The sequence below is a fragment of the Methanomassiliicoccales archaeon genome (assembly GCA_029907465.1).
In the GTDB taxonomy this organism is placed as follows: Archaea; Thermoplasmatota; Thermoplasmata; order Methanomassiliicoccales; family JACIVX01; genus JACIVX01.
In genome coordinates, this window is record JARYLV010000004.1 from 55,460 (window position 1) to 113,130 (window position 57,671).

Sequence of the window (57,671 nt, forward strand, 5' to 3'; positions counted from 1 at the left end):
TTGTGTAAGGCGGCAATTCTCCGTTTGTATTTATCCATTCATTAAGGAAAGCTCTAGTAATGGGATCGGAGGGATAACCGCTACCAATTGGTTGATTCAATTCAGCCTCAATTTTCTTTATTATGGTATCTCTCATCGTCTTTGCAATGATCGAGGCAGCCGAGACAACTGGATAAATTTCATCGGCTTTATGTTCACATACTAATTCGGCTCCGCACATCAATCGGCTCAGGATAAGCATTTTGAAACGTTCCAGGTCCGTGTCGGCGGCATCTATATATGCACGCTGTGGCCGCAATCTGTTAATGATCTCTGAAAATTTTTCTGCTTCGAGTTCGTTGAGGCAATGTACTTCGACGGCACGATCAATTTCATCAACATCGATCACTATTGCTTCTACACGTGCCATTCTTCTTATGGCAATGGCGAGCTCTGATCGTCTTGAGGGGCTCAACTTCTTTGAATCCTTCACATTCAGACATCGCAGTGAAGAATCATCATTAACCGCAACTGCTGCAACAACCATCGGCCCGAGAATCGGCCCCCTGCCCGCTTCATCGATGCCGCAGATCATTGTATCGTCCATAAGATAGCCAGTATAAATTCATGTCGCAACTCGGGCAATCTCATCAGTAAAAGCAAGAAACCCTGGTTCAAATTGAGCCCAGCGTCGGCTGTTTCTTTATTAAGGTGTTAATTTTATTTGGTGAATTGAGAAGAATGGGACCACGTTTTCAAAGTAAAATTTTATGACTGGTGTTCCTTTAAGGATCAATGACTGTATATCGGTTAGTTCAGGCCTGACGAGAAGTAATGGCATATCTCACACTACTCGATCTAATTGTTTCATACTCCTTTCTGAATCAGGAGCATGGAATCCGCTGGGTGTCAAAAACAATTTTTTGAGAATTCTACCAAATTATTGGTTAAACGCTCATTTTTTTAAAAGGTCTCCCTATCGAGTATCGGTGATCTTATCGCCAGAATGGACTGTCAAAGCATCCGAATCCCGAATGGGTTCAAGTTGACAAGGGTAGGCGTCACAGGTGTAAAAAAGCCTGTAACCGTGAAAAGGGGGAGCAAGACGGTAACCCTTACATGCAATTTTGATATCTTTGTCGATTTACCATCAAGCCAGAAAGGGTCACATTTGTCGAGAAATCTCGAAGTCGTTTCAGAAATAGTTGATCAAACGATCAGAGAGCCAGTCTCCGGCCTAGAGGTATTGAGCGCGCAGATCTGTAAATTATTACTCGAGCGTCATGAATACGCATCGTTTTCGGAAGTCCATGTAACAGCAGATTATTTTCTTGAAAGGAAAACACCCAGTGGAAAGAGAACTCTAGAGTCATATGAGCTCATTGCAAAGGCGGTGAGCAAGCGAGGCAACGGGGTTAAGAAGATGATCGGTGCCAAAGTCACAGGGATGACTGCTTGTCCGTGTGCAATGGAAACAATTCGCGATGAGCTACTTGGAGGAGAAAGTGCTGGTTGTATAGGAGTCCCAACAATCACGCATAATCAGCGAAATGTCACAACGGTCATGATTGAAGTTCCTGAAGAATATGATGTTGAAGCTGACGATCTGATAGATATCGTTGAAAGGTCTTTCAGCAGTCCTACCTATGAGATCCTTAAGCGATCAGACGAAGCAAAAATCGTTCTGATGGCACATAGCAATCCGAAATTCGTTGAAGACGTGGTGAGAGAGATACTGTCACAGATCCTGGAATGCTATGGGCATCTTCCAGACGATGTCATGGTGACGGTGAGGAGCGAGAGTGAGGAATCAATTCATAAACACAATGCTTTCGCTGAGAGGATAACCACAATGAGGGAACTGAGAAGCGATCAGGTTGGGTGCTGTTGAACTCAATGTGGAGGGAGGCATTATCTCTATCAAAGGGATAGTCGTCGATGTGGACGGTACATTGACTGATTCAAGGAGGAGAATTCAAATCCATGGGATAGAAGCCTTGCGCCGTGTGCAGGAAAAAGGTCTGACAGTGATGATCGCGAGCGGCAACGTTTTGCCAGTGGCATACGGCCTGGCGCTCTTTATCGGTATTGAGGGACCGGTCATTGCTGAGAACGGTGGGATTATTTCATTCCGGGAAAAAGTATACAAGATCAATTCAATTGAGCAACCTTTGAGGGCTTATGAATATTTGAAAGGCAAAGTTCCAGTCGAACGCCTTTTTACGGATAAATGGAGGGAAACAGAGGTTGCCTTGAAAAGATCTGCGAACCTCGAAGAGGTGAGGAACGTACTGAAGGATTGGAATGTGACAATCGAAGCCACGGGATTTGCTATTCATATAATGGAACCTGGACATAGTAAGATGAATGGTGTTCGAAAGGCTGCAGAAATAATTGGAATCGATACACAGGAGATCGCCGCATTCGGCGATTCTGATAATGATGTATCAATGATCGAGAACTGCGGTATTGGAATCGCCGTCTCGAATGCTTCTGAAGCGGCCAAACGTGCTGCTGATTATGTGTGCAGGCAGCCGCACGCAGATGGTGTTATAGAGGGTCTTCAGTGGTTAGGGGTTTTGTAAAATGTCGCAGTTGCCGCAGAGAGAACAACCGACATCGTTTTTAAGAAGGAAAAAAGTATCAAATTATTGATGTCTGTGCTGGGGCAATGTAGCTTCTGTGGCAAGTTTGCACAGCATACATGCGCGATCTGCGGTCAATTGGTCTGCTCAGAGCATTTTCATCCTCGAGAATATGTGTGTGAACGATGCTACAGGAGGGCGATTCACAAGATTGAAAAAGGAAATGAGAAGCAATTGTTATAGCTTGGCAGTTCTCATTTCTACTAGCTAATTTTATTATTTCCAATCAGGCTAATAGCTTCTTTGCTTTTTCCTCGTCAAGGTTGATTGATTTTAGGAGGTATTTCAGCGCTTTTTTTAGAATGATCTCCATCGTCTTGTCATCCATAAATTTCTCATAAACTTCTGGCGCTTTTCGATAGTATTCAACTGCAAATTCGGAGTAATAGTATGGTGCGTTGTCAGGATCGATTTCCGCTGCCTTATTGTATGCCGACTCAGCCTCGTTCAACTTTCCGACATCGAGACAGAATGAGCCCATTGAGGCATGAAAGTAGGCATTCTGCGGGTCGAGTTCGATCGCCTTCTTGTAGGACTCGAGTATTTCCTCTACGCTCATTTTGGAAACACACAGTCCTGCTTCAGCTTTGCCAAAATAGGCTTCGGCATTTCTTGGATCAAGCTTAATGGCTTTTTCAAATTTCGACAGCGCCTGTGCGTAATCGCCCTCACTGAGCAATTGGAAACCTTGTCTTGCGAGTTTTTCAGCTTCGTCCATGGATGCACCATCCGGAGTAAGCCTCGACATAAAGATAAACATTTTCCTACAATTTCTTTCGTTTTCGATGAGCACCGCGGGCATAATGATATTACTTATTTTCTTGATAACCTCTATGCATGTTCTTTGTGTATAGGCACTTGCGAGGCATGAGATAACCGTTATATACGCTCTGTTAATAACAGACATGCTTGAATCTTTGATGATGGATCTATACCGGACTGTTGAAAAACATCCTAAGGGAGCGATGAGTCATGGATAAACAGCAGGTTAATGAGATCGCTAGGATTGCGAGACTCATACTGAGCAAAGAGGAAATCGAAGAATTCTCGTCCGACCTAGAGGATATTCTCAATTATTTTTCCGTCCTGGATGAGGCGCCAACCCGAGACGATTTCATGCTAAACCCCGTTTTGATAGAGAATATCATGCGGGATGATGAACAATATCAGGTAATCGATCCAGAGGTTTTGAGACGATCGATGAGGGTCTTCGAGGGATATGTGAGGGGGCCTCGATTGTCTTGATCGACGGATTAAGTGTCGAGTATCTAATTCATTTAAACGAGAAATATAGAATCTTCTCTCAACTGATCAACGAAGAAGAATTTTTGAGGATCAAGGGGCGGTGCCATTTTCATTTCTCTGCTAAGGACAATCTCTGCACAACCGATTTCCAATCACGAGCGGGCTCACGGATTCTCGACGGGTATAAACCCCCATTCGATGCTACGGCTGTTCGGAAACTTAGAGAATCTGGCGGGCTGCTCATCGGCAAAACGAATATGGATGAATTCGGATTCGGCACATTCTGTACAAACTCTGCTTATGGGGTGCCGAGAAATCCCTTCGATACTGAAAGAAGCTGCGGGGGATCAAGCGGAGGTGCCGCGGCTGCAGTCGCATTGCTCGACGGCCATGTCGCACTCGCTGTATCAACAGGCGGCTCGATTTCATGCCCCGCCTCATTCTGCGGTGTAATCGGAATGACACCAACTTACGGGCGGGTTTCGCGTCATGGTCTTATCGACTACAGTAATTCGCTGGACAAGATCGGATTGATGTGTCGTTCAGCGTCTGATGTTCGAAAATATCTTCCCATAATCTCCGGAATAGATCCTTTAGATCCTACCTCTTGTGCTCAGCCGCCATTGGATTTATCCTCATCAGAGATCAGGAAAATTTGCATTCCGAGGGAAGCGATGCAAGGTATCAGTGATGAAGTAGAAGTCGCTTTCAGGAAAGCCATCGAAGTCATAGAGGATGGTTTGAACATTGTGGTCGAAGAGGTAAACATGCCCTCTCTTAGGTTTGCTCTGCCAGCGTACTATGTCCTTGCCACATCCGAAGCATCGACGAATCTCGCCAGATATTCTGGAATGAGATTTGGGATTGTAAAGGAGGACGTGAGCACGCATTTCAACACTTTCTTTTCAGAGGTCCGGTCAGTGTTCTTCGGTAAAGAGGCTAAGAGAAGGATTTTACTTGGAACTTACTGCCGAAGAATTGGCTTCAGAGATCGGTATTACTTGAAAGCGCTCTCAGTCAGACAGATTGTGAAGGAAGAGTATCTCAGAGTATTTCAGGATTTTGACCTCGTCGTCATGCCAACGATGCCTTTTATCGCCCCTCGATTCAGCGACATTCAGAAGATGAAGCCTTTGGATATGTACAAAGCCGATTTTCTCACGGTTCCACCAAACCTTGTCGGGTTGCCACACATTTCACTTCCATGCGGATATTATCATGGGATGCCCATCGGATTTCAACTTGTTGCACCGCACTGGGAAGAAAATCGTCTCCTGCACTTTGCGGAGCGCTGGGAAAGTGTTTTCCAATATCAATTTCCAGAGGTGAAGCTTTGAAAATCGGATTGGAAATTCATCTTCAACTCCCAACGACTTCGAAACTATTTTGCTCCTGTCCCACGTCTGCTTCTGAACCTAACGAAGCGATTTGTCCAACATGTCTAGGATTTCCTGGCTCTAGACCACGGCTTAACAGGAAAGCGCTAGAGATGGGACTCATGATCGCCAAGAGGCTCAGATGTCAGGTTCCTGAGATCACTTGGTTTTCAAGAAAAACATATTTTTACCCGGATCTTCCAAAAAATTTTCAGATCACTCAATATGAATCACCAATCGGCTACAATGGAGAATTCCTTTTCGATGGCAAATCTATTCGTATTTTGAGGGTCCATCTCGAGGAAGATCCAGGAAAGATCAAGAGGGTAGGGAAACCTGGTGAGGAAGTTTCCCTGATTGATTACAACCGCAGTGGAATACCGCTTGTTGAAATTGTTACTGCTCCGGACCTTTCCACACCAAGAGAAGCAAGAGATTTCACCTCTGCCCTCCTGACAGAACTACGGCATCTCGTGGGCATCTCGGACAAGGATGAGCAAACGGTCAGGGTCGATGCGAACATTTCGATTGCTGAGGAGAGGGTCGAGGTGAAGAACATTCTTGGACTGAGAAATCTGGAAAAAGCACTTGAGTTTGAATTTATCCGACAGTCAAAGATGCTGAAGGCAGGGAAGAAGATTTCCAGAGAGACGAGGCGTTACGATGAAGAACGGAAAGTAACGCTCCCAGCAAGAGAAAAGGAATTCGAGGAAGATTATGGATACATTCTTGAGCCTGACCTTGGGGTGTATAATGCTAAGGAGATAGCTGAATCAATAGCAATTCCAGAGACGCCGCTCATGCGGGTTGAACGGCTATCAAGGGAATATGGTATTGGCCTGGCCGAAGCAAAAAAGATTGTCTTCACCTCTTACGCATTTGCCGATCTTTTTGAAGACATTTCGTCGAAATTTCCGACAAACAAGGTTCCGATGTGGATTCTCGATCAACTCGCTGCAAATTGGTCGGCACTTGAAAAAAGGATGACTGAGGATCTGCGTACCTCGCTTTTGAAGACCATCGGATCGATCCTCAGCGGATCGATATCTGAAAGCGAAGGAAGGAAAATGCTTGTTTCCATAATCAAAGGGGAAGAGTTCGTTGGAACCTCACAGGAGATCGACACCAGAGAATTGAATGAGCTCATTTGTTCTATTCTCAATGAACATCCTGAAATTGTCTCTGATTACAAGACAAACAAACGAGCAGCGAACTTCGTCATCGGTCAGGTGATGAAAGCTCTTAAAGGTCGATGTTCCTCCGATGAAGTCGCCAGATTAGTCAAGAACGAACTCGAAAGAAGAATCTGTCGATGACACATCATTGATGGGCTTCTTTTTTCGTTTCTTCTTCCGAGGAAAGCGAAAGTAGTTCCAGTTCGGCGAGTTTTGATTCTTCGATCGGAGCTGGTGAGTCGTCGAGTGGTGACTGGAATCGTTTGTTTTTCGGAAAGGCGATGACCTCTCTGATGGTCTCAGCACCGACCAAAATTGAAACGAGTCTATCGAGGCCGAGTGCAATTCCTCCATGAGGTGGAGCTCCGTAGCTCAGCGCTTCAAGGAAAAACCCGAATTTCCTTTCAATTTCATCGTCGGTCATTCCCAGTAATCTGAAAATCTTCTTCTGCAATTCTGGATCATGAACTCTGATTGAACCGCTTCCAATTTCACATCCATCGAGTACGATGTCATATGAAAGCCCTTTTAGCTCATCAACATCGCTGTTCTCTTCGATATGTCCATCAACTGGCATAACAAACGGATGGTGGAAGGGCTCTAGACTTCCCGTAAGAGGATCTCTGATGAACAATGGACAATCGACAACCCATAAAAATTGATGGCTCTTACCATCTAAAAGTCCCAGATCTCTTGCGAGTTTCAATCTCAATGAGCCTGCGTATTTCCTTGCTTGCATTTTATGACCTGCAACAAATAGAAGGAGGTCTCCCACGCCAGCATCCATTGCCCGGGTCAATTCTTTTCGGATCTCGACCGGGAAATATTTGACGATGTTAGAGCTCAGCCCCTCGGGCGTGACTCTCATCCAAGTCAAGCCACCTATGCCCTCCTGCTTGGCCCACTCGATGAGTCTATCGACTTCCTTTCTCCCGATCTGAGTGGTTTCTGCTGGTGAAGATGATACAAGAGACGATCGAACGTTGATGCCCAAAACAATTCCACCCTTTCGGATGATTTTATTAAAGACATCATAAGAGGATCCAGAAACAATCTCAGTAACATCAGAAATCTCGAGTCCGAATCTAATATCAGGCGCATCAGTCCCAAATTTCTCAATCGCGTCTTTGTATTTCACTCTAGGAAAAGGGATTTCCAGTTGTAATCCGTAGATCGACTTCCATATATGTGCAAGCAACCTCTCTACGACATCTTGCACATCTTTTTCCTCTACAAAGGACATCTCAAGATCGATCTGGGTAAATTCGGGCTGTCGATCAGCACGCGAATCTTCGTCGCGGAAACACCTCGCTATCTGGTAATACTTATCGACGCTACCGATCATTAGCATTTGTTTGTAGAGCTGGGGACTTTGTGGTAGTGCATAGAACCTCCCTGGCATTGTTCTTGACGGCACGATAAAGTCCCTGGCCCCTTCTGGTGTGCTTCGCGTGAGAATGGGTGTTTCGACTTCGATAAATCCCTCTGAATCGAAAAACTGACGTGCGGCGGAAACTACTCGGTGCCTGAATCTGAGGTTCCCAATCATTTCTGCTCTTCTGAGATCGAGATATCTGAATTTCAATCGTAAGTCTTCATTCGGAAGGAATGATTTTTTCTGGTCTGCTATTTCGAATGGAATGGACTTCGATCTGTTGAGAACAGTGAGCTCTTCTATGAGGATTTCGACCATCCCGGTTGGATTTCGGGGGTCCTCGGTTCCTCGGACTCTCTCCCTCACAATGCCGGTCACAGCAATGACGGATTCTCTGCTCAGTGAATCGATCTCCATTGAAAGCTTTTTGACATCAACATCAGAAGGCATTGCTTCAGGGTCGAGCACTATTTGAGTGACACCATATGAATCGGCCAGATCAATGAATTTGATGCCACCATGATCCCGTGAAAATCTCACCCAACCTGCTAATTTGACGCGCTTTCCAATGTCTTCTGGTCGAATTGCACCGCAGTTGTGTGTCCGGATCATTGAAAATTCCTCTAGCTCATTGAACGGGCAAAGGCCATTAATGAGAGACCCATATTAAACATTTTGCCCTGTGGACTCCTGAAATGGACCAAATTTTTCATATATCGAATAAAATTCCAATAAATTGTCAGAAAAATCTCATTATTTTAACAGTTTAACAATCTTGGATATGAATTACCATCCACGTACTAGTTCATGAGGCTTAAGCAATAAGGCATGAGATTGACTAATTCATAAAACCGTCAAGCAGTCACTCTGACTGAGAAATTTCCTTGTCTTCAAAATCAGGCAAGAATTGATAAGGATCCTTGATCACATTGAGAACGACGTAAGTATTTGTCTTCTTGACACCTGGCATCTGCAACATACGCTTGATCACCCCGCTGAACTCCTCACGATCTTTACAGGCGATCCAAGCAATTGAGTCACATTCACCAGTTACATCAAACACTGCGACTACATTCTTAATATCTTTAATCCTGCGTTGGACCTCTAGGAGGTCCCCCTCCACATATACATGGACGATCGCCATGAATTCGTATCCAAGTTTAAGATAATCGACATTTGCTCTATATCCCTTGATAATGCCCTGTTCTTCAAGATTTTTCACTCTTTGAATCAGAGTTGTGGGATGGATGCCCAAGCGCTTTGCGATCTGACGATAGGACCCCTGGCTAGATCGACAGAGTTGTTCGATGATCTTCCTATCTAGTTCGTCAAGGTTTATTTCGGCCAAATACTCACCCGGCGTCTTATCTCGAATATGCCAATCAATTCTATGAATATATTTCCTTTTATGCATTGAGATGCGGTTTATCAAATATTGAGGTTCTATTTTGACTTCGGACCTTGTTGATTAGAGGACTTACGGTGTTTTAAGGTATATGACGGAATGCAAGAATTGCTGACAAGGTTTATCAGCTTCCTTCTCCTTCGAGATAAGGCGATGACTCACCGATTGTATGAAGCTGATCCATACATGAAAAGTTTCAATGCAATTGTCAAAGAAATCGATGGCGACTGGATTCTGCTTGACCGAACTGCATTTTTCCCTGGTGGCGGAGGACAGGAGTGTGATCACGGAAACATTGGGGGACTGCGAGTTATTGAAGTCAAGGCTCAAGGAGGTTACATATATCACAAGGTCCCCGGTCATAGATTCGAAATCGGTCAGGAGGTCTATGGCGAAATTGACTGGGATCGTCGCTATGAGCTAATGAAAGGACATACAGGAGAACACATACTTTTTTCATCGATACTGCGAGAATCTCCTGATATCGAACTCGTCAAAATCCATATCTCGCCATCAAAAAAAAGTCTAGTGGTAAGGGGACACGTCGATTGGTCAGTAATTGCAAGGGCCCTTAAGACGGCTAATGAAGTCGTTTGTATGGGCTTGAATGTGACAGAAAATTGGCTTGAAAGAAACGAGGTCGCTGCGTCCAATATTCGGGCAAAGCTCGAGAAAATAACGGAGAATAATGTGAGAGTCGTCAAAATAGGCGAGTTTGATCAAGCAGCATGCGCTGGTATTCACGTAAGGAACACAGCAGAGGTAAACATGATATTTGTGACGAAAATCTCTTCTGCAAAACCTGCTGGTGATTTTGAAGTTTCATTTGAAATCGGCAAAAACGCAATGATGACATCAATCTCCCTCGGCACGATTGCATTGCATGTTTCTGAAGTGATTGGGGCGCAACCCGAGCATCTCGTTAGCGCTGTAAGAAATGTTAAGAACTCCGTTTCGGTCTTGAAAGATTCGCTAAAAAAATATGCACGCGAAAGATTGAGGTCTCTTGTTCCTGAAATGCATGGATCTTTTAAAATCTATTCAGGCTTATTTGAAGCAATTGATAGGAAAACGCTCATCGACGAGGCAAACCGTTTAATCCAGGAGGAGAAAACGGTTTGTATTTTTGTGTCGCATGAAGAGAAAGCATTGGTTCTTCTGGCTGTAAACAAAAACATCGATATTGATTGCCCTGGACTCCTGAACAAGTGTTTATCAAGGTTCGGAGGTAGGGGAGGAGGTCAGAAGCACTTTGCCTCTGGTGGATTGGAGGCTTCGATTGATACGAGTCAAGTTCTCAGGAGCGTACTCGACGCGGTCAAAATTGCCTTGGGCCAATAAATCGCAAAGAACATGTATTGGTTTCGCCAAAGCAATTTTTCATTCATTGAGCTTCTCATAGTCCAAAAATAGATTTAATTGGATATATGAATAAACAGAAAATAATCAATAAATTAGTCAAAATGCTAAAAATAGAAAGATTTATTATCTATTTTGTCCATTCCCCGCGCCATGACTCAGACAATTAGTGAGCCGGAACTTAAAGATAGTGTGCTGAAGACGGTTAGACAGGAAGAGGTCAGATTTGTTGAGATGCAGTTTTCAGACATTCTTGGGACTGTCAAAAGTGTTTCTATCCCTGTGGAAAGACTCGAAAAGGCCATTGACGAGGGAGTTTTCATCGATGGATCGTCAATTCTTGGTTATGCGACGATTGAAGAATCTGATATGAGAGCTGTTCCGATACTCGACTCCTTCCTCATCTATCCCTGGACAATGGGGAGCTGGATGAAAACTGCACGATTCATGTGCAAAATTTTCGATCACAACGGGAACAGATTCAAAGGCGACCCGAGGTATGTGCTCGAACGGATGATGGAACGGGCGAAGGAAAAGGGATACGTGTTCAATGTTGGCCCTGAGTTTGAATTCTTTCTCTTCAAGATTGATGAGAACCACAATCCTCGATTAGTTCCTAATGATGTGGGTGGGTATTTTGACCTCATGCCACTCGATAAAGGCGAGGTTGTCCGCAAAGATATTATGATGAATTTCGACATGATGAAGTTCAACATGGAAGCGTCGCATCACGAAGTTGCGCCAGGCCAGCATGAGGTCGATTTGCGATATGACGACGCTCTGACGATCGCTGACCGCATGATTACTTTGAAATTCGGGATCAAGACAATCGCCTTGAGACACGGGCTCCACGCGACATTCATGCCTAAACCTCTTTACGGTGTAAACGGCTCTGGGATGCACGTCCATCAATCGCTGGCAACTATTGATGGAAAAAATGCGTTTGATGACCCTTCCGGCCGATATGGACTCAGTGAAATTGCCCTCAAGTACATCGGTGGCCTCCTCAAACATGCGAGGGAAACATGCGCGATTCTCGCCTCTTACGTCAATTCATACAAAAGGCTCGTGCCAGGATATGAAGCTCCATGCTATATTTCATGGGCGAACAGGAACCGCAGTGCTCTGATCCGTGTTCCCGCAGGCAGGGGCACTAAGACACGGATTGAACTCAGGAATCCAGATCCTGCTGGAAATCCATATCTGCAATTCGCTGTCATGCTCGCTGCAGGTCTTGATGGAATCGAGAAGGGCATCGAACCCCCAGAACCCGTTGAACGTGATATATATCACATGAGCAAAGAAGAAAGGGAACGACACAACATTGAGAGCCTTCCGGAAAGCCTTGGTGAAGCACTTAGTCTGATGCGTATGAGTAAGTTGGTTAAAGAAACGCTTGGGGATCACATATTCAATCACTATCTCCACATCAAGGGAAAGGAGTGGGATGAATACAGGACCCGCGTTACTGACTGGGAAATCGAAAGATTCCTGAGAGTCCTCTGATGAATCAATTGGAAATCAGGACGTCGCCGATGGAGAGACTCAAAAGATTTAACTTCTGTACATCAATCACTCGATCAGAAAACATGATGCCCGGTATTGGTCGAGTGAATCCGCGCCAGGTCAAACAGGCGATGAAACGTCTCGGTATTAAGGCAGAAGAGATCGAGGACGTTGAGGAGGTCGTCATTCGCACGAAAACGAAGGAGTACGTCATCAAAGAAGCTGCAGTGACGCTGATGGAAGTCCAGGGACAAAAGACATTTCAAATCCTTGGTGAACCTGAGATTCTGGAAAGGAAATCAATCGCCAAAGACGAAAAGAAGAAAATCCCTAGTGAGGACGTGAAGTTGGTGATGGAACAGACAGGTTGCACTGAGGAAGAAGCCATTCGTGCCCTCACTGAGTGCGACGATCAGCCTGCGGAAGCAATATTGAAAATCATGTCATCGCGATGAGATGAAAGCATGTGTCTCGCAATCCCAGGAAAGATTATTTTCATCGAGGGAAATCTGGCTGATGTCGATTTCGGCGGTGTTTTGAGGAAAGTCAATATTTCTCTAGTGGATGCAAGAATTGGCGAATGGGTCATGGTTCATGCCGGATTCGCCATCCAGACAATCGATGAAGAAGAGGCGAAGGAAACGCTCAAGTTCTGGGAAGAATTGCTCGCTCAGTCGTGAAAGAGTTCTTGACTTATTGTCACTTATTATTTTACTTTTTTTCGGCTTCGACACAAACAAATCCGCCATTCGCGATGCCCTCCATAGGGCATTCAATAGTGGGTTCGTCTTCAGGACCGAATCGAAGTGTCGAGACAATCTTCTTGACCACGAAACAAGAAGTTTCCAATAACTCAATGATTTCATCAAGGCTGAGGAATCGCGCATGACGATAAATCCGATGCCCATGCCTACCTTTTTCAATATAATATCTCCCCCACACTGAATCCCTCGGAATGAAGCAGACAACAACCCTTCCTTTTCCCTTCAAGACCCTGTGAACCTCTTTCATCACGGATATCCGGTCAACGACAAAGCATAGTGTTGTCGAAATTAGAACAAAATCGAAGATTTCGTTTTTGAACGGCAGTGTTTCCCCTAAAGCCTGAACAACATCGATTCCTTTGTCTTTTGCATAGAGCAGCATCGGATATGATGGATCAACTCCTACATTAATTCCAACTTCACTTGCAATTGATCCAGTTCCGATGGCGACCTCAAGGCCAAGGCCCCGTAAGTTGAAGCTCTTTATTGCTTCTGTTTCGCACAAGAATATTTCTTTGTGCGTTTCATACCATCTATTGTATTCTCCTGCGATTTTATCGAAAATTCTGCTGTACATACGTTTGTTTCAGTGATTCAGTTCCCTCCCTTACATTTTGTGCCTTACATTTTGCTTCGGAATCAATCAACGAGTCGGGGTACTTCAGAAGCCATTATAATGGAGAGGCTCAGTTGACGTCTATAACGAAGTGACGTTATGCGGAGTGTTTACGGACCAGTGAGATCGTGGAGATTTGGACGATCACTTGGAATCGATCCGATCGGCGTCGAACCAAAAATTTGCAGCTATAACTGCCTTTACTGCCAGCTCGGAAGTAAAGGGGTTCTTACATGCAAACGAAGCGAGTTTGTATCATCTGAGGCCGTCAGAGAGGAGCTGGAGCTTGCCCTTGCAAAATTTCCAGAAATAGATATAATCACGTTTTCTGGAACAGGGGAACCGACCTTGGCTTCGAATCTCGGCGAACTCGTTGATGTTGTGAGGTCAGTGACGACCGTAAAAATCGGTGTCCTCACGAACTCCTCGCTACTTTTTGATTCGGAAGTAAGACGAGACATCAGGAAAACTGATGTGATTGTGGCAAAGCTCGATGCCGCGACAGAATCTTCGTTTCGTGCCGTAAATCGGCCTCATGAGGAAATTGAATTCGCCAATGTGATTCACGGAATGGAAATGATGAGAAAGGAATTCGAGGGTAGCTTTCAGTTAGAGATTATGTTCGTCGAAGAGAACATGCACGAAGCATCAAGAATCGCTGAGATTTGCAAGAGAGTCAGCCCAGATATTGTGTATCTGAATACGCCCTTACGTCCATGTGCCAAAAAACCCCTTGGAAAGCGAGAGATGAGGGCATTGGGCAATTATTTCATAGGACTTGCGGCGAAGATGGTGTACGACGGAGATAGCCAATAATGACTCCGATCAACCCTTAAACTCTAGATCTTCCTCTGTTTTCGCAGAAGCAGTAAAAAAAACAGAAAAATGAAAAAAAGGAACAAAAGGAGACTATTAGGGAAGCGCTCATTCTTCACAGTATTTCTTGAGCTGCTCCCATTTCCTGTCTACTTCGGCTTGTATTTCATCAGCAACGTGTTTCCATTTTTCTGTCAAGAGATGTCTAAATCTGCCTTGCGATTTCAGCCAGTCCGTGATCGGCCTCTTCTCTTTCTTTCCCTCTGCAATTCTTTTGCTGTCACCAGTCAGTCTCCAGGTTCCATTTTCGTATTCATAGAGCGGCCAGATGCAAGTTTCAACAGCAAGCCTCGCAATTTGAATTGTCTGGGAAGAATCGAATCTCCAACCCCTAGGGCATGGAGCGACGACGTTAATGAATGCTGGTCCATTTGCTTCAAATGCCTTAGCTGCTTTTTCCATCATATCTTTCCAGTTATGAGGTGATGCTTGCGCAGCGTAAGGAAGTTCATGAGCAATGATGATTTTTGTTAGGTCCTTTGGAAACTCCTTCTTTCCAGGGATACAGGCGCCTGCTGGGCAAGTCGTCGTGCTAGCTCCTTTCCAAGTGGCGCCAGATCTTTGAATACCTGTGTTCATGTAAGCTTCGTTATTTAGGCATACATAGACAAACCGATGTCCTCTTTCAATCGCTCCTGAGAGTGATTGAAATCCGATGTCATATGTACCGCCATCTCCTCCGAAGGCGATGAATCTGATTTCATCCTTAATGACTCCCTTCCTCACGAGCGCTCTATATGCACTTTCTACTCCAGTTATTGTTGCAGCTGCATTTTCAAAGGCACTGTGGATCCACGGAACTGCCCAAGCAGTGTAAGGATAGACAGTTGTGGAAACTTCAAGGCATCCCGTTGCATTGCCGACTATAACAGGCTTATCACTCGCCATCAGAATTTGTCTGACGATGATGGGCTCAGCACAACCTGCACACAGTCTGTGGCCTTCGGTAATAGCAGATGGTTTCTTCGAAAGTTCTTTTAGATTCAGATTCTCACCCCCAGGTAATTGACTCTATCACACCTGCCAGTCATCAGTCCATTGTAGACGGATTTTAATTCCTCGATTGAGACGTCTCTGCCACCAAGACCGTATATGTAGTTGACGACTTTCGGCCTCTCACTGGCATCGAAAAGTGCTGATCGCACTTCGGGGAATATCGGGCCTGTCGCGCCGAAGCTTATTGCTCTGTCGAGCACCGCAACAGCTTTCTTACCCTCAAGGGCTTCGATAATCTCCTTATCTGGGAACGGACGGAAGACTCGTAGCTTAAGACTTCCCACTTTCTTTCCTTCAGCCCGGAGTTCGTCGACAACGCTTCTCAAGGTTCCAGCCGTTGATCCTACAGCAATCGCGACGAAATCTGCATCCTCAGTTCGGTATGGCTCGACGATGTCATAGAACCGGCCGCTGAGTTTCGCGTATTCGTCAGCAACCTTCTTGATAATAGGCATTGCCCGACTCATCGCCTCTACTTGCTGGTATTTGTGTTCGAAATAAAAATCAGGAGGATCGAATGGGCCATACGTGACGGGATTTCTGTAGTCCAGCAAAGGTCTTATTGCTTTGAATTCTCCGACGAATTTCTTCACATCATCATCCTGTAATAAGCTGAGGTTCTCCAGTGAATGGCTCGTAATGAAACCGTCAAAATTCGTCATTACTGGGAGGCGCAGATCAAGGTGCTCACCAATCTTAAAAGCCATGATTGAATTGTCATAGGCTTCCTGGGCGTTTTCTCCATAGATCTGGATCCACCCAGAATCGCGGGCGCCCATCGTATCGCTGTGGTCGCAATGGATATTGATGGGACCGCTCAATGCTCTGTTTGCGACGGCCATGATGATGGGCAATCTCATTGAGGCCGCTATGTAAAGCATCTCCCACATAAATGCAAGTCCTGCTGACGCGGTCGCGGTGCATGTTCTTGCACCACCAGCCGCGGCCCCAATACACAAGCTCATCGCACTGTGCTCGGACTCGGCGCACACAAACTCTGTATCGACGAGACCGTCTGCCACGTATTCCGAAAAGGCCTCAACGATGATCGTTTGAGGCGTAATTGGATAAGCGGCAACGACGTCAGGGTTAACCTGCTTCCAGGCATACGCGATAGCCTGATCCCCGTTCATCGCGATCGGTTGCATTTAGTTCCCCTCCTTTTTCATTGTTATCGCCTTTTTTGGGCATTCAGCGGCACAAATCCCGCAACCCTTGCAGTGCGAATATCTAAAACCAACCATTTTCCCCTCTTCGACGAGTATTGAGTTATCTGGGCAATAAACCCAACACCAAAGGCAATTGATACACTTTTCTTTGTCAACCTCGGGCTTCTGCGAACGCCAATCACCTGTCTTGTATTTCCTGGCGCTTCCCGCCTCATCGATTACTCCGCCCTCGGGATAGTCCTTGTACTTCTTCTCTGGGTCGCTCATCAAATCACCTCGTCGTACGCCCTCTTGACGCTTTTTACATTTTTCGCGGTGACATCGGCTGTGAATTTTCCCATGAATTTCCTTTCGAGCTCCTTAATGATGCTTTCAAGGGTCACTATGCCAGATATTTTTGCGAGAGCACCGAGCATTGCGGTGTTGGCCAGCGGTCTGCCAATCTCCTCGAGGGCGATCTGTGTTGCATTAACAGTATGCACTTCAAATTTGTCACCGATAATCGACTTTAGTTTTTCCGGCACATCTGGGTAGTTTGCTATGACAGCGCCGTTCGATCTTAATCCTTCCGTGACATCGATCTGTCCCAATAATGTGGAATCCACTACCACGACATAATCTGGGTAATAGACCTGGCTGTGTACTGTAATCGGTTTATCAGAAATCCTAGCGAACGCTCTGATCGGTGCCCCCATCCTCTCCGGTCCAAATTCTGGGAATGCTTTGATGAACTTCCCTTCACGAAGAGCGGCACCGGCCAATATTTCGTTTGCCGTAACAACTCCTTGACCTCCTCTCCCATGCCAACGAATTTCAACGGTTCTTGATTGACTATTGTTATTCAAGGTACGCACCCGTGCGCCTCATCGTATTTCAATATATTATTGTATTCTCCCGAAAAATTAGAAAATTAGCTAAAACTTCGCTCGATAAAGTGTTTCATTAACTTCGATTTCAAGAACCTTCATGAATACAAAAGGAGATCGAGCAAATCAAGCATCGACTCGTGAGGACGACAATATTAGTTTTTCAGCTCACTTGGGATTTTCCCATTCTTCATCGATCTAAATATCCTTCTTTCTTGCATTTCATATGATCGCTTGGATGTGTGTATATTTTGCATCTTTCTGCTCAAGTTATGGGGCTTTCGTAATTCAGATACGATACGTTCAATTTATAACAATTATAGGCGCAGTTTGAGCGTGTAAGGAACCATAGGATTTAAACGAGATATTTGATATGTGGTAACAAGGACCGATGTGTAAGGTCTATCGAGATGTCGATTGGAAGGGGTAAGATGACAAAGAGAATAATGGAAATCTCCGATCTGACAGCTGAAGACATATCTATTGCGGGTGGAAAGGCTGCCAATCTGGGAGAATTAGCGAATGCCGGGTTTAATGTTCCACCAGGATTCGTGCTAACGACTGCAGCTTTCGAATACTTCGTCAACAAGAATCATCTAGTGGATGTAATCGAATCAGCGCTTTCTAGTCTGGACATCTCTGATGACAGACTCCTTCAAGATGTTTCTCAATCGATAAGGAAGGCATTTGATGAAAGTACAATCCCCAAGGATCTCGCGAGGGAGATTTTAGATGCCTATAGGGGTCTTTTAAAAAAGGAAGGACCCGATTGTCTCGTTGCCGTCAGGTCGAGTGCGACAGCTGAAGACCTTCCTACGGCGAGCTTTGCAGGCCAACAGGACACTTTTCTGAACGTAAGCACGGAAGAGGAGCTACTGGAAAAAATTAAGAAATGCTGGTCATCGCTTTTCACGCCTAGAGCAATCGCATACAGGGTAAGCAAAGGGTTCAGTCACGACCAAGTGAAGCTAGCGGTCGTTGTTCAGAAAATGGTCAATTCTGAAGTCTCAGGCATCATGTTTACCGTTGACCCCAACTCCGAGCTTCCGCATATTATTATTGAGGCTGGCTATGGGTTAGGGGAGGCAATGGTCGGAGGCAAGGTAACCCCTGATACCTATGTGGTCGACAAATTCCACAAGAAGATCCTCAACAAGAGAATAGCTAAGCAAACATGGAAATTGGTTAAAGGTGATAATGGGGAGAGCAAGAAAGAAAATGTCGATGATGCGAGCGCGAGCGCACAGAAACTAACAGACGAGCAGATCTTGGCACTCGCCGAGATTGGAAGGGAAATAGAAGTGCATTACGGAAGACCAATGGATATTGAATGGTGTGTCGAAAAGGGGAGAATATATGTTGTTCAGGCGAGACCCGTTACCACGCTCGCCTCGCATAAAAACGTTAGTGAGGAGGATATGGAGGGAATGGATTCAATGCAGGAAGTAACCCATAAAGCAAGAACTGAGGAGCAGAAGGTGCTCGTCAAAGGACTCGCGGCAAGCCCCGGTATTGCACAAGGGCCAGTGAAAATTTACGAGGAAACGATGAGTCTTGATGTCGTAAAGCCCGGTGATGTTCTCGTAACCGTCATGACAACTCCTGATATGGTTCCCGCTATGACGAGGGCTTCTGCTATTGTGACCGATGAGGGTGGCATGACGTGTCACGCTGCGATTGTCGCGAGGGAACTTGGAATACCGTGTATTGTTGGAGCAACGAATGCTACAAAAATACTCAAAAATGGGATGCTTGTAACGGTCGACGGTAAAATGGGAGTCGTGTATGAAGGCGGTATTACCCCAAAGAAGGAAGAGCCAGTCTCCATTGGTGTTCCCGCCGCGAGGTACGTCCCTATAACTGGTACGAAGATCCTCGTTAACATTGGTGTGCCACAAAAAGCCGAGGAATATGCGAAGTTGCCTGTCCAAGGAGTCGGATTAATGAGAATCGAATTCCTCTTCACTAGCTATGTCGCTGAACATCCTTTAGCGCTCATGGAGCAGGGGCGTGCCAATGAACTCGTCGACAAACTCGCAGAGGGAATAGGGATCGTTGGCCGTGCGTTTTATCCACGTCCTGTTCTTGTTAGAACCTCAGACTTCAAGACGAATGAATATAGGGAGATGAAAGGCGGGGAAAAGTTTGAGCCCCATGAATCCAACCCAATGATTGGCTGGAGAGGTTGCTCGAGGTACATTTCTGACCAGTACAGAGAAGCGTTCAAATTGGAATTGCTTGCGGTCAAGAAAGTGAGAGAAGAAATGGGTCTAAAGAACATTTGGGTTATGCTACCATTTGTGAGAACGGTGGAAGAACTGAAAAAGATCACAGAGATGATGGAAGAAGTCGGCCTGCACCGTGGAAAGGATTTCAAGTTATACTTAATGGCTGAGGTGCCCTGCAACATCTTCATGGCGGATGAATTTGCTGACTATTGCGATGGTTTTTCGATCGGCAGTAACGATCTGACGCAGCTCATTATGGGTGCTGACAGGGACTCTGACATTCTGGCGAAGATGGGATATTTCGATGAGAGAAACGAGGCGATCAAGAGAGCGATAGCGCATCTGATCGACGCTGCCCATAAGAAAGGAAAAGTTGTTTCGATTTGTGGCCAGGCTCCATCGGTTTACCCTGAATTCACTGAGTTCCTTGTCAGGCACGGCATTGACAGTATCAGTCTCAACCCAGACACGGTCCTTGAGACGATCAATCTCGTCGCTCAGGTCGAACAAAAAATCATATTGGAGTCTATCAAAAAGAATTGATCCTACAGCCCCTCCTCTAGTCACGAAGGATCAAGACTCTTCCTTGATCAGTCTAGTCGTCACCTCAATCATGGGATGGTGGGATCCCTCAATGATTTTCACGTCATCCATTGTGAGCAATCCCCTTTCCTTTGCCGTCTTTTCCAGACCAAGTTCTACGTCGATATTGGGTTCGAGCACAAAAGCTGAAAACTGCTTGACCCCCATTGCTCTGGCCGCGAGAACCCGGTGATGACCATCAATTAAGAGATAATAATCTCTTCTTTGCACCACGATGATTGGTTCAACAAGTCCCCTTTTGATCTCAAACTGTCTCCCGCGAAGTTCATCTGCATACACCTCGTGTTGGGTTGGTCTCAATGCCTCGATCGGAATGATTCGTCTTTTAACTGTAATCTTGATCTTATGTTTTGATTCAAGAAAGGTCTTGATCACCAGTACTTTATTGGGAGTTGCCCGCTCGATGTGTGACCTCACGATATCAATATTTGAAATCATGCCGACAAGTTTGCCGTCTTTGTCGACAACTGGAAGATTTCTAAGACCGTACCTGAAAAGAATTCTCGCGGCATCATCGATATCCATTTCTGGATTAACGCTTATTGTGCCTCTTCTGATGATATCCTTGATCTTCGCTTGTGGTCTTGAAGCAGCCCTTAAGAGCTCCTTCGCTGTCACGAAACCTATGAGCCTTCCGTTTTCCGCAACAGGCAATCCGTGGAATTCTGTAGAGATCAGCCTCTTTGCCGCTTCTTCCACCGTGAAATCTGGCGGGACGGATACAACATTTCTCACCATGTAGTCTTCGACTCTGATTTTTTTGTCCATTTTTATCTATCATGTAGATTAACCGGTCAGCTTCATAAAACTAGTGCCCTTATTGTGGAAGAATCTCATCTCATTCTACACATCTAACTCCAGAGGGCTGGCTATCAAGACCCAAGGAATAAATATATCATACTTGTTGAGGGTTTCCTGTTGCAATGCCCCGGTAGTGTAGTGGCCTATCATCCGGGCCTGTCGTTTCCTTCGAGGAAGCAGAGAGCCCGGGACTCGGGTTCAAATCCCGGCCGGGGCGCTCCGTGCTTGGATTTTTTTGTTTAAACATAAGGACTCAAATGTCCAAAACGCATTTTCATCAAAGAAATCTGGTAGCAAAATCAATTCATCTGGCTCCCAGCAACGAGTCTGCAAGGAGTATGATCTCTATCGATTCTTAGGGGGGTGAGGTATCTGTGAAAGACAAATCAAATGAGCACGATGCTTTCAATCGCGTAAAAGGGCCCTCTAGGAAGTAGTGACTGGCCAGATGACCATTTATCAGAAAAGGCCCTTCAGTTGTTGTTGATTCAATCGATCAATATGAAATTAGGTCTGCCGTAAAATTTCTTTTGAATCTCGGTGTATTGATTATTTGAGATTTAGGGAATTTTTGGCCACAATGAAAAGTGGGTTGAGAAACCAGCATTTTGTATAAGTCTGGCAGATGAATTCGAAAACTGTATGGTTGTTTTGATGAAGCCTTTGGCGATCAAATCTTCCTCGACACCAAAAATTGATGGACTCATTGATCAAAATCGTGTTTGGCTTGGAAGAAGATAATGACCGCTCCATTATGTTGAAAGTGTATATGAATCTGCCATTACTTTCACTTGAGTGCATTCGAAGCGGAAACGATGCAGGGAAACGAGTCTTTCACTAACGATTCTCCGCATTAGTGTCAATAATCCAAGAGTGTGGGGGGAAGTTGGTAACCCATTACTCCATAAAATGGATACAAACGGATGGTCTTGTCTTCACAAGATTCTTCGAAATCATCCCCACTTCTAACCAACATGCATTGAACACGCCGACCGGGACAAGGCAGGTAGGAGTTAAACGAGCTTCAGTGGCAAGTTCGAGTATTTTCGAGCCCTTCATCTCGTATAGGTCGTCCAGTTTGACTTCCGTGAGAAGTTTTGCGTATTCTTTGACATGATTGCAGGAAGATTTGATATGTACACTAACAGTGCCGTCATTCTTGTCTTCAACTTCAATCGTCGTCTCGTGCGAACAAAGGGCCATGTCAACTGAGACCTTTGAAGTCAAATGATCAGACCTAACGGGCTATAGTAAACAGGTATACATAATAGTGATGTAGAGCATCTCATACGGCATAGCATCAACAGCAATCGACCTTAATGACTAATCGACATTTTTTTGGATCCTAGAGAAAGTTTATTGAGCCCTTTTTCTCAATCAGCCCCCCATGCGAGAAATCCTGCATGCAAAAATACATAGGGCGACGGTGACGCATGTCGAACCAGATTATATAGGGAGCATTGGAATTGATAAAGTTCTCCTTGAAAAAGCAGACATATGGATCGGGGAGAAGGTTTTGGTCGCGGATCTTAGCAACGGTGCGAGGTTCGAGACTTATGCTGTTGAAGAAGAAGCAGATTCTGGAGTCATTGCAGTGAACGGCGCCGCGGCACGGCTTGTCAAAAAAGGAGATAAAATTATCATTATGGCTTTCGAACTTTCCCAATCGCCCTCAAAAGCGAAAATTGTGCTTGTCGACGATCGGAATCGGTTCGTGAAGTACCTCTAGTCTTTCTCATTCTATGAGACCACTTAAGACTTATATGTCAAAAAACGTCACTTCTTAGTTTCATGGCAGAAAATTGTCAAAGGTAAAAAAAATGCCATTGTGGGATTTGCGGAGGGATGACGATTCATCTAGCCATCTATACCGATGGAGGTTCAAGAGGCAACCCGGGGCCTGCAGCCTACGCAGTAATCATTGTGGATGAGAGAGGAACGGTTGTCAAAGAGTTCTCGCGATTCATTCAAACTGCGACAAACAACGAGGCGGAGTATCGTGGCCTGATCGCTGGTTTGGAGGAAGCGAGCAGATTGGGGGCAGATGAGGTGGATATATTCATGGACAGCGAGCTCGTTGTCAATCAAATAAACGGAAAGTACGCGATCAAAGCTTCAAATTTGATACCGCTGGCAAAAGAGGTCTTTTCAAAATTAAGAAATTTCAAGAGATGTTCAATTCGCCACGTAAGCCGTAATAATCCGATGACAAGTCGAGCCGATATGCTTCTCAATTCAGAACTTGACAATCACACGGGAAACTGAATCATCCGAAGTAACGCCATTGCTGCGTGATTGCAATTTGAAGAATACAGCCCATATCAATCAACTTCGCTTTTTTATCAATGAAGTGACAGATTTACCTCATCAATGAGGGTATAGATTAATATAGAGGTGCCCATCTTAAGACAATTAGGCGTCTGAGGGGCGGCCCAACTTTCCTCCTAAGAATTTTTTGTATCCCCACCGGCAGCCTCAGGCGCTGTTCCCCTTGCACATGCAAGCCATTCTGGAAGTTCAATCATCGCTACTGGCGTCTGTTCGCCAGTATCCATATTCCTCAATATAACGATGCCCTGTTCCGCCTCTCTCTCTCCGATAATGGCTGCATATCGCACTCCGATCGAGGCAGCGTATTTCAGATTCTTCTGGAGACTTCTCCTCATTAGGTCGATATCGGTAGAGATACCTTTGTCCCTCAACCTAGCGCTGATTTCAAACGCTTTCTTGCGTAGCCCATCGGTCAGCGGGATGACATAAACATCAACTCTTTTTCTTGGAAAATCGATTCCTTGTTTTTCGAGCGCAATAAGCGTCCGATCAAATCCTATCGCGAATCCGGTTGAGAAGACTTTTTCGCCGCCGAATAGTTCAGCAAGCGAATATGAACCTCCCCCACAAACCTGTTTTTCAGCCCCGAGCCCTGGTACTTCGATTTCAAAAACCATACCAGTATAGTAATCCAATCCTCTTACCACCCCGAGATCTACACGCAGATTTTCAACTCCCAGAATTTCAAGGATTTCAATTATGTCATTCAGGTATTCCCTTGCATCTCCCTCAAAGCTCTGTAATTCCTGAAGCACGGAACGCTGCCCCGAAATCTTAGTAATTTTAATGATCTCCCTTATCGATGCCTGGCTCATACCTCTCTCTTCCATCAATACGCTTGCATCGTCATACATTTTCTTGTCAAGCTTTTGAAGGATGACAGACGCGCTCTCCCCATCGATCCCCTCTCTTCTCAAAATGTCCCTCAAAATGCCTATGTGTCCGATCCTGACCACATAGTCCCTGAGACCTATTCTTTTCATGATGGAAGAGGCGAGAGAGACGATCTCCGCGTCGGATTCAGGATTCTTCGTACCTATCAGCTCAGCGCCAAATTGGTAAAACTCCCGGAATCTTCCACTCTGGGGCCTTTCATACCTGAAACATGGCCCCATGTAATATAGTTTCAAGGGTCTCGGTAGGTCTGTGAGCTCGTTGACGAAGAATCTCATGACAGGTGCGGTGAGTTCAGGACGTAGCGTAAGTTCGCGCCCCCCCTTGTCCTTAAAGGCGTACATCTCTTCGAGGATACCGGGTCCCGACTTCATTGTGAACAGCTCAGCATGTTCAAAAATGGGGGTCGCAATCTCCCTGAAACCAAAGATCTCAGCCTCTTTCCTCATGAGGCTCTCTACGTATCGTCTTTTTTCCATTTCATCAGGTGTGAAATCCCTTGTGCCTCTAGGACGCTGAATCATCTGGTGCACATCGAAAAGGCATTAAATAATGCTTTCTCATCGCTATCATTCGCTCTAGGATACATGCTGAAGCGCCTGATCTAGATCAACCATCAGGTCTTCTGCGTCTTCAATCCCAATTGATAAGCGGACAAGTGAGTCTTTGATACCGAGCTGTTCCCTCTCAGCTCTTGACAGTGCGGCGTGTGACGTATTTACTGGCATGCTCGCAAGCGACTCCACGCCACCAAGGCTCGTTGCCCTCTTTATCAAGCGAAGGGATTTCAACACAGCTTCTGCTCCCTTGCGCCCACCAGCAACTTCGAAACTAACCATCCCACTGAATCCACGCATAAGACTTTTTGCAAGTGCGTGCTGCGGGTGAGACTCTAAACCAGGATAATAGACTCTTTCGACTTTTTTATGTGCTTCAAGATATTGGGCGATTGCATAACCATTCTCGTTATGTTTCTTCATCCTGACGACTAATGTTTTCAATCCCCTTAACAGTAGAAAAGCACCAAAGGGATCAAGAACGCCGCCCAAGACGATTCGCTTTTTCGCAATCTCATCGATGTGGGATTTCCTTCCAACGACGGCCCCCGCGATAAGGTCTGAATGGCCATTTAGGTACTTCGTGCAGCTGTGGACCACGATATCAACCCCCATACTGATAGGATTTTGATTGACAGGCGTGGCAAATGTGTTATCCGCGATTACAATCGCTCCAGTTTTATGAGCGGCATCGGCAATTTTTGGAATGTCCACGATCCTAAGCATAGGGTTCGTTGGTGATTCAATGTAAACGATTTTTGGTGCCTCATGGATCGCCTCAAGGATCTCCGCGGGGTTTGAAGAATCAACAAATCTGACTGAAATGCCCATTTTCGGCAGTTCATTCTTCATGAAGGAAAAAGTTCCGCCGTAGATGTCTCTGATTGAAACGACGTGATCTCCCTTCCGTAGAAAAGTCATAAGCGTCGTTGTAATTGCAGCCATACCGGACGAAAAGGCCAGACCTTTCTCTGCACCTTCAAGCGCCGCTATCTTGTCCTCCGCTGCTCTAATGGTCGGATTCCCGTATCTCGTGTATATGTATGATCCATCAGGTACCTGGCCCTCCCATGTTTTATCATCGTCAGTGGGGAAATAAAAAGTGGATGACTGGAAAATGGGGGTAGTGACTGCACCGTGAATTTCATTTGTTCGTTCACCTGCATGAACTGCGACCGTTGAAAGTCCACTTCGTATTCCTTCTTGTTTTTCCATTCTTGATCACGCACCTATTTGTCAAAATTGAAGGACTTTCATTTATTTGGAATCTCGTTCTCTCGTTCTCACAATGACAATCGAAAGAATATCTTCGTCCTCGAGCATGTGATCGAGACCGACCATCTGTCCTGGAAATTTGGCACTCTTACCCCAAACATATGCGTACCTGAAATTCTTCCGAAACGTCCTATGAATGTGATCACAAACATCTCCCACCGTGCTGCCCCGCCTAATTACGAGCGGCTCATCCAAATCTGGATCCCCTCCCTGCGGTTTTAGATAAATGCGGATGAGATCGAGGCTTTCAAATATTTTATCCTTCAGCTCCTCGAGGCCTAAGCCTTTTTCTGCAGAAATAAAAACAGGCGAAAGAGAGGATAGTCTTTCCCTGATGTTATCGATTTCCTCTTTCGTCGCAAGATCGATCTTGTTCACCGCAGCAATTGCCTTGACGTATACCCTGTTGCCTGCGAGGACGTCGATAAGCTGATCCGCTGTAATGTCCTCTCTGATAATCACCTCGGCATTAACATACCCGTATTCTGATACAATTGCTCTTGCCGTTCCCTCGTCAATGCTCTTCAGTTTCACCGTCGACTTTATTGAAATTCCACCCTTTTCGAGCTTCGTAACGACGACGTCTGGTGGTTTCTGATTTAGTCTAATACCGGCATTCTCTAATTCCTTGATCAGTATCTCGATTTGTGTTTCATAAATATCCAGTAGCAGAAGGATGAGGTCTGCAGATCGCACAACTGAGAGGACTTCCTTCCCTCTACCCTTTCCTTTTGATGCATCTTTAATCAGGCCAGGAAGATCGAGAATTTGAATCTTCGCGCCTCTGTGATACAGCATCCCCGGAACCACTTCGAGCGTTGTGAAGTGGTAATCCCCGATTTCACTCCTAGCGCTTGTCAGTTTGTTAAGGAGAGTCGACTTTCCCACACTCGGAAACCCTATGAGTGCCACCGTCGCATTTCCAGATTTCCGCACACCATACCCTTGCCCCCCACTTGTTTTCGATCTGCGCTTTTCCAGTTCAGCCTTAAGCCTCGCAAGTTTTGCCTTCAATCGACCAATGTGTAGCTGTGTTGCTTTGTTGTAATCGGTCGAGGCGATCTCTTCTTCAATCGCTTTAATTTGCTCTTCAATCGTACTGACCATTGACCATCACCGACCAGCGCAAATCCTTGTGCCAGCTTTTCCAGAAAGCGCTTTCTCAACAAGTGCAGGTGATGTAATGATTACCGATCTCCCACCAGACCTCAAAAAGTCGATTGAGGCCTGAACCTTCGGCCCCATCGATCCAGGAGGGAACTGTTGTTCTTCGACATATTCTTCAATTTCTTCGAGAGTCACTTTTTTAAGAGGACGTGCTCGATCCGTTCCAAAGTCCACATAAACATGGTCGATATCAGTAAGAAAAATCAGCGTTTTCTCTCCGATGTCTCGAGCGAGAACCGATGCCGCAAAGTCTTTATCAACAACAGCTTCCACTCCTTCATATCCACAATCCTTTTTGACAACGGGTATTCCGCCTCCGCCAGCGGCGACGACGATCTCTTTTTTTCCTTTTTTCGCATGAATGAGTCTCTTGATTGCATCAGATTCGAGGATTGAAATCGGCCGTGGAGAGGGCACGACTCTTCGATATCCTCCTCTCTTAATATCTTCTACAAGCGTCCATCCCTTCTCAATTCTCAGTTCTTCTGCCTCTTCTTGGGAGTAATATGGGCCGATCGGCTTCGATGGCTTCTCAAATGCGGGGTCTTTTGGATCTACGAGCACCCGTGTGACGATGCATGTCACCGTTCTTTCAACACTCTCTTTTGCAAGAGCACTGGCTAGCGACTGCTGTATGAGGTAGCCTAGAAGTCCCTGGGATTCCGCCACGCAAACATCGAGAGGCATCGGCGGAATCTCCGTTTTACAGAGCTCATTTTGCAATAATATATTGCCGACTTGAGGTCCATTGCCATGAATGATGACAAGATCATATCCGTTCTTTATCATTCTGGCAAGATGCGAGCACGTCATGTTGAGGTTTCTTAGCTGGTTCTCTAACGTAGCCTCCTCGCCAGCTTTTAGGATCGCATTCCCGCCGATAGCCACAACTGCCGTTTTCATAAGTTCCCTCAATCAAAAGGGTGTTTTCGCATCATTCACTCTTTATATATTATTTATCTGTCTATATCATACCAAACGAATCCTCACGAAGGTGAGATGAGAATTTCCTCATTTGAATTGCGAGACTCATTTGGTATCATAGATTCACCTTCTTTGGCGATAATCTTGGGAATCATGCTAGGAGGTATTGAAACCCATCAATGAGGTCTGTCAGGGTGTATCAAAGACTGGTGATTCCGTTTCAATCATATGTACGGAATGACATACAAGGTCGTTAACGAAAGGAATTTAGAAGTTTTTCCTCCCTCTGCGATTTTTGGTGATATGAGCGTTAAGCTGTCTCTAACTGGCATATCTATTACGAAAAGAAATTCGTATCCTGGTTGTTGATAAGCCGAACAAAAACTATGCCTTACTAGATATCAGGAAACCTAAAATAGCGTTATTCAATATCCTGAAGCAATGAGTTTTCAAGAAGAACTGAGAAAGCGACTCGAGGCTTTTAAGACAAAGAAGTATGCACTTCCCGCAATAATTTTGTTAACATTTGTTCTATCAGCTATACTTCTTCTGTTTTTATGGTACTATTTATGTTTCATTTCCATCGTAATCGCGCTGATTGCCTACGGTCTCCCTAAATATTTTGGCCTGAAAAGTCTCAAAAAGCTGGCACTTTTCGGAATTGTCTTATTTCTGGTACTCGGAATCTCTTTCGGTATAAAAAGTTATTATGATTTCACAGGATATGGGGGAGATGTTGTAAGTTCTGAAAATGGTTTCCTTGTGAATGGTACCGTAACCCCTTACCGCGGGAATGCATCAACAATTTATCATTTTGAGGTCACTTTGATCAATGGAACAAACGAAAGTAGAGTGCAAGTCAATATCACAGATCTTTGGACTTATGCACCGTCTCTAATCGTCAACATGACACCGCTGTATGAGGTTGACGATGGATATGTTTTCTCAACCGACGTTGCGCTCTGGGAAGGGGTCTTCGAGTATCAATTCTCTTCAAATGGAACCATGACTTATTGGGGTTTCGGCCCACTCAGCGTTCCTGATGATGTTTTATTTCAGCAACTCCTTTACACCCGACTCCTGATCGTTTTCCTCCAGATTGGCGTTCTATTTTACCTGTTTCTCGCCCTAACATGGTGGATGGATACCTCAAAAGCAAGAAGGGAACAATTGAGGAAGGAGAGAGAAGAAAAAGGGAAGAGCGGTGACAAAAAGGCTCCCGAGAAGGAAGGGGAAGCAGGGAGAACAGACAAAGGAAAACTAGTGGAAAAATTCGTTTGTTCTGAATGCGGTGCCGAAGTCCCTCCCGATGCAAAGAAATGCCCCCAATGCGGCGAACGATTCGAGGATGAGGAAGAGGAGATGATATGCGCTAATTGTGGGGCGAAAGTCAAGCACTCGGACGAAAAATGTTGGAATTGCGGCAAGGAGTTCAATAACTAAGTAATTTCGATCTCCCATGGACAATCTTTATTTATGACTTCACGAATAATACAGCTGGGATGCACTAAACAGACCATTTGAGATTTAAGGGATTTAGTATGGCTTCTATCGCAGAGCACCTCGCAAAGAAACAACGGGAAATATCGGTTTCGGAATTCTTCGAGAGAAACCGTCAGATCCTCGGTTTTGACTCGCCAACGAAATCATTGCTGATGGCCGTGAAGGAGGCCGTGGACAATTCACTTGATGCGTGTGAAGAGGCGTCAATACTTCCTGAAATTATAGTGGACATAAAAAGAACGAGCCAGAACGAATTCAAAATCACTGTTGAGGACAATGGTCCTGGAATCATTCCAAAAGTCATTCCTAATGTCTTCGGCAAGTTATTGTATGGTTCGCGCTTCCATGCACTTCGTCAGGCACGGGGCCAACAAGGCATTGGAATCTCGGCGGCAGTTCTGTACAGTCAGATGACAACTGGAAGGCCCACCGTTATTACATCAAAGACTGAAAAGGATGAGCCTGCTGCGAAAATGGAGATCAAAATCAATACGAGAAAAAATGAACCAGATGTTCTCAGTAGAGAATTCATTATTTGGGACGAGAAGGAGCATGGGACGAGGATTGAGATGTGGTTGGAAGGGCGCTATGTCTCGGGAAAACAATCAATTCTTGAGTACTTGCGTCAAACAGCCATTGTCAATCCCCATGCAACGATTATTTTCAACGATCCCGATGGTAAAAAATACATTTTTCAAAGGGCGACAGATAAGCTCCCCCCGCCGACGCGAGAAATCCGACCGCATCCATATGGTCTTGAATTAGGTACGCTCATCAATATGGCGAAATCGACGAAGGAAACCAGGCTCCTTGGTTTCTTGAAGAACGAATTCAACAGGATAAGTGATCGTGTTGCAAAGGAGATCTGTGAGAAAGCGTGGTTGAGCGGGGATTCAAAACCGCAGGAACTGACGCTCGAACAGTACAAACAGCTACTAGATGCGATGTCGCAGGTGCGAATTCAATCCCCTCCGACAGACTGTCTATCCCCAATCGGTGAGACCCTGATCAGAAAGGGGCTAAAGAATGTTTTCGAGGAATATAAACCGGAGTTCTACGCTCCGCCAGTGACCAGACAACCTCGAGTCTACTCTGGGAACCCCTTCGTCGTCGAGGTAGGAATCGTTTACGGTGGGAATTTACCATCTGATCAACCAGTAACGATCTTGAGGTTCGCAAATAGAGTTCCACTTCTCTATCAGCAAGGTGCATGTGTGATCACGAAGGCCATTGAAACGATGGACTGGAGAAGATATGGGTTTGAACAGCGTGGAGGTGAAGGCATTCCCTATGGACCAGCGATCATCCTTGTTCACGTTGCATCTACGAAAATTCCGTTTACCTCTGAGGCAAAGGAGGCAATTGCGAATATTCCAGAATTTCTCGAGGAAATCCAACTTGCATTAAAGGCATGCGCAAGGAAATTGAAGACTCACCTGCATAAAAAGGAAATGAAGGGGAAGACGCGCGCCAAATTCGAAATCGTTCAGGAAATTCTCCCGTTGATTGCCCAGAAATGCTCGAAAATTGTCGGAAAAGAAGTGCCGTCATTGAAAGGGACGATTACTAAGATTATGAATGTTGTCTGGATTGAAGACTCTGTGACTTATGAAAACAGCCGGCATAGGGTGAAGATTACTGTCTATAACTACACACCGAAGACACAAAGTCTCTTTCTTCACGTTGTCGTTCCATCTGGGGCGTTGGATGCAAACAGTATCTTGCCAGAACCATCAGAGATCAGAGACAACAGCAAATTAACGTGGCAGCTCAGCCGGATACCATCAACTGAGCAAGTCGAGGTCTCGTTCGAGTTGGTAGGACTCGATGCTGATAGTTATGATGAGAATGAGATCTATGTGAGCGGTATCAATCCGGTTCTTGTCATTGGGGCCGATCCTTTGCCAGGTGACTGGGATCTCGAGGACATGAAGATTGAAGAGATTGATGTATGTGCTGAGACTGGGATCGAGCAGGAAGAGGAAGAAGAAATTGATTACGATGAAGAGGGGGAAGTGTTAAGTGACGAATAGTGAGAGGCATGGAGAAGCGTTAGACAGATTGTATGAGATTGCGAATTCGATTTACGATCAGATCAGCGAGGGGAAGATTCCTAAAATGCTAATTCCCTTGAGAACTAAGGGCAATATCAAGTTTGATCCCAAGCTCGGTGTTTGGAAGTATGGCAAAGCGATGGGTGCACGAACAGCAAAGAAAACAAGGGGCGCCCAAATGCTTCTTCGCACGATGTTTGTTCTCGAATTCATTGAAGACATGATTGCGAATAATAAGTCTTCAACTCTCAGAGAGATGTATTATATCTCCGAAGGATGGGGGAAAGCAAAGTTCTCGTCACAGGACGAATCAAATTTGCTGGCAGAGGATCTCGAAATCGTCACCAAATGCTTACGAGAGGATTTCAAACTGAGGCCCGAAGAAAACGGCGCAAGTATCATCGGAGACCTGACGATCACAGAGGTCGATAGGAAGGGAAAGCTCAAACGCATTAACTGTAGAGATGATGTTGGGGACTCTGGTTACAGCATTCCCTACAACGTAGAAAAAGAAAAAATAGAATTGATCGGGACAAGTGCGAAATTCGTGGTGGCGATTGAAACTGGCGGTATGTTTGACCGTCTTGTTGAAAACGGCTTCGATGAGAAGTTCGACGCACTCCTTGTTCATCTCAAGGGGCAACCTGCGAGGAGTACGAGGCGCTTCATCAAACGGCTCAATGAAGAGCTGAAGCTACCCGTTGTTGTGTTTACCGATGGAGATCCATGGTCCTTCAGGATTTTCGCATCGGTTGCCTATGGGGCGATCAAGACCGCACATATCTCAGAATACCTTGCAACGCCGACCGCTGAGTTCATCGGTATCACCGCATCGGACATTATCAATTATGATCTACCAACAGACAAACTGACGGATATGGATATTCGTGCATTGAACGCCGAACTTAACGATCCGAGATTTAATGACGAATTCTGGCGTAATGAAATTGAGACGATGCTTGAAATCGGAAAGAAGGCCGAACAGCAGGCACTGGCAAAATATGGCCTTGATTATGTGACGGACACATACCTACCAGAGAAACTAACAGAGCTTGGTATTATTTAATTAAAATTCCTCGGCGTTCAATGTGTGAACAGAATTAATCACTTTGCATGCAATGCGCTTTCAATTCTCGTGAGCACAAATTTCTTATCGAGTGTTGAAAAGAAATAACCTAACCGCGGTCCCGATGTTCTGTTAATGAAGATCTGGTAGAGGAGTTGGAATGCCCTCGCTGCGCTCAGGCCGCTTGTCTTGGCGCAGCCGTATATACTATTATGTATCGCATCTGCCTCCCAATCGATGTCTTTTAAGGCTGTATTAAGGCAATTGAGAAATGCACATTCCACCTCTTCCAATTTTATCTTTGGTGTTTCCGTTGCCAACGAGAATTTCACCTCTTCGGGTGCAAAGTGAAGGAGCCAATATTTTACGCACTGCACTCTTTCCCATAGCACTTCCGCATCAAGTTGTGAGATCTCTGAGATATGCTCAGTTCTCTTTAGAATCTCAATTACATCTTCAAATGACTCGGCGATTTGGACTACATTAACTAGGTGTCGATATGGGACTTGAAGTGGCATCTGAGGTCTGATAAATTTCGGTTGAGAGAGCTCGTATGCACGGAGTAAATCGAGTTCTTTTTCCTCGGCCCCACCTTTATAATATAACCTTTCAATTCTATCGTATTCATCGACCATTTCAAGGATCCCAAGCCCGGGGTCATAATCGATATGACGATCTGGATTGTATCGGAGCATCGTAAAACTCAGGACAGGCGCGGGCGTAATCTTAAGAGCGTCGATGCCAGTAATTACTGAGCCTGTAGACTTATGCATTTGCCCTTTACCTTTGAGCTGTACAAATTCGTATGGCACGGGAAACGGCGGCTCGATTCCGAAGATCTCCCGAGCAAATCTCACGCCAGTGTCATATGATCCACCCGCAGCCGCGTGATCCTTACCAAATGGCTCACAAGTAACGCCGAAAATCTTCCACTTTGCCGCCCATTCGATTCTCCAGGGAAGCTTCCCATCATCCTTCCTGATATCCGCTTTACCGTTGTTACCACATCTACACCGATAATAAACAAACGGGCGTTCATATCGAAGAATTTCAACGTCAGTAAATTTCCCACAGCAGTTGCACCGTGGATTGTACGGGAAATAGTCGTCGGAGATTTCTCTCTTTGTGACATCTCGCAAAATCTCGACGATCTTCGTTTTAGCGCTAATGACGGTATCTATTGCATCTGCAAACATGCCCTTCGCATATAGCTCATGCGTCCAATATATCTCAGGCTTTATTCCAAGGATGTCCAGAGCTTCGAGGAATGGTTGAATGAAGTGGTGGGCATAATTCTTGTGAGACCCGCATGGACACCTCACATGGCTAAGTGGCTTGCCGACATCATCTTCGAAATCCTCAGGGAGAAATGGGTATCTCTTCCGCAGCGGGTCAAAAGAATCAATAAGATAGATAAGTCTCACTTTCGCTCCAAAATTTGTGAGTGCTTTCTGAATTGCGCTTGCAGTGATTGCCTCTCTCAAACTACCAACATGAATAAAACCAGAAGGACTTATCCCTGTGGAAATTAGATGGCTGTCTGTCGCTGAGGCCAGGGATCTCGCGATAACGTCTGCCCAATGCATCGTACCGTGACGGAAGAATCTGTAGTTAAAATATAAATCTATGGATGGGGCAATCTTGAATCGAGTTCTTCGGTTGTAAATTGAAAGCTGTCTCAGGAGCTGATTTGATAATCTATAAATATAGTATTGAGAAATCAGAGTAATGTATGCCTAAGAAAAAAAGTGAAGGGTTCCAGTCAGCCGCAGGATTGATAAGGTATTTTGAATCGGAAGATGAAAAGGCAATTAAGATTAATCCCTGGTTTGTTATCGGAATGGCGATCGCTCTGGTAGTTCTAGTTGAACTTCTTAGAAATCTCTTTCCAACATGATTTATTGCGATTTCATGATAGGTTATTATCCGCTGGGTTTGAACTGAATTCTGATTTCTACTGTCTCATGTCTTAAAGTCTTCCCTCGGTGGTGAAAAGACGTCAATAGCTATCGAATCTTCAAGGACCTCGACTTCGTGCTCCACGTTTGGCTCGATCCAGTACCCGTCTCCCTGAGTTAAAATGCTGATTTGTCCGTCGATCGATATCTTGAGTTTTCCTTTTTGCACATAGCCAATTTGTTCGTGAGGGTGTTTATGTGCAGGAATTATTGCACCCTTTTCCAATATAAACTCAATAATCTGACACTTCTCCCCGCACACGACCATTCTCCTCGTTATTCTATCATTGACTTTTACAGTTTTTGTATTAACTGCGCGTATGATCATGGTGATTCACCGATTGAGGTATCGGAAACCATAGCTTTCTAACCTTCGAACTCATCATTTCAAATGGGAGGTCTATACGAATAACATGATTGTTTGCTCAAGAAGCGTTCATCGTCTATCGAATTAGATCGATTATTGGGAAATATTCATTATAGGAAAGACTCGTTTACTCAATATCATGTTGTCGAGATGGTCATTATGATGAACGGAAAACAATATCTGGATAGCCTGCGAAGGATGAAGACAGAAGCCTATGTTTTCGGAGAAAGAATAGAGAACGTCGCTGATCATCCATTCACATGGGAACATGCCAATGCTGTTGCAATGACTTACGAGCTTGCGCATGATCCCCAGTATTCAGACCTGATGACTGCGAAGTCCCATTTGACGGGGAAGACGATCAATCGTTTCACGCATATTCATCAAAGCACTGATGATCTCGTGAAGAAAGTCAAAATGTTGCGGCTTCTTGGGAGGAAAACTGGCTCATGTTTCCAAAGATGCGTTGGCCTGGACGCGATGAACGCTTTGTACACGACGACATACGAAATGGATCAAAAGCTTGGAACCGATTATTTTGAGAGGATAAAACGTTTTGTCTTGAAAGTCCAGGAAGAAGACCTCATGATTGGGGGCGCAATGACGGATGTAAAGGGAAATCGGGGTCTTCGACCATCTCAGCAAGCCGATCCGGACATGTTCGTCCACATCGTTGAGAAAAGAGAGGATGGCATCGTCGTTAGAGGAGCGAAGGCGCATCAAACTGGGTCGGTCAATTCACACATGATGCTGATCATGCCAACACTCAATATGACAGCAGATGATGCTGATTATGCGGTTTCTTTTGCAGTCCCTTCTGATGAAAAAGGGGTTATTCATATCTTGGGACGGCAGACCAATGATACGAGGAAATTCGAAAGAACCCTCGATCGAGGGAATTTAGGATATGGCATTGTCGGTGGGGAAGCGCTTGTCATTTTCGATGACGTTTTCATTCCGAATGAGAGGGTTTTCATGGCCGGAGAGTTTGAGTTTTCCGGAATGTTGGTGGAAAGATTTGCTTCCTACCACAGACAGAATTACGGTGGGTGTAAGGCTGGTGTAAGCGATGTGATAATAGGCGCGAGCGCTGCCCTCGCCGACGCTCACGGAATTCAGGATGCTTCTCATGTTAGAGACAAGCTCACGGAAATGATCCATCTCACAGAGACACTTTATTGCGGTTCCATCGCCTGCTCCAGTGAGGGGTTCAAAACGAAGTCCGGGGCATATTTGGTAGATCCATTGCTAGCAAATGTTACGAAGCAAAACGTGACTCGGCTTATTTACGAGATTGGACGGCTCGCTCAGGATCTGGCAGGCGGGATTGTCGCAACGCTGCCGTCTCAAAAGGACTTCCAGAATCCAAGGGTGAGCAAATACCTTCAGAAGTACCTTAAAGCGAAAGAGGGAGTATCGGCAGAAGAAAGAGCGCGGCTTATCCGGTTAATAGAGAACATATCGACCGGAACCGCTCTGATCGAATCAATGCATGGTGCTGGCTCTCCGCAAGCGCAGAGGATCATGATACTGAGGCAGGGAAATCTCGCGGCGAAAGCGGAATACGCACGTGTACTTTCGGGCATCAAGGAAGATGAGGTTTTGAAGAGAATCAGAGGATAAAAGCATTTCTTTTGGCTCTCCCTAAAATGGGGGGCGGACAATCTTTGTCCGCCCGAAACTATTATATTCCGTTTCTTTGATTCATGCCCCCATGTGCGCTTTTATGTCGATGCATTTGGAAGATGAAGCGGAAAGAAAGATCCTTGGATTTATTATGAAGGCTGAGTTCCCGATGGATATTGTCGAAAAAAAATGGAGCAGGGTACCTGAGCAGCACAGAGAATGGCTATGGGGTAAGATTTCGTCAAAGATCGAGAGTGATCCTAACCTAACTCCAGAGCAGAAAGCAAGATACGAAGAAGTCAAGAAAGCGTTGAAGATGTAGGAGATCTGCAAATTCTTTTCAAAAAATCATTCCTCGTCCCCTCTTTTTTGACCACTTACGAGCTGTAATTCATGAAGTCCTTTTCTTATAATTTTTCATTCTCAGAGTAACATTATTTCATCTTCAGACTAATATAATCAGAATCAATAGGTTAAAAAATGATGAAAAGAAGCAGTGGACTTCCAATTCCACTGCCTAAAGATTTTTTTTCTAAGGCCTTACTGCAATCTTACCCGGAGATAGTCTCTTCTCCTGCCTTATGATCTGGTTTGGCAGATCCTCAAGTGGCGCGATCTCGGCGCAGATTTCTCCGAATGGGATACCCATCTTCTTTGCCTTCATCATGACAGCAATGGCCGTTCTGTATTCGAACTTAGAGTATCCCCAGCTTCCGAAAACGTTGACCTCTTTGTTGCAGAAGTCGACATGTGGGTTGACAGTGGTTTCCCCAGTGTTTGTAAAGTGACCCATTTCGACGATCGTTCCGCCACGGCGGACGAGCTTGAATGCCTCTGAGAATGCAGCAGGTACACCAGTTGCCTCGATGACGACATCTGCGCCAATTCCATTTGTCAACTCCATGATCTTTTCGACACGATCCTCTGTTGTCGGGTACTCCTTCATGCTAATGACTTCTGTTGCACCCATCTTCTTTGCCTGTTCTAGCCTGCTCGGGACAATGTCGATACCGATGATGTTCGTCATACCATATACATTGTTGACAACTGTGTGGCACTGACCAATCGGACCAAGACCCTGGATAACAACGGTCTGTGACGGGTCTACACCCTCACCTGCGTATGCACAATCTGTTCCACCAGACTGCGCCCTCTTGAAGGATCTGGTCGCTACAGCCATCGGCTCAACTAGCACCATTTCTTTCTCAGTCAGACCTGGTGGGAACTTGAACACTGGGATGTGCGATGGAATATAGACATGTTCAGCGAAAGCGCCCCAGAAGTGTGGTGGATCTGTTGCCTTATGGGTGCTAATACCAACGACATCCATATTCATGCATAGGCTTTCTCTTCCTGGCAGGTTGTGACAGAACCAGCACTCATTGCATTTCGCGAGACATGTCGCAATATAGTCGCCTTCCTCCAACGGTTTCCCTGTGTAATCTACCTTGACGCCCTTTCCAAGTTCGCGCACTGTTCCGAACCATTCGTGTCCCAGAATATGCGGCATTGGTACTGGTAGTCTCCCGTAAATAATATGGGTATCCGTTCCGCAGACACCGCACAATTTGACGTCAGCAACGATGTCTCCGGGCTTTGCCTTTGGAGTCGGGAAGTCCATCATCTTGAGGTTTTCAGGGCCTCCCGCCTTTGTTAAAACAAATGCTTTGGCCATATTTTACCCCCTGTGTTACCTTATCCGATTAGTCGCATATGAATGTTTCGAAGTTCCACGTAATTGCTCACAGCCACGACTTTGATCTCCGAATACAGATTGCAATATCTCATCGAGAATCGAATAATCGTGGAGATCTGGAATGCCTTACATCACAAAAAATGGAAAAAATCTATACTTGCAAAGTCCAAAATTGAAAGGGTTTGTTGTCCCTAAGGCGGATTGTCGATCATCGAATTTTCTTTTTGATTTTCGAGGCAACATACTCCGCAAAGTCTATAACTGGTATACAATCCGACGAATCGCTCAGGTTCGTTTTACAAAAGGGACAAGGTGTGACCACTTTCTGTGCGCCACTCGCTTTCGCCTCTGCCATACGTTTTGCGCCGATACCTGTTGCTGTATCTCCGTAAGCGGCTTTGACGCCTCCACCAGCTCCGCAGCACATCGAGTTCTCACGACAGTGTTCCATCTCGACGAGGGTTGCCAGTTTTTTCAGCACCCTTCTTGGTGCATCGTAGACGCCCATGTGTTTTCCAAGATGGCAAGGGTCGTGATATGTAACTCTTTCCCGACTCTTTTTCACTTGTAATCTACCGTCCTGGATCAATCGGTCAACGAACTCTGTAATATGCAGAACCTCAATTCCCTCCATATGGTATTCCTTCTTGAGCGTTCTGTAACAACCGGCACATGAGGTTACGATTGTTTTTATGCCATTTTCTTTGAAAGCCTGTATGTTATGTTCCTTTAATCGCTCAGCCTCATCAATAAAACCCGTTCTCCTTAAAACAGATCCACAACACCACTCATCCTCGCCAAGCACCCTGTACTTAACACCAGCAGCATCAAGAATGTCCATTGTTGCGATAACCGTGTCAGGACTCCTAAACGCCGCCGTGCATCCCATGAAGTAGAGGATATCCGCGTTCTCAGGCAGACGTCTGAATTTGTTCTTTACAACATTTTTCTCTCCGTATGGATTGTGTTCTGCGCGCATCCTTTCGACGAGCTTCTTATGTTTTTCCGGTGATAGGCCACGCTTCGCGAATTCTTCCCTTGCAGCTTCGATAATTTCTACTGTCTTTACGCTAGGAGGGCATCGCTGTTCGCAGTCACCGCATGTGGTGCAGGTGAAAAGACGCTTTGCCATCTCCTCATCGATCTTGATATCCCCATTCAGAACCGCTTTTATGAATGTCATTCTTCCTCTTGCCGTTGCAGAATCCCATCCAATCTGTCCGAAAGAAGGGCAATTCGCTTTACAAAAACCGCACCTAATACAGTATTCCAGCGCGTCCCTGTATTTCTCCAGCGATGATGTCTCTGACATTCCTCACACCTCGAAGATTTTGTCAGGATTCATAATACCCCTTGGATCAATGGCTTTCTTAATGCGTCTCATAATGTCCAAGCCCACCTCTCCGTGCTCCTCGACGATTAGCGATTTCTTTTCGAGTCCTATCCCGTGTTCGCCCGTGATCGTCCCACCGAGCGAGATAGCCATTCTGTTGATTTCATCATGAGCCTTATGCGCTCTCTCAGATTCTCCAGGGACCCTCAAATCCGCAAGGAGGAGCGAGTGGACATTCCCATCGCCTGCATGTCCATAGGTTGTGATTTTGATATCGTATTTTTCCGAAATCTCGCGAATCTTCTTGATAGCTGTTGGAATCTGTGAAAGAGGGACGACGATGTCCGTTGCAATAGGGGATGGTTTCAATCGAGTCAGCGTCGCAAATAATCTTTTTCTCGCTGCCCACAACTTCTCCATTTCGTCCGGATCAGTCGCGATTTTGATTTCCCTGCATTTTTCTTCCATTGCGATCTTCTTAAACCGGTTAAAAGTCTTTTTCACTTCAGATCTATCCTCGCCATGAAACTCTAGGAAAAGCATAGCCCCAACATCTGGCAGAGGAAGATGGGCTTCTTCGCGCATGACTTGAAGGGCGATTGCATCAAGAATCTCGATAGCCGCGGGAATAACGCCAGACGCGATCGTTCTGGCCACGGTTCTTCCAGCATCTTCGGGTTCATCGAATTCAGCCACAGCGCTCATGATGAAATTCGGAAGAGGCCTCAGTTTCAAAGTGATCTCGACGATGATTCCCAGAGTGCCCTCCGACCTGTTGAAAAGATGAATAAGGTCGTATCCAGAAGCAGTCTTCCTTGCTGAACCGCCAGTTTTCAACAGTCTACCATCCGGAAGCACAACCTTGAGCCCGGTCACATAATCGGCCGTGACTCCATATTTGACAGCTCTCATACCAGAAGCATTTGCTGCAACCATTCCTCCGATCGTGCAGATTTCGCCACTCGCCGGGTCTGGAGGGAAAAAGAGATTGTATTTTTTCAGATAGGCATTGAGCTGGGCGAAGACGACACCAGGTTCAACAGTAACCGACAAATCGTCTTCTTTCACCTCGAGGATTCTATTCATTCTCTGCAAGTCGACAACAATGCCACCCCTCGTAGGTACACATCCGCCTGTGAGGCATGAGCCTCCTGCGCGAGGAACTACTGGGATGGCATATGAATCGGCAATTTTCATGATCTCTTGGACTTCGGAAATGCTACCTGGACGAACGACGATATCTGGCATTGTGCCATGTTTGATTGCATAACAATCTACAGAATAGCACACCAAGTCCACAGGATTGATCGAAGCGTTGTCTTTCCCGACGATATTCACCAATCGATCGATGATATCTTTGTCCAATGATTTCACCCTCCGAGGGACGATGCCGGGATTGATGGGAATATATATCTTATTTCCCCCAATTTCAAGCGGGTAACTTTCAAAACCTTGTGAACGGCGCATCACTTATCTATTTTTTCGAAAATTCTTGGACATAATAATCGTGTATTATCAGACGTGTTCTTTTTGAAATATGAATTTTCTTTTAAAATTTTTCAAAAACATACATATTTAATGACCCGAAAATTTGACTGTCTTGATTGTAATTCACAGGGGTACGCATCCTGTTGATCGTATACTAAAAAAGGTACTTTGTCGTTATTTGAAAAAATCCACTATAACTTTTTTTTTCGAAAAAACAAGAATAAAATATATAAAAAGAGAGAAAAAATGGTTTTATTTACCTTCGCATGAACTTGTCCCGGTATGCCCTTCCAAGCGCGTCGACTGCCTTCAGAGCGTCGACACATCGGTCAACAGTCATCGGGAACGGCTCGTTGTGAGCATACGGGTGGTTCGGGTTGCAGGTCAACTCCATGCAGTGTGGCAAGTCATCAAAGGTGGCACCAATCTCCTCGAGTGTAACCGGCAGGCCTACTGTTAGGCAGAAGTTTATAACTTCCTCAATAAGTGCTTTTGGCCTGTTCTCCATGATGAGCTGCGCAATCGTACCGATTGCAACCAGGTCACCATGTTCTGGTTTCGGAGCCTTCATTCTGCCAGGAGCTGCCGTGAGACCGTCATGTATGGCATGAGCAGCACCAAGCCCACCGCTCTCGAATCCAAGACCACTCAGGAGTGTGTTGGCTTGTGCAACATTTTCATAAGCCTCTGTGACCGCCTGCCTCTCATTGGCCAACTTTGCATGATACCCGTAGTTGATCAGGGTCTCATAGCACAACTGGGCCAGTCTTGTCGCAGTAAATGGCGGCAATCCACCATCGATGAGGGCGTTTCCGGATCTTGATTCGGCGCATGCTTCGGCCTCAAATCTCGTCGCCAACGCATCTCCCATACCGGCAACTAACCACTTCGCAGGTGCCTGAACACACTTGTCGGTCGGGACGATGACAAGGTCCGGGCTTCTGTAGTAGAAGAGGACTTTCTCGACAACGTGCTTTTCGTCGTACTGGACTGAAAGAGCGCTGCACGGAGCATCTGTCGATGGGATCGTGTTAATCAGGGCAATTGGTTTGCCAATTCCATACTCTGCGCTGGCTACCGCCTTGGCCAGGTCCATGATCGACCCGCCACCGACACCCACTACGAAGTCGGCTTCCTTTGCCTTTGCCATTTCCGCGAGTCTCTTGATTTCCTTGGCTGTGCAATAGCGGACGCCCTTCTCCATGTGCACGATTTCAAGACCGTGCTCCTGGAAGTCTTCTTTCATCTCTTTCTCCACGCTCTCAATCGAGCGCGTCCCACCGAGAACAAATGCCCTCTTTCCTAGCAACATCTTGCGTCTTCCTAGTTCCTTTACTGCTCCAGGACCGATGATGTATCGGTTTGGAGCGGCCATCACTTTTACTCGGGTTTTCAACATCGGCAAGTTTTTCTCCCCCTGTTACGTCTGGAAAGTTTCCTCTCAGCCTTCAAAATTTTCTCATTAGGCTGATAACTTTCCTCTTCAGAATATAAGAGAAATAAGATATTAGTAACTTTCGGATTAGCAGAACGAGTTTAAATTTACGATACGGTTAGAGTCCTCAAGACGAAAATCCAAACTCTCCACTTAACAACTTTCGTAATACCTTTTCTAACTCTTTGATCAGAAGGATAGAAATGAAAAGAAAAAAGTCAGGGATGTGTTTCAAGCCAATATTCTGCAATTTCAGATGGTGTTGTAATCCAAACTCCATTTTTCTTTTTGATGTGATTGATCAGACGGTCGAGCATTCTCATTCTCGATGCCCGCCCAATCGCCTGGGGATGCATGACGATGGTAAACAAACCATTTTCATCGTATAATCCTTCGAATTCCTCTGTCCATATTTCCAGCACTTCTTCTTGGCTTGATATCCCGCTCTGATATTCGAGTGGTGGGAAGAAGTTAAATGCAAAGTAGGTCCAGTCAACCGTGAGCCAGTTGAACGGAATCTCAACGAGTCTCTTTCCCTTAATGGAATGGATATATGGGACGTCCCAAGCCATCATGCTGCTTTCATACATGAATCCAAGATCGCAAAGATATTCGAGAGTTCGGGGTGAAAGATCGAATGCTGGAGCGCGATAGCCTTTCGGTTTCTTGCCAAGTAATTCTTCCAAGGCTCTAAGCCCCATTTTAAGTTCCTGCATTTCCTGCTCTGGTGTAAGTCGGGATGGATTGAGATGCGAATAACCATGATGTCCAATCTCATGGCCTTTCCTGTCGATTTCTTTGATAAGCGAGGGTCGCTCTTCTGCTAGCATGCCTGGAACAAAAAAACATCCTTTGAGCTCGTGCTTGTCTAGAAATCTGAGGATCCTCGGAATCGCGACGTTGACTTCGTATTGACCTTGTGAGAGAACCACTGGACTAAAGGGCTCCCCTTCCTTGACCGCTCCAGTCCGCCTCATTATGTTCTTCCAGGAGATGTCACTGTCACAATCGAAAGTCAAGCACACTGCACATCTAGCATTATTTTTCCACATCGTCTCACCAAATAGGGGTATTGCACTGTAATTAAATTAATTCGCATCATCAATCAATTACCATATTGATTATAGCACTTGAATCACATGATCGAATATCCGCCGTCTACGGCAATTACTTGTCCTGTTATGAATTTCGAGGCATCAGATGCAAGAAAGACAACAGGTCCTTTCAGATCGTCGTCTTCGCCTATCCGTGCGGCGGGCGTTAAGTTGATGATGTCGTTACCCCTTCGCTCAATAACTGATTTGGTCAAATGAGTTTTGAAAAAGCCAGGGGCGATTGCGTTAACGCGGATATTGAAAGGAGCCCATTTGACAGCAAGATCCCTTGTGAGTGCATCGACTCCTCCTTTTGATGCCGTGTAATTAATACAATCAATGATTCGATTGCCGAGAGTACTGAGTACTGAACTGACATTGATGATGCTCCCTTTTCTGCTTTTGATCATCACCCTTCCTACTTCTTGGCAACATATGAAAGTCCCTGTAAGATTGACATCGATCACTTTTTGCCAGTCGGACATTTTCATTCTTTCAGGCGGGTCTGCCCATGCAATACCTGCGCTATTCACTAGAACATCAATTTTTTCAAATTTCTCAAGGGTCTTTCTCACGAGATTGCGCACATCCTTTCGAAATCGAACATCACAGCTAACGGCGAGTGTCTCGACACCATGCTTCGCGACTACGGTTGCCGCCTCTGCGCACCTATCATAATTGCGAGCACAAAGAACAACGGATGAACCTGCTTCCGCCAGAGCCGTTGCCATTTGGAACCCAAGACCCATTGAACCTCCTGTTACCACAGAGACCCTACCTGAAAGATCGAATAATTCGTTTACTTTCATTTCAAACACCCCCCCCTTTTTACTCATTTTCACAGCTCTCTGTTTATCAAATAGTTACATTCTTTCCTATCGGATAATGTGATCCTAGCGATTAAGTCTTGGATTTTTTGGGCTTTGACATTTTAAATTCTTGAACGAGTTATTTTTATTATGACCATGGTTCACTATTGTCTGTAGGGATACGCATGAAAATGGTATTCACGGAGCTCAAAAGTCATGCAGAAGAGATCAAAGAAACCTTTCGAGATGATGAAGTGATAATTTATGATCGTCCTTTGAATGACGATGAGCTTATTAACGCTGCAAGAGGGGCTGAGATCCTTTCAGTTTTTATTTATTCAAGAGTAACAGAAGAAGTCATCGATGCGCTTCCAGACCTTCGGCTCATCGTCACAAGGAGTGTTGGTTTCGATCACATTGCAGCGAAGCATGCGTTGAGCAAAGGGATAGCTGTTTGCCATATTCCCGACTATGGTTCTCATGTCATCGCCGAACATGTCTTTGCGCTGCTGCTTGCTGCAGCAAGAAAGATTCCGTTTGCAGACATTTATGTTAAAGAAAAAAAGAAGTTTGACTTCGAACAGTTCCTCGGACTTGAGCTCAAAGGAAAAACACTAGGTATCATAGGAACGGGTAAGATTGGAGCAGCGGTGATGAGCATTGCTTCAGGATTTGGGATGAAAATCGTCGCTTATGATGTCTACGAAAATAAGTCATTGCAGGCTAAGTATGGATTTCCCTATCTATCTCTTGAGGAACTTCTTTCGATTAGCGATTTCGTCACGTTGCACATTCCTCTTACACCGAATACTTATCACTTGATCAACAAAGACACTATTGCCAAGATGAAGAAAGGAAGCATTTTGATCAATGCATCACGGGGTGGGGTCGTTGATAGCCTTGCACTCAAAGACGCTCTTGAATCAGGTCATTTATGGGGTGCAGGAATTGATGTTTTGGAAGACGAAACACATCCTGAGCGCGATGTTCTGTTGAGCGCCCCTAATATTATCATAACTCCTCATTCCGCTTTCTACACGAAGGAAACTTTGCAAAGAATCATTCAAACGACAATCGATACGATAAGATCATACAAAATGGGCAATACGATCAATAAGATACCTATGGAATACCTGTAGAGGCCTTATATAGTCCCAAAAGTTCACATCTACTTGGGTTTAATCAGACGTGTTTCTTTTTATGTTTTCAACTTCCCTTATTTAGATACTCTCATCGATTTGCCGCTCGCCGTGCGCCGGAAAGTGTAAGTCAGCAATGGGGGTGCGATCAATGTTGTTAAAAGAGACATGGCGACGACGACAGAGAACATACCAGAGGAAATTGAACCGATGCCCAAACCCACCGAGGCGACTATTAATCCAACTTCTCCCCTTGGCGACATGCCAACGCCGATAACCGTTGCGGACCTCCTTCCCAATTTGTACGCTCCAAGTCCGCACCCAACGAATTTTGTTATGATCGCAAGTGCGGTTATGGCGAGTGATAGAATCGCGACTTCGGCGAACGACGCTATCTTAACGGATATGCCGATGTAGAGGAAGAAGAAGGGAACGAGAAACTCGTTGATCGGTTCGAATTTTTCGGCAACTGGCATGGTATCGCTGAATTCAGCGAATACCATCCCGGCGAGGAAAGCACCGATGATCGCTGCGAGACCAATGTATGATGCAAGTGCGGATAAGCCGAAGCAAAGAATGAGGGCCAATGCAAGCGGACTGGAGCCGAATCTGATCAGTGAACTTCTTGAAGTTCTTTCTTTGATCTTTACTCTATTTCTTGCTTTGGGCAACAGGCCTGTGCCCACGTAAATGACAGCGAGAACAAAGAGGACCGCAAGGACGGCTACAACGAGCGTATCGATAATATTCAGTGTGCCGCCGACTGCAATACCACTCACAATCGCAAGGACGACCATTCCGAGAATGTCATCTATAACTGCAGCACCGATTATCACTCTGGACTCGATTGTGTGTGTCAGCCCCATATCTTTGATGACACGCGCCGTAATTCCGACACTCGTCGCAACCATTGCCGCACCGATGAAAAGCGCCTCCACCTGCGGGTGCCCGAGCGAAATGATCAGGAGGTAACCAAAAGCGAAGGGAAATATGACGCCCAGGATTGCGACGAGGGTCGATGTCCGCCCCACTTTCTTTAGTTCGCTAAAAGGTGTCTCGAGACCGATTGTGAACAGAAGGAAAATTACGCCCAATTCTGAGAAAACACGAAGGACTTCAATGTCCGTTTCAAGATGAAGGGAACTATAGAGAAATGTATTTCCAATGATGATCCCAGCAAGAATTTCGCCCACGAGAGGTGGGATTTTTACAGACTCAAAGAGCAGGGCAAATATCCTTGCCATGAGAACGAGAACAAATAGTTGGAACAAGATGAGGTCGATCAACAGAGCACCTCTCGATCGCCTGGAATCAAAGATATTTGCCGTATCAAGTGTTTCCGTATATGAATCTTATCTAACTGAATTAAGAAAACTAGCAAAGCTGTGCTTTCGCGCATGGAGACCATCTATTCATGTTATCAGCATTTCTCGGGAGTTTTGGACAGACTTTTTTTTACTAGCAAGATATGAATCAAATGATCTCTCAGTTCTTTCCATAGCAATTATAAAATATTCTTACCTCATTTTTTTATTGATATTCAATTCAGAAGGTTCAATTCAGAAGGTGTTTCTGGTGTCTCTTTGGAAAATGGTCCCGTCTGGCAGAGATCCGCCTAGGATCGTAAATGTTATTGTCGAGACACCCCAGGGGAGCAAGAACAAGTACGAGATTTCAAAAGAGTACGACTGCATCCTCCTCGATAGGGTTCTCCACTCCAGTGTGGTATTCCCAGTCGCGTATGGTATTATACCGCGAACCTACTACGACGATGGTGATCCCCTAGACGCGATGGTCATGATCAGTGAGCCCACATTTCCGGGATGTGTGGTCGAAGCAAAACCAATCGGATTGCTGAAGATGATCGACGAAAAAGGCCAAGATGATAAGGTCTTAACAGTTGCATTGGGAGATCCAAGATATAAAGAATATCAGCAACTGGAAGATCTTCCTCTTCATTATTTGAATGAAATTGCGGAATTCTTTCAGACATATAAACGATTAGAAGAAGGAAAGGGAACGAAGGTTCTCGGATGGGAGCGAAGGGAAGTTGCCATTGAAGCGATCAGCAAGAGTCTTGAGATGTTCAGAAAAAAATTTAGGTAGTCATTGCAAATCCATTCATGATTTCAAGCACGAAAGAGTATCAATCTTACTTCTTGTCTGTGTTCTCAACAAGTTTAGTGAATAGATATCATTAGTCATTAAGAAAATGCATCCGTAAGGGATATATAGGAAAATGCCGTTAAGCTTCATTGAGCATATCGGTTGGGGGTAAAATGAAAGGTAATAGACTCACAATCGTAATTGTCGTTATTATTATTGGCGTGCTAATTCTAGCTGCAGCCCCGCTTGCGTTACACCAAAAGCACACACTCCGCATAGCGACTACAACGAGCGCCTATGACTCCGGTCTCCTTGATCACATTTTGCCTGACTTCGAAAAGCGTTACGACTGCAAGGTTGACGTTATCGCTGTCGGAAGTGGTCAAGCAATGGAGCTTGGCAAGAATGGGGACGTGGATGTACTCTTTGTGCACTCACCAGATGCCGAAAATCAATTCGTGAAAGATGGCTATGGGGAATTCCGACGGCTTGTGTGCTATAACCAATTCGTTATCGTTGGGCCGGCGGAAGATCCCGTGAACGTTTCACAGGCGAGTAGCGCAACAGAAGCATTCTTGAGAATATATCAAAATGGTACAGCCGGTGATGCAATCTTTGTTTCCAGAGGTGATGGCTCGGGGACTCATATTAAAGAGAAGAAAATTTGGTCCTTGTTAGGTTTGAATACTTCTACTTTCAGTAATACTTGGTATTTGAGCACTGGTCAAGGTATGGGAGCTGTGCTCGATATCGCCCAACAAGAACAAGGATATGCTATATCAGATGAGGCAACCTTTTATAAGAGAAAAGAAACAGGAATAATCCAAGACCTCGAAATCTTGTTTAAAGGAGACCCAATTCTTTACAATCAATACAGCGTAATTCCAGTCAATCACACACGGTGGCCCAATATTAATTACAAACTTGCAATCGACTTTGTGAATTGGATCACATCACCTGAGATCCAGGAGATGATCGGAAACTTCACAGATGCATACGGCCACAAACTCTTCGTGCCAAACGCGGGTCCTGGCACCATCACATTATCGATTTCGCACATCGCAGAGATTCAAATCCCACCTCAGAAAGAAATAACTGGTGGAAACCTATATCGCCTAATTTCATGATACGCCGAAAGCCGCTCGGAGGATTTGCATGGCAGATATAATTTCTTACGACGTTCTGCAAGTCACATTCCTTTCGCTTTATGTCTCTGGAAGCGCTACGATACTCGGCTCGCTCATAGGCATACCTCTCGGGGCACTCATCGGCCTCAAGGAGTTTGGAGGAAAGGGCCTACTCAAGACAATCACTTATACGATGTATGGTTTCCCGCCCGTCATATCGGGCCTATTTATTTACTATCTCTTTTCGAGAGGTGGCCCTCTTGGCTCGTTCGGCATTCTTTTTACACCCACTGCAATGATTTTGGCACAGACATTACTTGTTGTTCCTTTGGTTACCGGTGTGACGATATCTGCTGTTTCCGAGGTGGACAAGAGCATTAAGAATACAATTCTTTCGCTCGGAGCAAGTAACCGCCAGGCAACTCTTACAATTATTAGAGAGGCATGGGTCGGCGTTGTCACGGCCGTCATGATTGGATTTGGCCGTGCAATAGCAGAAGTCGGTGCTGCTTATATGGTGGGAGGGAACATTGAGGGGAAGACGAGGGTCCTCACAACAGCTATCATGCTCGAGACGAGAATGGGCCATTTTGAATATGCAGTCGGGCTCGGCGTTGTGCTTCTCATCGTGGCATGTGGAGTTTTCCTGTTCATGAGATGGATCCAGGAGCGCGAGATGCTTTGAAGGCGATTTTGAGAACCGAGGGACTGACCAAAGAGTATTCGGGAAAGGCTGTTGTGTCAGATGTCAATCTAGAGGTAAGGGAGGGCGATATACTGGGGATCATGGGACCAAGTGGCTCTGGGAAATCGACATTGTTCAGGCTTATTAATCTCTTGGAGGTCCCAACAAGAGGGAGGATTTTTTTTGAAGGCGAAGAAATCAAGAGTTTAAGTCCTCTCGCCTTTTTAATAAGAAGGAAAATGGCACTCGTCTCTCAGAAACCAGTCGCCATGAACCGGAGCGTTTTCAATAACATTGCATATGGATTGCAACTCAGGGGCTTGAATCCTGAATCAATCGAGCAAAAGGTGAGTTATTACCTTGAGAAACTTGGTCTCATGGAGAGCAGGGACAGAAATGCACGATCGTTATCTGGAGGGGAGATGCAGCGTATGTGTTTTGCTAGATCCGTCATCGTTGATCCCACGCTCTTGCTACTTGACGAGTTCACGGCAAACTTAGACCCAACAAACATTGCAATCTTGGAAAATGCCGTTAGAGATTTCATTTCACAGGGCGGAAAAGCTGCAATCGTCATCACGCACAATCCTTTCCAGGCAAAGAGACTGTGCAATCGTGCGGCATTGATGATCGACGGAAGAATTATTGAGGAGGGGGAAACGTCAAAAATCTTCAACGATCCTGCTGACGAGAGAACAAGGGCATTTATCAAAGGCGAGATGATCTTTTAATTTTTATAAAAACATTAATGGAAACCGTTGTTTTGAATATCCATTACGGTAGTAGATTTCTATTTCGAGTGCCTGGCGATGTTGCAAAATATTGAAATAAATAGGTATCGCATTGAAAACGAAATGTCCGAGTGATTTTTCAGACACAGCGGTCTGTCATTTTTCTTTTCAGTCATTTTTTCATTTTCATTTCCTTTGACTTGATCTCTAGATATATCCAACTGAATGAAAAAATTCCAATACTCGTCACCAGTAAATCAAGTGCGATAGCGATCATACTTGAATGGAACATTATAATTAGAATGATCTGCAAGGCAGTAAAAAATGAGAAAATGGCAACATATACTGGATTCTCTATTGCAAGCCCGTAATTCATGAAAAGACTTGAAAGGCCAAAAAGAGTCATTGCAATTCCAAGAATTGACAACGCTGGAGCAGCGTCTATGTAAGCGCCGCCATAAAGCAAATTGATGATTTGAGCCGGTGCTATTACGTATAACGCAGCAACGATGCCTGTCATTAGCAAGGTGTAGAAAATCGATTTTCTCATGACAGTCGTTGTATCCTTGTTCTTTGTGTAGTATTCAGAGACTCGGGGAAACATCACGGTTGAAACAGCTCCTGGCATGAACCAAATCACCTTGCTAAGGATTGACGCAACAGTGTACAGTCCAGCGTCATGTGGACCCAGATACTGCCTCGCGACAAAAACATCAATGTTGATAAGAATTGAAAAACATACAACGGCAATAATCGCCTTGAAAAGATATCGTTCCACATTTGAGAGATCAGGTTTCTCAGTGAGACTTGCGGGTTTAGTGAAATAATCTCTGATTGCGATCATTCCAACCAAAAATGTGAAAAAAGTGCCGATAATGGCGCCACCGAACGCGCCATTTATTCCAAATCCAGCAATAACCAGAATGATACCAAAGCCTAGCTTTGTGAGAGGTCCTGAAATGCCACATAATGCTGATAAGTGGAATCGCTGGAGGCCTTGCACCGTTCCGTACCCCGTGGGGCTCATCATCACAATGATTGTTCCCAACATCAGCATGAATAATGGGACGCTAGACGACAAAGAAATAAACCGAGTTATCGATGGTATTGCAATAAGTATCCCAATGGACATCAAGATCCCCGCAATCAACGAGATCAGGAGCGTTTTCCGGACGAGCCAGGCAATCACGCTTTCCTTGTTGTCTGCTTTGTATTTTGAAACGAATCTAACCATAAATGCAGCAATTGTTTGAGTGGGTACCGAGATGATGTAAAAAATTGACAAGAGTGCATTCAGCTCCGAGTATCCTGCGGGCCCAAGTTGACGGCCCATGATGATCTGATAGAAATAATCGCATCCGCCGCCTAGAATCGTCGCCACGAACATAAGGAGAACGGGACGAGCGAATCCCTCGGTAAAGGTAACATTCTTGTGCAACGGGCAAAGGATAAGCGGAATATGTAATAATCTTTCTTGAGCGGTCTCCTAGAGGATTTTATGTGAAAACGGGGGATATCGGGAAAAATCAATGTCACTGGACGAATCAGAAATTTATTTCAGTACTTAAAAAAACTGCTTTTTACTATTCCATCGAAGAGCTATCTCGATGAGAATTGATACCCTAGTAAGATTATAAAAATCGAGGCATCCTGTCCCATCAGCAACAAGCCGAACACAGTTCTGGTAGTCTTTCGTTCTTCATACGATTAAGAATAACTCACTGCTCAATCTAAAAGAACGATATTCTCGCTTTCAACAACTGCTTTTCTGATTTTGCTCGGATTTTCTTGCGGTTTTTCACAATTTAGGGATGACATCATTGAAGTGATCTCAGCAGAAGAAAAGTTCACAATACCCTTCGCAAAATTACCAATTCTGACGACGTCGCCCTTTTTAAAATTCCCTTCAACGGTCTTAACGCCGCACAGAAGCAAACTTTTTCCCTCTTTAACTGCTTTTTCAGCGCCTTCATCGATAACAATCTTCCCCCTTGGACACGCAAAGAGTATCCATCTTTCTTTAATTGTGTACTTTGGTGTCGCGGTAAAAAGAGTCCCGATTTCTTCGCCTTCAACGATGCGGAGGACAACATTCTGAAGCCTTCCATTCGCGATGACCATATTGCAACCTGACTGCATCGCAATCCTCGCTGCAGCAATTTTTGTCCGCATCCCCCCGACTGATCGCTCGCTTTTCTTATCACCAGCGATTCTTTCAATGTCCCTTGTTATTTCATCAACGACGGTCAGAAGTCTTGCGTCGGGATCGAAGTTCGGATTTCTATCATAGAGGCCGTCCACATCGGTGAGGAGAATCAGAAGATCAGCATCCATATTTGCAGCTACAAGTGCCGATAATTTATCGTTGTCCCCGAAAACTTCGTCAATTTCATCAGTTGCAATCACGTCGTTTTCGTTTACGATTGGGACCACGCCGAGTTTGAAGAGTTCTTCAATTGTCTTGCGCAGATTGAGATATCTTTTTCTATCAGAGAAGGCACCATAGGTCACCAGAATCTGCCCAACAGGCTTTGCATATTTTGCGAAGGCAGCTCTATATGCAAGCATCAATATCGCTTGGCCAACTGCAGCGCAGGCTTGCTTCATTGCAATGTCTTTGTTTTTTCCATTGAGATTTAACTCAGTCGATCCTGAACCGATTGCTCCTGACGTTACGATAATCGATTGGATACCTTTTGATTCAAGCTCCACGACCTGCCTTGCTATCTCCGCGATATAATCATGATCGACTGTCCCATCTTGCCGGCAAATCGTATTCGTTCCGATCTTGATGACTACGCGTTTTGGGTTCAGGTTCCTCATACTAGTCTCCTGTGAATAAATTTCTTGGCGTTCTTGCCGATATAATCGGCGACGACCTGTCCGTTACCGATAAGTCGGTATTTATAGATGACAAGACCCTCAAGACCAACTGGGCCTCTTGCGTGCGTCTTATTTGTGCTGATACCCACTTCCGCTCCAAGTCCGTATCTATACCCATCAGCGAACCTTGTTGAGCAGTTCCACATGACACTCGAAGAATCGACGAGTTCCATGAATCGCTCTGCCTTTTCCTTCGATGCCGTGATAATCGCATCCGTGTGGTGTGAGCCAAATTTATTGATGTGATCGATCGCTTCTTCAAGTGATGAAACAATCTTGATGTTCAAAACTAAATCATTATACTCCATTGACCAGTCCTTTTCTGTCGCTGTCTCAGCCTCAATGATCTTTCTCGTTCGTTCATCGCCCTTTAGCCTCACACCCGCCTTTTCAAAAAGCAATGCCATTCTTGGCAGAAATATTGGCGCGATCTTTTCGTGGACAAGAAGTGTTTCCATCGCATTGCATACCGCTGGATATTGCACCTTGGCATCGTAGCAAACATTCAGGGCCATTTCTAAATCTGCTTCGTCATCAACGTAGGTATGACAAACGCCAGAAGCATGGCCGAGAACTGGGATCCTCGTTGATTCTTTAATCGACCGGACGAGTTCATTCGATCCTCTCGGTATCACAAGGTCTATGAGATCATCCAACTTGAGGAGCTCTTTGATCTCTTCTCGTGTCGATAGGAGCTGTACTGACCCCTCAAATCGCTCGTCTACGGAAAGAAGCGCGCTGTTAATCGTCTCCGCAAGAACCTCATTTGTGTATGTCGCCTCGGATCCCCCCTTCAGAATTACCGCGTTTGATGTTTTAATGCAGAGAGATGAAATTTGAACAAGTGCGTCAGGTCTTGATTCAAAGATAACGCAAATCACCCCAATGGGACACGTCACCTTTTGAAGCAGCAATCCATTGTCTAATTCAATCATCATTAAAGTCTTTCCGACTGGATCTTCAAGATTGACCAAGGAGTTCAATGAAGCAATCGACTCCTCAATTTTCTGATCATCGTATTTTAAACGTTTAATCATCGGTGAAGGCAGATTCGATTCCTCTGCTCTTTTTAGATCTAACAAATTGGCGGCAATGATTCTGTCTTTTGATGCCTCAAGAGCTCTTGCAATAGCGTGAAGCGCCTGGTTTCTGATCCTGATTGGGATCCCTTGGACACGAAGAGCTGCTTCTCTTGCTTTGTGAGCAGCAGAAACTACTGTACTTTCACTTCGTTCCATGTTGAGCGATAGCATTTATCATGTTATTTTAAAGATTTCGATGTTGAATCAAAAACTAGCGAATCTTCTTGACTATGAAAATACGAATAATTCAGCTCATTGATCACATATTTTATCTATCACTTTCAAAATTATGTTTCCCTTATGACGTTCGACTCGGAGATGAACAACCCACGAAGAAGGGATTTATTTATCTGTTGATGTTGAATTATATGATACCACATTAAGAGATGGCGCGCAGGCTGAAGGCGTCTCCTTTTCTACCGAAGATAAAATTGATATCCTAGAGCGTCTGGATGCTTTCGGCATCGATTTTGTCGAAGGAGGAATTCCTGCATCAAACCCTAAGGATGCTGAGTTCTTCCAGAAGGCAAAAAAAATCGAATTGAAGCACACAAGACTCGTCGCATTCGGTTTCACGAGAAAAAAAGATTCCCGGGTCGAAGATGACCCAATGATTAGATCGCTCATCGAAGCCGATACTGATTGGGTCTGCGTCGTTGGGAAGTCTTGGGACTTGCACGTGGAAGAGGTCTTATCTGTTCATACGTCAGATTACATCAAGATCGTTGGCGAAACGCTTTCCTATCTCAGATCCAAGGAGAAAAAGTTGATTTTTGATGCTGAACACTTTTTCGACGGCTGGAAGGAGAACAGGACTTTTGCGGAAGAAGTCCTTGAAGCTGCTGAAGAAGCCGGTGCTGAATACATTGTGCTTTGCGACACCAACGGTGGTTGTCTTTCTAGCGAAGTCGCAGAAATCGTTGGTGAAGTTCGAAAAAAGGTCAAGGTAAAACTTGGCGTTCATATGCACAACGACTCGGAGCTAGCAGTCGCAAATTCGATAGCCGCTGTTGAAAGGGGGGCGGTTCTCGTTCAGGGAACTGTAAATGGATTTGGAGAACGGTGCGGAAATGCAAATCTTTGCTCCCTGATTCCCGCACTTGCGTTGAAAATGAAAAAGAGATTGTCTATCAAAAAAATCAATGAATTGACATCCCTATCATCTTTCGTCGCAGAGGTTGCGAATTTCATTCCGGACTCGAAACTTCCATATGTTGGTTCAAGTGCATTCGCCCACAAGGGTGGAGTGCATATAAACGCAGTACTGAAGAATCCAAGAACATATGAGCACATTGACCCTACAGTTGTTGGAAACCGTAGGAGACTGTTAGTCTCTGAGCTCACTGGCGTATCTGGGCTCATGGCTAGATCGCACGATCTCGGCGTTTGCGATAGAGCCGAAGCGAAGGTGCTGCTTGAGACATTGAAGAGGATGGAACTCGAAGGTTATCAGTTCGAAGCGGCGGAGGCAAGCCTCGAGCTCCTTGTTCGCAGGTTGAGAAATGAAGTTAAGCCACGCTTCAGACTTGGTGGTTTTCGTGTTTTGGTAGATGTTTCGGAGGGGTCGACGAGATCTGAAGCTATCGTCAAGGTCATTGATCCAAAAGGCGATGTTGAACATACTGCAGCAGAAGGCAACGGACCGGTGAACGCTCTCGATCGCGCACTGCGGAAGGCGCTTACAAGATTCTTTCCAGAGATCCGTGAAATGAGGCTTATCGACTACAAAGTTAGGGTCATTGACACAAAATTGGCGACTGCGGCGAAGGTTCGAGTCCTTATTAAGTCTACTGACGGAAATAAAACATGGACGACGATCGGCGTGTCAACGAACATCATCGAGGCGAGTCTTATGGCTCTTCTAGACTCAATCGAATATAAGTTATTGGAAGAAAAGGAATCGAATGAGTTGTAGGTTAGGAGACACTGACGAAAGAGCGCATGGTGCAGGAGCACAAACACCGTTAGGTCGTCAGCTCATGCTCTGGTCGTTTACAGACTAACCCGAAAACTTGGGTGAACGAAAGAAACTCGTCTAAACTTTCTAAGGGTTTTATTGAAACTGAAGCATTGCATATGTCTAAAGGAATGGGAAATAACAGGATAGTCCGCCAACCAAATCTAGGAACTGATCTCAATATTGATGGCATAAAAAAATCCGCATCCGTTTATGATCTCGGAGAGTCCATGATGGCCAGCAGGCAATAACAGACTGTATTTGATGTGTTGCTGGAACAATTTGATTAATTTCTTTTCCGTGGTTTGCTTTTCAATTTTTTTTCCTATAGCAAATCGATACACTCAAAGGGTTGCATTATAGTTATAATCAAGGCAATGGATAGCGGCGATTAAATGGTAAGGGAATTCATACTTTATTCACGAACTGGAAAAACGGATGGGAATTTCAAGGATCTTTATGAAGCTGGAAGGCTCGATGTCGTTCATCAATGCATCTTAATGGCGATTTACGAATCTTACGCATCAAGAAAAGATGTGATTTTTCACGCAATCTTGAACGGTCCTCCAGACCCTCCAAAGGAACTCCTCGTCGAGAGCAATCAACTACAGGATGCCCCGCCTCAGGAGAGGAATTGGGAGAATCTCATTAAAAAGGTGCTCTCGGGAAAGTCCCATCCTGGAATTACTGTGAAGAAGAATAGTTTTCAAGCCCTCATTAAAACTAAACGCAATGTATTTGTCCTCGAGAAAAAAGGCAAAGACATTTGGGAAATAGAAATTGGCGAAGATCCTGTTTTCGTTTTGGGCGATCAAATCGGGCTTCCGAAGAACGAGGAAAGATTCGCATTGAGAAGGGGGATAAAGATTTCTCTAGGGGAAAGAGAATACACATCAGCGCAATGTATCTGCATTCTTAATTATGTTCTAGATCGCCTTGAGAAGTCGTCGTGAGAGATTATTGAATCGTTAATATTCCAGATTTCTATTTTGTCGGACCAATGAGTATTTTCATACAATCTTCTGTGTTTGAACAAAACACCATTCAAGGTCTTATGATTGTACCCTCGTAATGATCTTCATCAGATTCGAGAAGACAATTGAATTCAAAAAGATAACGAAAAGACATGGATTTGATCTTGCTTCTTCGCAATATTCTTGATGGCCCCATTGATAAGATTTGGACTTGGAGGTTGGCCTAATTCGCAGATTTTGATACCGATGAAAGGTATTTTGCTTGGTTTTAGTTAGTGATTGATCTGCAAATTGCAAGCTAGAGCTTTGACAGATCTCGTCACTAAGAAATCTATTGTCTAAAGGCGGGAATGGGATCTTTTCCCCCTAACGAAATTGATAGTATTTGTCGCGTTATAGTGCATCATGATTTTTTTGCAAATAAAG

General features: G+C 45.1%; 53 protein-coding genes and 1 tRNA gene (1 of these 54 cut by a window edge). 27 read left to right on the forward strand and 27 right to left on the reverse strand.

Annotated elements, in window-relative coordinates; translation table 11 throughout:
- Nucleotides 1–586 carry the 5' portion of a ribonuclease HII gene (gene rnhB / locus QHH00_02645; protein ID MDH7508283.1) on the reverse strand. 101 nt of this gene lie to the left of the window's left edge, so 586 of the gene's 687 nt are visible here — the first part of the coding sequence; its start codon is at nucleotides 584–586; its stop codon lies off the left edge, out of view.
- A 399-nt stretch (nucleotides 587–985) separates the two neighbouring features.
- On the opposite strand from rnhB, the gene mptA reads away from it, so the two are divergent.
- A complete protein-coding gene (gene mptA / locus QHH00_02650; GenBank protein MDH7508284.1) occupies nucleotides 986–1,870 on the forward strand; it encodes a GTP cyclohydrolase MptA in 885 nt (294 codons plus the stop codon).
- Nucleotides 1,857–2,564, forward strand: a complete 708-nt coding sequence (locus QHH00_02655; GenBank protein MDH7508285.1) for a phosphoglycolate phosphatase — start codon at nucleotides 1,857–1,859, stop codon at nucleotides 2,562–2,564. The genes mptA and QHH00_02655 overlap by 14 nt, the downstream gene beginning before the upstream one ends.
- Nucleotides 2,565–2,850: 286 nt before the next feature.
- On the opposite strand, the gene QHH00_02660 is transcribed toward QHH00_02655, so the two are convergent.
- The gene (locus QHH00_02660) at nucleotides 2,851–3,531 is read right to left on the reverse strand and encodes a tetratricopeptide repeat protein (protein ID MDH7508286.1); all 681 of its coding nucleotides are present in this window, start codon (nucleotides 3,529–3,531) and stop codon (nucleotides 2,851–2,853) included.
- Between the two features lie 65 nt (nucleotides 3,532–3,596).
- Here QHH00_02660 and QHH00_02665 point away from each other — a divergent pair, with 65 nt between their 5' ends.
- Genes QHH00_02665 through gatB form a run of 3 tightly spaced genes read left to right on the forward strand, consistent with a single transcriptional unit; the run spans nucleotide 3,597 to nucleotide 6,561 of the window.
- Nucleotides 3,597–3,869, forward strand: coding sequence for an aspartyl/glutamyl-tRNA amidotransferase subunit C (locus tag QHH00_02665; protein MDH7508287.1), 273 nt, complete (start codon nucleotides 3,597–3,599; stop codon nucleotides 3,867–3,869).
- Nucleotides 3,866–5,206, forward strand: a complete 1,341-nt coding sequence (locus QHH00_02670) for an amidase family protein (protein ID MDH7508288.1) — start codon at nucleotides 3,866–3,868, stop codon at nucleotides 5,204–5,206. Before QHH00_02665 ends, QHH00_02670 begins: the two co-directional genes overlap by 4 nt.
- Entirely contained in the window at nucleotides 5,203–6,561 is a 1,359-nt protein-coding gene (gene gatB, locus QHH00_02675) for an Asp-tRNA(Asn)/Glu-tRNA(Gln) amidotransferase subunit GatB (GenBank protein MDH7508289.1), read from the forward strand. Before QHH00_02670 ends, gatB begins: the two co-directional genes overlap by 4 nt.
- Nucleotides 6,562–6,565: 4 nt before the next feature.
- Here the strand turns inward: gatB and aspS are convergent, their stop codons facing one another.
- Nucleotides 6,566–8,407 carry an aspartate--tRNA ligase gene (gene aspS / locus QHH00_02680; protein ID MDH7508290.1) on the reverse strand — a complete coding sequence of 614 codons (1,842 nt, stop codon included), beginning with the start codon at nucleotides 8,405–8,407 and terminating at the stop codon, nucleotides 6,566–6,568.
- A 250-nt stretch (nucleotides 8,408–8,657) separates the two neighbouring features.
- Nucleotides 8,658–9,143 carry an Lrp/AsnC family transcriptional regulator gene (locus tag QHH00_02685; GenBank protein MDH7508291.1) on the reverse strand — a complete coding sequence of 162 codons (486 nt, stop codon included), beginning with the start codon at nucleotides 9,141–9,143 and terminating at the stop codon, nucleotides 8,658–8,660.
- A 210-nt stretch (nucleotides 9,144–9,353) separates the two neighbouring features.
- On the opposite strand from QHH00_02685, the gene QHH00_02690 reads away from it, so the two are divergent.
- The 4 genes from QHH00_02690 to QHH00_02705 all read left to right on the forward strand — a co-directional run bounded on the left by QHH00_02690 (nucleotide 9,354) and on the right by QHH00_02705 (nucleotide 12,745).
- Nucleotides 9,354–10,541 (forward strand): alanine--tRNA ligase-related protein, encoded by a 1,188-nt coding sequence (locus QHH00_02690; GenBank protein MDH7508292.1) that lies wholly within the window; start codon nucleotides 9,354–9,356, stop codon nucleotides 10,539–10,541.
- A gap of 171 nt (nucleotides 10,542–10,712) precedes the next feature.
- Nucleotides 10,713–12,065 (forward strand): type I glutamate--ammonia ligase, encoded by a 1,353-nt coding sequence (gene glnA / locus QHH00_02695; GenBank protein ID MDH7508293.1) that lies wholly within the window; start codon nucleotides 10,713–10,715, stop codon nucleotides 12,063–12,065.
- The gene (locus QHH00_02700; GenBank protein ID MDH7508294.1) at nucleotides 12,065–12,520 is read left to right on the forward strand and encodes a nascent polypeptide-associated complex protein; all 456 of its coding nucleotides are present in this window, start codon (nucleotides 12,065–12,067) and stop codon (nucleotides 12,518–12,520) included. Before glnA ends, QHH00_02700 begins: the two co-directional genes overlap by 1 nt.
- A gap of 9 nt (nucleotides 12,521–12,529) precedes the next feature.
- Nucleotides 12,530–12,745 (forward strand): HypC/HybG/HupF family hydrogenase formation chaperone, encoded by a 216-nt coding sequence (locus QHH00_02705; protein MDH7508295.1) that lies wholly within the window; start codon nucleotides 12,530–12,532, stop codon nucleotides 12,743–12,745.
- 31 nt (nucleotides 12,746–12,776) lie between these two features.
- Here QHH00_02705 and QHH00_02710 read toward each other — a convergent pair whose 3' ends face one another.
- A complete protein-coding gene (locus QHH00_02710; protein MDH7508296.1) occupies nucleotides 12,777–13,406 on the reverse strand; it encodes a class I SAM-dependent methyltransferase in 630 nt (209 codons plus the stop codon).
- Between the two features lie 138 nt (nucleotides 13,407–13,544).
- Between QHH00_02710 and QHH00_02715 the strand changes: the two genes are divergently transcribed.
- The gene (locus QHH00_02715; protein MDH7508297.1) at nucleotides 13,545–14,261 is read left to right on the forward strand and encodes a radical SAM protein; all 717 of its coding nucleotides are present in this window, start codon (nucleotides 13,545–13,547) and stop codon (nucleotides 14,259–14,261) included.
- Nucleotides 14,262–14,369: 108 nt separating this feature from the next.
- On the opposite strand, the gene QHH00_02720 is transcribed toward QHH00_02715, so the two are convergent.
- The 4 genes from QHH00_02720 to QHH00_02735 all read right to left on the reverse strand — a co-directional run bounded on the left by QHH00_02720 (nucleotide 14,370) and on the right by QHH00_02735 (nucleotide 17,331).
- Nucleotides 14,370–15,209 (reverse strand): thiamine pyrophosphate-dependent enzyme, encoded by an 840-nt coding sequence (locus QHH00_02720; protein MDH7508298.1) that lies wholly within the window; start codon nucleotides 15,207–15,209, stop codon nucleotides 14,370–14,372.
- Nucleotides 15,210–15,304: 95 nt separating this feature from the next.
- Nucleotides 15,305–16,465, reverse strand: a complete 1,161-nt coding sequence (porA, locus tag QHH00_02725) for a pyruvate ferredoxin oxidoreductase (GenBank protein MDH7508299.1) — start codon at nucleotides 16,463–16,465, stop codon at nucleotides 15,305–15,307.
- The gene (locus QHH00_02730) at nucleotides 16,466–16,753 is read right to left on the reverse strand and encodes a 4Fe-4S binding protein (protein ID MDH7508300.1); all 288 of its coding nucleotides are present in this window, start codon (nucleotides 16,751–16,753) and stop codon (nucleotides 16,466–16,468) included.
- Nucleotides 16,753–17,331 (reverse strand): 2-oxoacid:acceptor oxidoreductase family protein, encoded by a 579-nt coding sequence (locus QHH00_02735; GenBank protein ID MDH7508301.1) that lies wholly within the window; start codon nucleotides 17,329–17,331, stop codon nucleotides 16,753–16,755. The genes QHH00_02730 and QHH00_02735 overlap by 1 nt, the downstream gene beginning before the upstream one ends.
- 452 nt (nucleotides 17,332–17,783) lie before the next feature.
- Between QHH00_02735 and ppsA the strand changes: the two genes are divergently transcribed.
- On the forward strand, nucleotides 17,784–20,123 hold the full coding sequence (gene ppsA, locus QHH00_02740) for a phosphoenolpyruvate synthase (protein ID MDH7508302.1): 2,340 nt from the start codon (nucleotides 17,784–17,786) through the stop codon (nucleotides 20,121–20,123).
- Between the two features lie 30 nt (nucleotides 20,124–20,153).
- Here ppsA and QHH00_02745 read toward each other — a convergent pair whose 3' ends face one another.
- The gene (locus QHH00_02745) at nucleotides 20,154–20,951 is read right to left on the reverse strand and encodes a CBS domain-containing protein (protein MDH7508303.1); all 798 of its coding nucleotides are present in this window, start codon (nucleotides 20,949–20,951) and stop codon (nucleotides 20,154–20,156) included.
- 157 nt (nucleotides 20,952–21,108) lie between these two features.
- Between QHH00_02745 and QHH00_02750 the strand changes: the two genes are divergently transcribed.
- Nucleotides 21,109–21,201 (forward strand) — tRNA-Asp (locus QHH00_02750).
- Nucleotides 21,202–21,881: 680 nt separating this feature from the next.
- Here the strand turns inward: QHH00_02750 and QHH00_02755 are convergent.
- A complete protein-coding gene (locus QHH00_02755; protein MDH7508304.1) occupies nucleotides 21,882–22,187 on the reverse strand; it encodes a hypothetical protein in 306 nt (101 codons plus the stop codon).
- Between the two features lie 184 nt (nucleotides 22,188–22,371).
- Between QHH00_02755 and QHH00_02760 the strand changes: the two genes are divergently transcribed.
- Both QHH00_02760 and QHH00_02765 read left to right on the forward strand, forming a co-directional pair.
- Entirely contained in the window at nucleotides 22,372–22,713 is a 342-nt protein-coding gene (locus QHH00_02760) for an aspartate 1-decarboxylase (GenBank protein MDH7508305.1), read from the forward strand.
- Between the two features lie 116 nt (nucleotides 22,714–22,829).
- The gene (locus QHH00_02765) at nucleotides 22,830–23,249 is read left to right on the forward strand and encodes a ribonuclease HI family protein (GenBank protein ID MDH7508306.1); all 420 of its coding nucleotides are present in this window, start codon (nucleotides 22,830–22,832) and stop codon (nucleotides 23,247–23,249) included.
- Between the two features lie 179 nt (nucleotides 23,250–23,428).
- On the opposite strand, the gene hisS is transcribed toward QHH00_02765, so the two are convergent.
- From hisS to arcC, 4 genes are read right to left on the reverse strand one after another with little or no spacing between them, the layout of a single operon-like run.
- Nucleotides 23,429–24,733, reverse strand: coding sequence for a histidine--tRNA ligase (gene hisS / locus QHH00_02770; GenBank protein ID MDH7508307.1), 1,305 nt, complete (start codon nucleotides 24,731–24,733; stop codon nucleotides 23,429–23,431).
- Between the two features lie 54 nt (nucleotides 24,734–24,787).
- Nucleotides 24,788–25,981 (reverse strand): PLP-dependent aspartate aminotransferase family protein, encoded by a 1,194-nt coding sequence (locus QHH00_02775; protein ID MDH7508308.1) that lies wholly within the window; start codon nucleotides 25,979–25,981, stop codon nucleotides 24,788–24,790.
- A 42-nt stretch (nucleotides 25,982–26,023) separates the two neighbouring features.
- Entirely contained in the window at nucleotides 26,024–27,148 is a 1,125-nt protein-coding gene (locus QHH00_02780) for a GTP-binding protein (protein ID MDH7508309.1), read from the reverse strand.
- A 6-nt stretch (nucleotides 27,149–27,154) separates the two neighbouring features.
- Nucleotides 27,155–28,111 (reverse strand): carbamate kinase, encoded by a 957-nt coding sequence (arcC, locus tag QHH00_02785; GenBank protein ID MDH7508310.1) that lies wholly within the window; start codon nucleotides 28,109–28,111, stop codon nucleotides 27,155–27,157.
- A 462-nt stretch (nucleotides 28,112–28,573) separates the two neighbouring features.
- On the opposite strand from arcC, the gene QHH00_02790 reads away from it, so the two are divergent.
- The 3 genes from QHH00_02790 (at nucleotide 28,574) to QHH00_02800 (ending at nucleotide 32,755) form a co-directional block, all read left to right on the forward strand.
- Nucleotides 28,574–29,575: a zinc-ribbon domain-containing protein gene (locus QHH00_02790; protein MDH7508311.1), complete on the forward strand. Its 1,002-nt coding sequence runs from the start codon at nucleotides 28,574–28,576 to the stop codon at nucleotides 29,573–29,575.
- Nucleotides 29,576–29,673: 98 nt separating this feature from the next.
- The gene (locus QHH00_02795; protein ID MDH7508312.1) at nucleotides 29,674–31,668 is read left to right on the forward strand and encodes a DNA topoisomerase VI subunit B; all 1,995 of its coding nucleotides are present in this window, start codon (nucleotides 29,674–29,676) and stop codon (nucleotides 31,666–31,668) included.
- Nucleotides 31,658–32,755: a DNA topoisomerase IV subunit A gene (locus QHH00_02800; protein MDH7508313.1), complete on the forward strand. Its 1,098-nt coding sequence runs from the start codon at nucleotides 31,658–31,660 to the stop codon at nucleotides 32,753–32,755. Before QHH00_02795 ends, QHH00_02800 begins: the two co-directional genes overlap by 11 nt.
- Nucleotides 32,756–32,793: 38 nt before the next feature.
- Here QHH00_02800 and lysS read toward each other — a convergent pair whose 3' ends face one another.
- Nucleotides 32,794–34,341 (reverse strand): lysine--tRNA ligase, encoded by a 1,548-nt coding sequence (gene lysS, locus QHH00_02805; protein ID MDH7508314.1) that lies wholly within the window; start codon nucleotides 34,339–34,341, stop codon nucleotides 32,794–32,796.
- A 146-nt stretch (nucleotides 34,342–34,487) separates the two neighbouring features.
- On the opposite strand from lysS, the gene QHH00_02810 reads away from it, so the two are divergent.
- Nucleotides 34,488–34,652 (forward strand): preprotein translocase subunit Sec61beta, encoded by a 165-nt coding sequence (locus tag QHH00_02810; GenBank protein MDH7508315.1) that lies wholly within the window; start codon nucleotides 34,488–34,490, stop codon nucleotides 34,650–34,652.
- Between the two features lie 65 nt (nucleotides 34,653–34,717).
- On the opposite strand, the gene QHH00_02815 is transcribed toward QHH00_02810, so the two are convergent.
- On the reverse strand, nucleotides 34,718–35,041 hold the full coding sequence (locus QHH00_02815; protein MDH7508316.1) for a cupin domain-containing protein: 324 nt from the start codon (nucleotides 35,039–35,041) through the stop codon (nucleotides 34,718–34,720).
- Between the two features lie 198 nt (nucleotides 35,042–35,239).
- Here QHH00_02815 and QHH00_02820 point away from each other — a divergent pair, with 198 nt between their 5' ends.
- Together QHH00_02820 and QHH00_02825 are read left to right on the forward strand one after the other, a co-directional pair.
- Nucleotides 35,240–36,703: a 4-hydroxyphenylacetate 3-hydroxylase family protein gene (locus QHH00_02820; GenBank protein ID MDH7508317.1), complete on the forward strand. Its 1,464-nt coding sequence runs from the start codon at nucleotides 35,240–35,242 to the stop codon at nucleotides 36,701–36,703.
- A 91-nt stretch (nucleotides 36,704–36,794) separates the two neighbouring features.
- Complete coding sequence (locus QHH00_02825; GenBank protein ID MDH7508318.1) at nucleotides 36,795–37,028, forward strand: hypothetical protein; 234 nt, start codon at nucleotides 36,795–36,797, stop codon at nucleotides 37,026–37,028.
- 210 nt (nucleotides 37,029–37,238) lie between these two features.
- On the opposite strand, the gene QHH00_02830 is transcribed toward QHH00_02825, so the two are convergent.
- The 6 genes from QHH00_02830 to QHH00_02855 all read right to left on the reverse strand — a co-directional run bounded on the left by QHH00_02830 (nucleotide 37,239) and on the right by QHH00_02855 (nucleotide 44,561).
- The gene (locus QHH00_02830) at nucleotides 37,239–38,381 is read right to left on the reverse strand and encodes a zinc-binding dehydrogenase (GenBank protein MDH7508319.1); all 1,143 of its coding nucleotides are present in this window, start codon (nucleotides 38,379–38,381) and stop codon (nucleotides 37,239–37,241) included.
- Nucleotides 38,382–38,610: 229 nt separating this feature from the next.
- The gene (locus QHH00_02835; GenBank protein MDH7508320.1) at nucleotides 38,611–39,714 is read right to left on the reverse strand and encodes a (Fe-S)-binding protein; all 1,104 of its coding nucleotides are present in this window, start codon (nucleotides 39,712–39,714) and stop codon (nucleotides 38,611–38,613) included.
- A gap of 3 nt (nucleotides 39,715–39,717) precedes the next feature.
- Nucleotides 39,718–41,100, reverse strand: a complete 1,383-nt coding sequence (locus QHH00_02840; GenBank protein MDH7508321.1) for an FAD-linked oxidase C-terminal domain-containing protein — start codon at nucleotides 41,098–41,100, stop codon at nucleotides 39,718–39,720.
- Nucleotides 41,101–41,479: 379 nt separating this feature from the next.
- The gene (locus QHH00_02845; protein MDH7508322.1) at nucleotides 41,480–42,622 is read right to left on the reverse strand and encodes a glycerol dehydrogenase; all 1,143 of its coding nucleotides are present in this window, start codon (nucleotides 42,620–42,622) and stop codon (nucleotides 41,480–41,482) included.
- A gap of 254 nt (nucleotides 42,623–42,876) precedes the next feature.
- The gene (locus QHH00_02850; protein ID MDH7508323.1) at nucleotides 42,877–43,710 is read right to left on the reverse strand and encodes a polysaccharide deacetylase; all 834 of its coding nucleotides are present in this window, start codon (nucleotides 43,708–43,710) and stop codon (nucleotides 42,877–42,879) included.
- An 83-nt stretch (nucleotides 43,711–43,793) separates the two neighbouring features.
- The gene (locus QHH00_02855) at nucleotides 43,794–44,561 is read right to left on the reverse strand and encodes an SDR family oxidoreductase (protein MDH7508324.1); all 768 of its coding nucleotides are present in this window, start codon (nucleotides 44,559–44,561) and stop codon (nucleotides 43,794–43,796) included.
- Between the two features lie 185 nt (nucleotides 44,562–44,746).
- Here QHH00_02855 and QHH00_02860 point away from each other — a divergent pair, with 185 nt between their 5' ends.
- Complete coding sequence (locus tag QHH00_02860; GenBank protein MDH7508325.1) at nucleotides 44,747–45,700, forward strand: NAD(P)-dependent oxidoreductase; 954 nt, start codon at nucleotides 44,747–44,749, stop codon at nucleotides 45,698–45,700.
- Nucleotides 45,701–45,777: 77 nt separating this feature from the next.
- On the opposite strand, the gene QHH00_02865 is transcribed toward QHH00_02860, so the two are convergent.
- Nucleotides 45,778–46,986, reverse strand: coding sequence for a cation:proton antiporter (locus QHH00_02865; GenBank protein MDH7508326.1), 1,209 nt, complete (start codon nucleotides 46,984–46,986; stop codon nucleotides 45,778–45,780).
- Between the two features lie 289 nt (nucleotides 46,987–47,275).
- Here QHH00_02865 and QHH00_02870 point away from each other — a divergent pair, with 289 nt between their 5' ends.
- The 4 genes from QHH00_02870 to QHH00_02885 all read left to right on the forward strand — a co-directional run bounded on the left by QHH00_02870 (nucleotide 47,276) and on the right by QHH00_02885 (nucleotide 50,349).
- The gene (locus QHH00_02870) at nucleotides 47,276–47,806 is read left to right on the forward strand and encodes an inorganic diphosphatase (GenBank protein ID MDH7508327.1); all 531 of its coding nucleotides are present in this window, start codon (nucleotides 47,276–47,278) and stop codon (nucleotides 47,804–47,806) included.
- A 173-nt stretch (nucleotides 47,807–47,979) separates the two neighbouring features.
- A complete protein-coding gene (locus QHH00_02875; GenBank protein ID MDH7508328.1) occupies nucleotides 47,980–48,933 on the forward strand; it encodes a substrate-binding domain-containing protein in 954 nt (317 codons plus the stop codon).
- A 28-nt stretch (nucleotides 48,934–48,961) separates the two neighbouring features.
- Nucleotides 48,962–49,618: an ABC transporter permease gene (locus QHH00_02880; protein ID MDH7508329.1), complete on the forward strand. Its 657-nt coding sequence runs from the start codon at nucleotides 48,962–48,964 to the stop codon at nucleotides 49,616–49,618.
- Nucleotides 49,591–50,349, forward strand: a complete 759-nt coding sequence (locus tag QHH00_02885; protein MDH7508330.1) for an ATP-binding cassette domain-containing protein — start codon at nucleotides 49,591–49,593, stop codon at nucleotides 50,347–50,349. Before QHH00_02880 ends, QHH00_02885 begins: the two co-directional genes overlap by 28 nt.
- A gap of 172 nt (nucleotides 50,350–50,521) precedes the next feature.
- On the opposite strand, the gene QHH00_02890 is transcribed toward QHH00_02885, so the two are convergent.
- From QHH00_02890 to QHH00_02900, 3 genes are all read right to left on the reverse strand, one after another.
- On the reverse strand, nucleotides 50,522–51,787 hold the full coding sequence (locus QHH00_02890) for a hypothetical protein (protein MDH7508331.1): 1,266 nt from the start codon (nucleotides 51,785–51,787) through the stop codon (nucleotides 50,522–50,524).
- A 287-nt stretch (nucleotides 51,788–52,074) separates the two neighbouring features.
- Nucleotides 52,075–53,172 (reverse strand): glutamate 5-kinase, encoded by a 1,098-nt coding sequence (gene proB, locus QHH00_02895; protein MDH7508332.1) that lies wholly within the window; start codon nucleotides 53,170–53,172, stop codon nucleotides 52,075–52,077.
- The gene (locus QHH00_02900) at nucleotides 53,169–54,470 is read right to left on the reverse strand and encodes a glutamate-5-semialdehyde dehydrogenase (protein MDH7508333.1); all 1,302 of its coding nucleotides are present in this window, start codon (nucleotides 54,468–54,470) and stop codon (nucleotides 53,169–53,171) included. The genes proB and QHH00_02900 overlap by 4 nt, the downstream gene beginning before the upstream one ends.
- Nucleotides 54,471–54,654: 184 nt before the next feature.
- On the opposite strand from QHH00_02900, the gene cimA reads away from it, so the two are divergent.
- A complete protein-coding gene (gene cimA / locus QHH00_02905) occupies nucleotides 54,655–56,229 on the forward strand; it encodes a citramalate synthase (GenBank protein MDH7508334.1) in 1,575 nt (524 codons plus the stop codon).
- 437 nt (nucleotides 56,230–56,666) lie between these two features.
- Nucleotides 56,667–57,224, forward strand: a complete 558-nt coding sequence (gene trmY, locus QHH00_02910; GenBank protein MDH7508335.1) for a tRNA (pseudouridine(54)-N(1))-methyltransferase TrmY — start codon at nucleotides 56,667–56,669, stop codon at nucleotides 57,222–57,224.
- Nucleotides 57,225–57,671 lie beyond the last annotated feature (447 nt).

What these genes read in the sequence shown, in the direction of transcription:
- mptA (MDH7508284.1), top strand. Translation starts at nt 986, where the DNA reads ATGGACTGTCAAAGCATCCGAATCCCGAATGGGTTCAAGTTGACAAGG.
- QHH00_02665 (MDH7508287.1), top strand. Translation starts at nt 3,597, where the DNA reads ATGGATAAACAGCAGGTTAATGAGATCGCTAGGATTGCGAGACTCATA.
- QHH00_02730 (MDH7508300.1), bottom strand. Translation starts at nt 16,753, where the DNA reads ATGAGCGACCCAGAGAAGAAGTACAAGGACTATCCCGAGGGCGGAGTA.
- QHH00_02790 (MDH7508311.1), top strand. Translation starts at nt 28,574, where the DNA reads ATGAGTTTTCAAGAAGAACTGAGAAAGCGACTCGAGGCTTTTAAGACA.
- porA (MDH7508299.1), bottom strand. Translation starts at nt 16,465, where the DNA reads ATGCAACCGATCGCGATGAACGGGGATCAGGCTATCGCGTATGCCTGG.
- QHH00_02780 (MDH7508309.1), bottom strand. Translation starts at nt 27,148, where the DNA reads ATGGTCAGTACGATTGAAGAGCAAATTAAAGCGATTGAAGAAGAGATC.
- QHH00_02745 (MDH7508303.1), bottom strand. Translation starts at nt 20,951, where the DNA reads ATGGACAAAAAAATCAGAGTCGAAGACTACATGGTGAGAAATGTTGTA.
- QHH00_02850 (MDH7508323.1), bottom strand. Translation starts at nt 43,710, where the DNA reads ATGTGGAAAAATAATGCTAGATGTGCAGTGTGCTTGACTTTCGATTGT.
- proB (MDH7508332.1), bottom strand. Translation starts at nt 53,172, where the DNA reads ATGAGGAACCTGAACCCAAAACGCGTAGTCATCAAGATCGGAACGAAT.
- QHH00_02810 (MDH7508315.1), top strand. Translation starts at nt 34,488, where the DNA reads ATGCCTAAGAAAAAAAGTGAAGGGTTCCAGTCAGCCGCAGGATTGATA.
- QHH00_02795 (MDH7508312.1), top strand. Translation starts at nt 29,674, where the DNA reads ATGGCTTCTATCGCAGAGCACCTCGCAAAGAAACAACGGGAAATATCG.
- QHH00_02765 (MDH7508306.1), top strand. Translation starts at nt 22,830, where the DNA reads ATGACGATTCATCTAGCCATCTATACCGATGGAGGTTCAAGAGGCAAC.
- QHH00_02875 (MDH7508328.1), top strand. Translation starts at nt 47,980, where the DNA reads ATGAAAGGTAATAGACTCACAATCGTAATTGTCGTTATTATTATTGGC.
- QHH00_02710 (MDH7508296.1), bottom strand. Translation starts at nt 13,406, where the DNA reads ATGTACAGCAGAATTTTCGATAAAATCGCAGGAGAATACAATAGATGG.
- QHH00_02820 (MDH7508317.1), top strand. Translation starts at nt 35,240, where the DNA reads ATGATGAACGGAAAACAATATCTGGATAGCCTGCGAAGGATGAAGACA.
- QHH00_02855 (MDH7508324.1), bottom strand. Translation starts at nt 44,561, where the DNA reads ATGAAAGTAAACGAATTATTCGATCTTTCAGGTAGGGTCTCTGTGGTA.
- QHH00_02815 (MDH7508316.1), bottom strand. Translation starts at nt 35,041, where the DNA reads ATGATCATACGCGCAGTTAATACAAAAACTGTAAAAGTCAATGATAGA.
- QHH00_02825 (MDH7508318.1), top strand. Translation starts at nt 36,795, where the DNA reads ATGTGCGCTTTTATGTCGATGCATTTGGAAGATGAAGCGGAAAGAAAG.
- QHH00_02835 (MDH7508320.1), bottom strand. Translation starts at nt 39,714, where the DNA reads ATGTCAGAGACATCATCGCTGGAGAAATACAGGGACGCGCTGGAATAC.
- QHH00_02830 (MDH7508319.1), bottom strand. Translation starts at nt 38,381, where the DNA reads ATGGCCAAAGCATTTGTTTTAACAAAGGCGGGAGGCCCTGAAAACCTC.
- glnA (MDH7508293.1), top strand. Translation starts at nt 10,713, where the DNA reads ATGACTCAGACAATTAGTGAGCCGGAACTTAAAGATAGTGTGCTGAAG.
- QHH00_02760 (MDH7508305.1), top strand. Translation starts at nt 22,372, where the DNA reads ATGCGAGAAATCCTGCATGCAAAAATACATAGGGCGACGGTGACGCAT.
- QHH00_02700 (MDH7508294.1), top strand. Translation starts at nt 12,065, where the DNA reads ATGAATCAATTGGAAATCAGGACGTCGCCGATGGAGAGACTCAAAAGA.
- QHH00_02775 (MDH7508308.1), bottom strand. Translation starts at nt 25,981, where the DNA reads ATGGAAAAACAAGAAGGAATACGAAGTGGACTTTCAACGGTCGCAGTT.
- aspS (MDH7508290.1), bottom strand. Translation starts at nt 8,407, where the DNA reads ATGATCCGGACACACAACTGCGGTGCAATTCGACCAGAAGACATTGGA.
- QHH00_02705 (MDH7508295.1), top strand. Translation starts at nt 12,530, where the DNA reads ATGTGTCTCGCAATCCCAGGAAAGATTATTTTCATCGAGGGAAATCTG.
- QHH00_02690 (MDH7508292.1), top strand. Translation starts at nt 9,354, where the DNA reads ATGACTCACCGATTGTATGAAGCTGATCCATACATGAAAAGTTTCAAT.
- ppsA (MDH7508302.1), top strand. Translation starts at nt 17,784, where the DNA reads ATGACAAAGAGAATAATGGAAATCTCCGATCTGACAGCTGAAGACATA.
- trmY (MDH7508335.1), top strand. Translation starts at nt 56,667, where the DNA reads ATGGTAAGGGAATTCATACTTTATTCACGAACTGGAAAAACGGATGGG.
- QHH00_02860 (MDH7508325.1), top strand. Translation starts at nt 44,747, where the DNA reads ATGAAAATGGTATTCACGGAGCTCAAAAGTCATGCAGAAGAGATCAAA.
- QHH00_02880 (MDH7508329.1), top strand. Translation starts at nt 48,962, where the DNA reads ATGGCAGATATAATTTCTTACGACGTTCTGCAAGTCACATTCCTTTCG.
- QHH00_02845 (MDH7508322.1), bottom strand. Translation starts at nt 42,622, where the DNA reads ATGTTGAAAACCCGAGTAAAAGTGATGGCCGCTCCAAACCGATACATC.
- hisS (MDH7508307.1), bottom strand. Translation starts at nt 24,733, where the DNA reads ATGATTCAGCGTCCTAGAGGCACAAGGGATTTCACACCTGATGAAATG.
- QHH00_02885 (MDH7508330.1), top strand. Translation starts at nt 49,591, where the DNA reads ATGGATCCAGGAGCGCGAGATGCTTTGAAGGCGATTTTGAGAACCGAG.
- arcC (MDH7508310.1), bottom strand. Translation starts at nt 28,111, where the DNA reads ATGAAAACGGCAGTTGTGGCTATCGGCGGGAATGCGATCCTAAAAGCT.
- lysS (MDH7508314.1), bottom strand. Translation starts at nt 34,341, where the DNA reads ATGCATTGGGCAGACGTTATCGCGAGATCCCTGGCCTCAGCGACAGAC.
- QHH00_02660 (MDH7508286.1), bottom strand. Translation starts at nt 3,531, where the DNA reads ATGTCTGTTATTAACAGAGCGTATATAACGGTTATCTCATGCCTCGCA.
- QHH00_02720 (MDH7508298.1), bottom strand. Translation starts at nt 15,209, where the DNA reads ATGGCGAGTGATAAGCCTGTTATAGTCGGCAATGCAACGGGATGCCTT.
- QHH00_02715 (MDH7508297.1), top strand. Translation starts at nt 13,545, where the DNA reads ATGCGGAGTGTTTACGGACCAGTGAGATCGTGGAGATTTGGACGATCA.
- QHH00_02755 (MDH7508304.1), bottom strand. Translation starts at nt 22,187, where the DNA reads ATGGCCCTTTGTTCGCACGAGACGACGATTGAAGTTGAAGACAAGAAT.
- QHH00_02900 (MDH7508333.1), bottom strand. Translation starts at nt 54,470, where the DNA reads ATGGAACGAAGTGAAAGTACAGTAGTTTCTGCTGCTCACAAAGCAAGA.